This window comes from Streptomyces sp. NBC_00154, from assembly GCF_026342835.1.
Classification (GTDB): Bacteria; Actinomycetota; Actinomycetes; order Streptomycetales; family Streptomycetaceae; genus Streptomyces.
Window position 1 is genome coordinate 172,851 of record NZ_JAPEMI010000002.1, and the last position, 55,380, is coordinate 228,230.

General features: G+C 69.4%; 53 protein-coding genes, 2 pseudogenes and 1 riboswitch (2 of these 56 running past the window's edge). Of the genes and pseudogenes, 26 read left to right on the plus strand and 29 right to left on the minus strand.

Translation table 11 applies throughout. From position 1 onward, the window contains the following. Window positions 1-761, plus strand: partial view of a carbohydrate ABC transporter permease gene (locus tag OHA03_RS37135; RefSeq protein WP_267008425.1) — the 3' portion only. Its footprint begins 160 nt before the window's first position; the window shows 761 of its 921 coding nt (coding positions 161-921); its start codon lies off the left edge, out of view; the stop codon is at window positions 759-761. 76 nt (window positions 762-837) lie between these two features. Continuing rightward, window positions 838-2,469 (plus strand): extracellular solute-binding protein, encoded by a 1,632-nt coding sequence (locus tag OHA03_RS37140; RefSeq protein WP_267008426.1) that lies wholly within the window; start codon window positions 838-840, stop codon window positions 2,467-2,469. Window positions 2,470-2,509: 40 nt separating this feature from the next. Here the strand turns inward: OHA03_RS37140 and OHA03_RS37145 are convergent, their stop codons facing one another. The 5 genes and pseudogenes from OHA03_RS37145 to OHA03_RS37165 all read right to left on the minus strand — a co-directional run bounded on the left by OHA03_RS37145 (window position 2,510) and on the right by OHA03_RS37165 (window position 5,799). Next, window positions 2,510-2,971, minus strand: a complete 462-nt coding sequence (locus OHA03_RS37145; RefSeq protein WP_267008427.1) for a universal stress protein — start codon at window positions 2,969-2,971, stop codon at window positions 2,510-2,512. Window positions 2,972-3,086: 115 nt separating this feature from the next. After that, window positions 3,087-3,374, minus strand: a pseudogene (locus OHA03_RS37150) (class F sortase); the annotation flags it as partial. Window positions 3,375-3,818: 444 nt separating this feature from the next. Then, window positions 3,819-4,349: a hypothetical protein gene (locus tag OHA03_RS37155; RefSeq protein WP_267008428.1), complete on the minus strand. Its 531-nt coding sequence runs from the start codon at window positions 4,347-4,349 to the stop codon at window positions 3,819-3,821. Between the two features lie 163 nt (window positions 4,350-4,512). Beyond that, window positions 4,513-5,289, minus strand: a complete 777-nt coding sequence (locus tag OHA03_RS37160) for a DUF4239 domain-containing protein (protein WP_267008429.1) — start codon at window positions 5,287-5,289, stop codon at window positions 4,513-4,515. A gap of 15 nt (window positions 5,290-5,304) precedes the next feature. After that, on the minus strand, window positions 5,305-5,799 hold the full coding sequence (locus tag OHA03_RS37165) for a hypothetical protein (protein WP_267009697.1): 495 nt from the start codon (window positions 5,797-5,799) through the stop codon (window positions 5,305-5,307). A 204-nt stretch (window positions 5,800-6,003) separates the two neighbouring features. Here OHA03_RS37165 and OHA03_RS37170 point away from each other — a divergent pair, with 204 nt between their 5' ends. The 3 genes from OHA03_RS37170 (at window position 6,004) to OHA03_RS37180 (ending at window position 10,173) form a co-directional block, all read left to right on the plus strand. Then, window positions 6,004-6,981, plus strand: a complete 978-nt coding sequence (locus tag OHA03_RS37170) for an SCO0930 family lipoprotein (protein WP_267008430.1) — start codon at window positions 6,004-6,006, stop codon at window positions 6,979-6,981. A 202-nt stretch (window positions 6,982-7,183) separates the two neighbouring features. Further along, entirely contained in the window at window positions 7,184-8,002 is an 819-nt protein-coding gene (locus OHA03_RS37175; protein WP_267008431.1) for an SAM-dependent methyltransferase, read from the plus strand. Continuing rightward, a complete protein-coding gene (locus OHA03_RS37180; RefSeq protein ID WP_267008432.1) occupies window positions 7,999-10,173 on the plus strand; it encodes a bifunctional diguanylate cyclase/phosphodiesterase in 2,175 nt (724 codons plus the stop codon). Before OHA03_RS37175 ends, OHA03_RS37180 begins: the two co-directional genes overlap by 4 nt. 128 nt (window positions 10,174-10,301) lie before the next feature. On the opposite strand, the gene OHA03_RS37185 is transcribed toward OHA03_RS37180, so the two are convergent. Then, window positions 10,302-11,216, minus strand: a complete 915-nt coding sequence (locus OHA03_RS37185) for a LysR family transcriptional regulator (RefSeq protein WP_267008433.1) — start codon at window positions 11,214-11,216, stop codon at window positions 10,302-10,304. A 95-nt stretch (window positions 11,217-11,311) separates the two neighbouring features. On the opposite strand from OHA03_RS37185, the gene OHA03_RS37190 reads away from it, so the two are divergent. From OHA03_RS37190 to OHA03_RS37200, 3 genes are read left to right on the plus strand one after another with little or no spacing between them, the layout of a single operon-like run. Then, entirely contained in the window at window positions 11,312-12,019 is a 708-nt protein-coding gene (locus tag OHA03_RS37190) for a succinate dehydrogenase (RefSeq protein ID WP_267008434.1), read from the plus strand. A gap of 1 nt (window position 12,020) precedes the next feature. Beyond that, window positions 12,021-13,970, plus strand: coding sequence for a fumarate reductase/succinate dehydrogenase flavoprotein subunit (locus OHA03_RS37195; protein WP_267008435.1), 1,950 nt, complete (start codon window positions 12,021-12,023; stop codon window positions 13,968-13,970). After that, window positions 13,967-14,713 (plus strand): succinate dehydrogenase/fumarate reductase iron-sulfur subunit, encoded by a 747-nt coding sequence (locus tag OHA03_RS37200; RefSeq protein WP_267008436.1) that lies wholly within the window; start codon window positions 13,967-13,969, stop codon window positions 14,711-14,713. The genes OHA03_RS37195 and OHA03_RS37200 overlap by 4 nt, the downstream gene beginning before the upstream one ends. A gap of 57 nt (window positions 14,714-14,770) precedes the next feature. Here OHA03_RS37200 and OHA03_RS37205 read toward each other — a convergent pair whose 3' ends face one another. Further along, the gene (locus tag OHA03_RS37205; protein ID WP_267008437.1) at window positions 14,771-17,194 is read right to left on the minus strand and encodes an excinuclease ABC subunit UvrA; all 2,424 of its coding nucleotides are present in this window, start codon (window positions 17,192-17,194) and stop codon (window positions 14,771-14,773) included. Between the two features lie 171 nt (window positions 17,195-17,365). On the opposite strand from OHA03_RS37205, the gene OHA03_RS37210 reads away from it, so the two are divergent. Next, complete coding sequence (locus OHA03_RS37210) at window positions 17,366-17,854, plus strand: hypothetical protein (protein ID WP_267009603.1); 489 nt, start codon at window positions 17,366-17,368, stop codon at window positions 17,852-17,854. A 60-nt stretch (window positions 17,855-17,914) separates the two neighbouring features. Here OHA03_RS37210 and OHA03_RS37215 read toward each other — a convergent pair whose 3' ends face one another. Further along, the gene (locus tag OHA03_RS37215; RefSeq protein ID WP_030933957.1) at window positions 17,915-18,130 is read right to left on the minus strand and encodes a dodecin; all 216 of its coding nucleotides are present in this window, start codon (window positions 18,128-18,130) and stop codon (window positions 17,915-17,917) included. A 202-nt stretch (window positions 18,131-18,332) separates the two neighbouring features. Between OHA03_RS37215 and OHA03_RS37220 the strand changes: the two genes are divergently transcribed. From OHA03_RS37220 to OHA03_RS37230, 3 genes are all read left to right on the plus strand, one after another. Then, window positions 18,333-19,589: an extracellular solute-binding protein gene (locus OHA03_RS37220; protein ID WP_267008438.1), complete on the plus strand. Its 1,257-nt coding sequence runs from the start codon at window positions 18,333-18,335 to the stop codon at window positions 19,587-19,589. A gap of 194 nt (window positions 19,590-19,783) precedes the next feature. Next, window positions 19,784-20,686 (plus strand): GNAT family N-acetyltransferase, encoded by a 903-nt coding sequence (locus OHA03_RS37225; protein ID WP_267008439.1) that lies wholly within the window; start codon window positions 19,784-19,786, stop codon window positions 20,684-20,686. Further along, window positions 20,683-21,531, plus strand: a complete 849-nt coding sequence (locus tag OHA03_RS37230; RefSeq protein WP_267008440.1) for a 1-acyl-sn-glycerol-3-phosphate acyltransferase — start codon at window positions 20,683-20,685, stop codon at window positions 21,529-21,531. Before OHA03_RS37225 ends, OHA03_RS37230 begins: the two co-directional genes overlap by 4 nt. On the opposite strand, the gene egtD is transcribed toward OHA03_RS37230, so the two are convergent. The 4 genes from egtD to egtA are packed head-to-tail and all read right to left on the minus strand — an operon-like array spanning window position 21,474 to window position 25,853. Next, a complete protein-coding gene (gene egtD / locus OHA03_RS37235; RefSeq protein WP_267008441.1) occupies window positions 21,474-22,436 on the minus strand; it encodes an L-histidine N(alpha)-methyltransferase in 963 nt (320 codons plus the stop codon). The two genes, OHA03_RS37230 and egtD, sit on opposite strands and share 58 nt — an antisense overlap. Then, window positions 22,433-23,188 (minus strand): ergothioneine biosynthesis protein EgtC, encoded by a 756-nt coding sequence (gene egtC / locus OHA03_RS37240; protein WP_267008442.1) that lies wholly within the window; start codon window positions 23,186-23,188, stop codon window positions 22,433-22,435. The genes egtD and egtC overlap by 4 nt, the downstream gene beginning before the upstream one ends. Continuing rightward, a complete protein-coding gene (gene egtB / locus OHA03_RS37245; RefSeq protein ID WP_267008443.1) occupies window positions 23,188-24,522 on the minus strand; it encodes an ergothioneine biosynthesis protein EgtB in 1,335 nt (444 codons plus the stop codon). Before egtB ends, egtC begins: the two co-directional genes overlap by 1 nt. Then, window positions 24,519-25,853 (minus strand): ergothioneine biosynthesis glutamate--cysteine ligase EgtA, encoded by a 1,335-nt coding sequence (gene egtA, locus OHA03_RS37250; RefSeq protein WP_267008444.1) that lies wholly within the window; start codon window positions 25,851-25,853, stop codon window positions 24,519-24,521. The genes egtB and egtA overlap by 4 nt, the downstream gene beginning before the upstream one ends. Window positions 25,854-26,002: 149 nt before the next feature. On the opposite strand from egtA, the gene OHA03_RS37255 reads away from it, so the two are divergent. Continuing rightward, entirely contained in the window at window positions 26,003-26,845 is an 843-nt protein-coding gene (locus tag OHA03_RS37255; RefSeq protein WP_267008445.1) for a TIGR02452 family protein, read from the plus strand. 245 nt (window positions 26,846-27,090) lie between these two features. On the opposite strand, the gene OHA03_RS37260 is transcribed toward OHA03_RS37255, so the two are convergent. The 3 genes from OHA03_RS37260 to OHA03_RS37270 form a co-directional block, all read right to left on the minus strand. Then, a complete protein-coding gene (locus OHA03_RS37260; protein WP_267008446.1) occupies window positions 27,091-27,540 on the minus strand; it encodes a type II toxin-antitoxin system PemK/MazF family toxin in 450 nt (149 codons plus the stop codon). 242 nt (window positions 27,541-27,782) lie between these two features. Next, window positions 27,783-29,312, minus strand: coding sequence for a flotillin family protein (locus OHA03_RS37265; RefSeq protein ID WP_267008447.1), 1,530 nt, complete (start codon window positions 29,310-29,312; stop codon window positions 27,783-27,785). 165 nt (window positions 29,313-29,477) lie between these two features. Further along, window positions 29,478-29,696: a hypothetical protein gene (locus OHA03_RS37270; protein WP_267008448.1), complete on the minus strand. Its 219-nt coding sequence runs from the start codon at window positions 29,694-29,696 to the stop codon at window positions 29,478-29,480. Window positions 29,697-29,745: 49 nt separating this feature from the next. Here OHA03_RS37270 and OHA03_RS37275 point away from each other — a divergent pair, with 49 nt between their 5' ends. The 3 genes from OHA03_RS37275 to OHA03_RS37285 all read left to right on the plus strand — a co-directional run bounded on the left by OHA03_RS37275 (window position 29,746) and on the right by OHA03_RS37285 (window position 32,937). After that, window positions 29,746-30,768 (plus strand): LacI family DNA-binding transcriptional regulator, encoded by a 1,023-nt coding sequence (locus OHA03_RS37275; RefSeq protein ID WP_267008449.1) that lies wholly within the window; start codon window positions 29,746-29,748, stop codon window positions 30,766-30,768. A 110-nt stretch (window positions 30,769-30,878) separates the two neighbouring features. Next, the gene (locus OHA03_RS37280) at window positions 30,879-31,208 is read left to right on the plus strand and encodes a hypothetical protein (RefSeq protein ID WP_267008450.1); all 330 of its coding nucleotides are present in this window, start codon (window positions 30,879-30,881) and stop codon (window positions 31,206-31,208) included. Between the two features lie 292 nt (window positions 31,209-31,500). Then, entirely contained in the window at window positions 31,501-32,937 is a 1,437-nt protein-coding gene (locus tag OHA03_RS37285) for an aldehyde dehydrogenase family protein (protein WP_267008451.1), read from the plus strand. An 80-nt stretch (window positions 32,938-33,017) separates the two neighbouring features. Here OHA03_RS37285 and trxA read toward each other — a convergent pair whose 3' ends face one another. Next, the gene (trxA, locus tag OHA03_RS37290) at window positions 33,018-33,392 is read right to left on the minus strand and encodes a thioredoxin (RefSeq protein ID WP_030933996.1); all 375 of its coding nucleotides are present in this window, start codon (window positions 33,390-33,392) and stop codon (window positions 33,018-33,020) included. 116 nt (window positions 33,393-33,508) lie between these two features. On the opposite strand from trxA, the gene OHA03_RS37295 reads away from it, so the two are divergent. Beyond that, window positions 33,509-34,951 (plus strand): NAD(P)/FAD-dependent oxidoreductase, encoded by a 1,443-nt coding sequence (locus tag OHA03_RS37295; RefSeq protein WP_267008452.1) that lies wholly within the window; start codon window positions 33,509-33,511, stop codon window positions 34,949-34,951. A gap of 277 nt (window positions 34,952-35,228) precedes the next feature. On the opposite strand, the gene OHA03_RS37300 is transcribed toward OHA03_RS37295, so the two are convergent. The 4 genes from OHA03_RS37300 to OHA03_RS37315 form a co-directional block, all read right to left on the minus strand. Then, on the minus strand, window positions 35,229-35,759 hold the full coding sequence (locus tag OHA03_RS37300) for a hypothetical protein (protein WP_267008453.1): 531 nt from the start codon (window positions 35,757-35,759) through the stop codon (window positions 35,229-35,231). Window positions 35,760-35,833: 74 nt separating this feature from the next. Further along, entirely contained in the window at window positions 35,834-36,388 is a 555-nt protein-coding gene (locus tag OHA03_RS37305; RefSeq protein WP_267008454.1) for a hypothetical protein, read from the minus strand. Between the two features lie 167 nt (window positions 36,389-36,555). Continuing rightward, window positions 36,556-37,050 (minus strand): Asp23/Gls24 family envelope stress response protein, encoded by a 495-nt coding sequence (locus OHA03_RS37310; RefSeq protein ID WP_267008455.1) that lies wholly within the window; start codon window positions 37,048-37,050, stop codon window positions 36,556-36,558. 247 nt (window positions 37,051-37,297) lie between these two features. Further along, complete coding sequence (locus OHA03_RS37315; RefSeq protein WP_267009604.1) at window positions 37,298-37,909, minus strand: histidine phosphatase family protein; 612 nt, start codon at window positions 37,907-37,909, stop codon at window positions 37,298-37,300. A 112-nt stretch (window positions 37,910-38,021) separates the two neighbouring features. Further along, a riboswitch (adenosylcobalamin (AdoCbl) riboswitch) is annotated at window positions 38,022-38,170 on the plus strand. A gap of 3 nt (window positions 38,171-38,173) precedes the next feature. On the opposite strand from OHA03_RS37315, the gene OHA03_RS37320 reads away from it, so the two are divergent. Together OHA03_RS37320 and OHA03_RS37325 are read left to right on the plus strand one after the other, a co-directional pair. Next, window positions 38,174-38,392: a CbtB domain-containing protein gene (locus OHA03_RS37320; protein ID WP_267008456.1), complete on the plus strand. Its 219-nt coding sequence runs from the start codon at window positions 38,174-38,176 to the stop codon at window positions 38,390-38,392. A gap of 28 nt (window positions 38,393-38,420) precedes the next feature. Next, on the plus strand, window positions 38,421-39,194 hold the full coding sequence (locus OHA03_RS37325) for a CbtA family protein (protein ID WP_267008457.1): 774 nt from the start codon (window positions 38,421-38,423) through the stop codon (window positions 39,192-39,194). An 89-nt stretch (window positions 39,195-39,283) separates the two neighbouring features. Here the strand turns inward: OHA03_RS37325 and OHA03_RS37330 are convergent, their stop codons facing one another. Next, window positions 39,284-39,871, minus strand: a complete 588-nt coding sequence (locus tag OHA03_RS37330) for a GNAT family N-acetyltransferase (protein WP_267008458.1) — start codon at window positions 39,869-39,871, stop codon at window positions 39,284-39,286. A 181-nt stretch (window positions 39,872-40,052) separates the two neighbouring features. Between OHA03_RS37330 and OHA03_RS37335 the strand changes: the two genes are divergently transcribed. The 3 genes from OHA03_RS37335 (at window position 40,053) to OHA03_RS37345 (ending at window position 42,576) form a co-directional block, all read left to right on the plus strand. Continuing rightward, a complete protein-coding gene (locus OHA03_RS37335) occupies window positions 40,053-40,802 on the plus strand; it encodes an SDR family oxidoreductase (RefSeq protein ID WP_267008459.1) in 750 nt (249 codons plus the stop codon). A gap of 100 nt (window positions 40,803-40,902) precedes the next feature. After that, a complete protein-coding gene (locus OHA03_RS37340) occupies window positions 40,903-41,799 on the plus strand; it encodes an SDR family oxidoreductase (RefSeq protein WP_267008460.1) in 897 nt (298 codons plus the stop codon). Window positions 41,800-41,832: 33 nt separating this feature from the next. Then, window positions 41,833-42,576: a TetR/AcrR family transcriptional regulator gene (locus OHA03_RS37345; protein ID WP_267008461.1), complete on the plus strand. Its 744-nt coding sequence runs from the start codon at window positions 41,833-41,835 to the stop codon at window positions 42,574-42,576. A 123-nt stretch (window positions 42,577-42,699) separates the two neighbouring features. Here OHA03_RS37345 and OHA03_RS37350 read toward each other — a convergent pair whose 3' ends face one another. Next, window positions 42,700-43,065 (minus strand): tetratricopeptide repeat protein, encoded by a 366-nt coding sequence (locus OHA03_RS37350; RefSeq protein WP_267008462.1) that lies wholly within the window; start codon window positions 43,063-43,065, stop codon window positions 42,700-42,702. Window positions 43,066-43,231: 166 nt separating this feature from the next. Here OHA03_RS37350 and OHA03_RS37355 point away from each other — a divergent pair, with 166 nt between their 5' ends. Further along, a complete protein-coding gene (locus OHA03_RS37355; RefSeq protein WP_267008463.1) occupies window positions 43,232-44,197 on the plus strand; it encodes a pirin family protein in 966 nt (321 codons plus the stop codon). Between the two features lie 179 nt (window positions 44,198-44,376). On the opposite strand, the gene OHA03_RS37360 is transcribed toward OHA03_RS37355, so the two are convergent. From OHA03_RS37360 to OHA03_RS37370, 3 genes are all read right to left on the minus strand, one after another. Next, window positions 44,377-45,669 carry a ThuA domain-containing protein gene (locus OHA03_RS37360; protein ID WP_267008464.1) on the minus strand — a complete coding sequence of 431 codons (1,293 nt, stop codon included), beginning with the start codon at window positions 45,667-45,669 and terminating at the stop codon, window positions 44,377-44,379. 20 nt (window positions 45,670-45,689) lie between these two features. Then, the gene (locus OHA03_RS37365) at window positions 45,690-47,840 is read right to left on the minus strand and encodes an RICIN domain-containing protein (protein WP_267009605.1); all 2,151 of its coding nucleotides are present in this window, start codon (window positions 47,838-47,840) and stop codon (window positions 45,690-45,692) included. A 120-nt stretch (window positions 47,841-47,960) separates the two neighbouring features. Further along, window positions 47,961-48,119 carry a hypothetical protein gene (locus OHA03_RS37370; RefSeq protein WP_267008465.1) on the minus strand — a complete coding sequence of 53 codons (159 nt, stop codon included), beginning with the start codon at window positions 48,117-48,119 and terminating at the stop codon, window positions 47,961-47,963. 542 nt (window positions 48,120-48,661) lie between these two features. Here OHA03_RS37370 and OHA03_RS37375 point away from each other — a divergent pair. Then, on the plus strand, window positions 48,662-49,612 hold the full coding sequence (locus tag OHA03_RS37375; protein ID WP_267008466.1) for an AEC family transporter: 951 nt from the start codon (window positions 48,662-48,664) through the stop codon (window positions 49,610-49,612). A 149-nt stretch (window positions 49,613-49,761) separates the two neighbouring features. Here the strand turns inward: OHA03_RS37375 and OHA03_RS37380 are convergent, their stop codons facing one another. The 3 genes from OHA03_RS37380 to ribA form a co-directional block, all read right to left on the minus strand. Continuing rightward, window positions 49,762-50,922, minus strand: coding sequence for an alpha/beta hydrolase (locus tag OHA03_RS37380; protein WP_267008467.1), 1,161 nt, complete (start codon window positions 50,920-50,922; stop codon window positions 49,762-49,764). Window positions 50,923-51,252: 330 nt separating this feature from the next. Beyond that, a complete protein-coding gene (locus OHA03_RS37385) occupies window positions 51,253-51,819 on the minus strand; it encodes a hypothetical protein (protein ID WP_267008468.1) in 567 nt (188 codons plus the stop codon). 326 nt (window positions 51,820-52,145) lie between these two features. Further along, window positions 52,146-52,802 (minus strand): GTP cyclohydrolase II, encoded by a 657-nt coding sequence (gene ribA, locus OHA03_RS37390; protein ID WP_267008469.1) that lies wholly within the window; start codon window positions 52,800-52,802, stop codon window positions 52,146-52,148. Between the two features lie 214 nt (window positions 52,803-53,016). Here ribA and OHA03_RS37395 point away from each other — a divergent pair, with 214 nt between their 5' ends. Together OHA03_RS37395 and OHA03_RS37400 are read left to right on the plus strand one after the other, a co-directional pair. Continuing rightward, a complete protein-coding gene (locus tag OHA03_RS37395) occupies window positions 53,017-53,847 on the plus strand; it encodes a creatininase family protein (RefSeq protein WP_267008470.1) in 831 nt (276 codons plus the stop codon). Continuing rightward, window positions 53,844-54,749: a RibD family protein gene (locus tag OHA03_RS37400; protein WP_267008471.1), complete on the plus strand. Its 906-nt coding sequence runs from the start codon at window positions 53,844-53,846 to the stop codon at window positions 54,747-54,749. Before OHA03_RS37395 ends, OHA03_RS37400 begins: the two co-directional genes overlap by 4 nt. Here the strand turns inward: OHA03_RS37400 and OHA03_RS37405 are convergent. Further along, a pseudogene (locus OHA03_RS37405) lies at window positions 54,681-55,380 on the minus strand (YbhN family protein); its annotated part runs 215 nt beyond the window's last position; the annotation flags it as partial. The gene OHA03_RS37400 and the pseudogene OHA03_RS37405 overlap by 69 nt on opposite strands.

Here is a 55,380-nt window from a genome sequence, read left to right on the forward strand (position 1 = left end):
TCGCCTCCCGCGAGGAGATCACGGCCGCCGGCGGGTATGTCCTCTTCCCGACCGAGCCGACCCTGCAGGCCTACCGCACGATCCTGTCCGGCGGACTGGTCACCCGCGCCGTCACGGTCAGCGTCCTGATCACCGGCGTCGGCACGGCACTCTCCCTCCTGACGACCATCGCCCTGGCCTACGCGCTGAGCAAGCGAGGCGTCCCCGGCAGCAGACCCGTCCTGCTGCTCGTCCTGTTCACGCTGCTCTTCGCCCCCGGCATGATCCCGATGTACGTCCTGGTCAGGGAGCTCGGTCTGCTCGATTCCTACTGGGCGCTGATCCTGCCGGGCCTGGTCAACGCCTTCAACCTGGTGGTGATGCGGGCGTTCTTCATGAACATCCCCGACGAGCTCTACCAGGCGGCCCGGATCGACGGTGCGGGCGACTGGCGGATCCTCACCCGGATCGTGCTGCCGCTCTCCAAAGGCGTCATCGCCGTCGTCGGGCTCTTCTATGCGGTGACGTACTGGAACGCGTTCTTCAACGCGATGCTCTACCTCAACGACTCCGGGAAGTGGCCGGTCCAGCTTCTGCTGCGGACCTATGTGGTGCAGAACAAGCAGATGGCGGCCGACCAGCTCGGCGTGGCCCATCTGCCGCCTCAGCAGTCGATCTCCATGGCTGTCGTCATGATCGCGCTGATCCCGATTCTGCTGCTCTACCCGTTCCTCCAGAAGTACTTCACCAAGGGCGTGCTCACCGGCGCGATCAAGGGCTGACCCACGCCCGCTCCTTGCCGTCCTTCCCCTCACCCGTCCCCCCTCTCACCCTGTTGCGGAGATTTCCATGACCGGCATGTCCCGACGCACTTTCCTCGGCCTGAGCACCGCCGTCGCGGCGGGCGCCGCCGCCACCGCGCTCACCGGCTGCGGTTCGTCCACCGGCCACCGGACCGAAGCCGCCTCGGCAAAGGTGAAGCTTCCCGCGTACGTCCCCTTCACCAAGATCACGCCCGATCTGCCGGCCAATGCGAAGGGCCTCTCCGCGGGCTACCTCTCGTACCCCAAGGAGCTGATCCAGAGCGTCCCCAAGGCCCCCGGTGACGGCTCGAAGGTCACCCTGCTCACCGAGATCTGGACCCAGCCGCCGCTCCCCAAAGGGTCCAACGAGCACTGGCAGAAGATCAACAAGGAGCTCGGCGTCGACCTCTCCGCGATCCTCGGCACGGATCCCGGGTACGAGGAGAAGTTCTCCGCCACCGTCGCCGGCGGGGACCTGCCCGACCTGATGTGGATACCGCCCAACCAGGGCATCCAGCACATTGCCCAGCTGCTGGAATCGAAGTGCGCCGACATCACCGAGTACGTCTCGGGTGACGCGGTCAAGGACTACCCGAACCTCGCCGCGATGACCCCTGCACACTGGAAGACCGCCGTGGTCAACGGCAAGATCTGGGGCGCGCCGAGCCCCTATCCTGCGTTCGGCCAGGTCTACGCCGGCAACCCCAAGGTCTGGGAGAAGGCGGGTGGCCTGTCCGCGAGCAGCCCGGACGAGTTCCTGGCCAAGTGCAAGGAGGTCACCGGCGGCAAGGTCTGGGCGCTGGAACCGATCTATGTCAATGCCGTCAGCGTGATGAGCCAGTGCTTCGGCAGCCCGAACAAGTGGCGGCAGAACAAGGACGGCTCGCTCACCTTCTGGCAGGAGACCGACGAGTACCTGGCGGCACTCGACTTCGTGCTCAAACTCAAGCAGGCCGGCGTCTTCTACCCGGGCGACCCGAAGATGGCCGACGCCTATCTGAAGATGGCGCAGGGATCCATCGGCGCCACGGTGTTCGCCAATCCGTCCGGCGCCCGTGCCAACCTCCGTACCAACGACCCGTCGCTCGCTGCGGAGATCCTGATCCCGTTCGCGGCGGGCGGCCGCCGGCCGAACCACCACTACCACCTGGGCACGATCGGCTACACCGCGATCAAGAAGGGCAGCGAGAAGCGGGTACGGATGCTGCTCGGCGTGCTGAACTACCTCGCTGCGCCGTTCAGCAGCAAGGAGCGCGAGCTCCTGGAGTTCGGCACCGAGGGAGCCGACTTCACGTACGACGAGCAGGGCTTCCCGCAGCGCACCAAGAAGGGGAAGCAGCAGGTCGAGGGGTTCTACAGCGGATTGGCCACCGCGACGACCGCACCGTTCGCGCTGCTGCCCTCGGCCTTTCCCGGCACCCACGGCCCCGAGGACGTGAAGGCGATGTACGCCGTCGAGCAGAAGCTCATCGAGACCGCCATCGGCAACCCGACGGTGGGCCACTACTCCGACGCGTACACCGAGCACTACGGGCGCATGTCGACCGAGGCCACGGACCTGGTCAACGACATCGTCAGCGGCCGCAAGAAGATCGGCGAGTGGAAGCCGTTCTGGACCGAGTGGCGCTCCAAGGGGCTGGACCAAATGGCCCGGGAGTTCCAGAAGTCCATCGAGAAGAACGCCTGACGGCCCGGAAGGCGGGGGCCGCCCCGACATCGTCGGCCGGTTACGGAACGACGGTGACGGGCCAGCGCCCCGCCTTCACCAGCCGGATCGCCACCGAACCGATGAACCGGTGCCCCGCCGACTCCGACGCGCCCACCACCACGGCGTCCGCCTTGAGTTCGTCGGCCGCGGTGACCAGCCCGTTGTACGGATCACCGCGGAAGGTGTGGAACTCCCAGCGAACATCCCATATGTCCTTAAGCCGCTCGGTCGCCGCACGGATCTCGCTCACCAGACCCTCCGCGACCTCGCCGGTCGTGTCGGCGACCGGTGCGCCGAGCGCGGCACCCGCGGGCATCACGGGCTGCACATAGACGAGGGCGAGCAAGGCGTGCTGCCGACGGGCCAGCCCGGCGGCGTACGCGGCGGCGCGCATCGAGGAATCGGACCCGTCGAGGCCCGCGACGATCACCTTCGGACCGTCTGTGCCACGTTCGAACTGGTGGGGCTGCTGCTCTGTCACGGCAGTGAGGTTAGCCGCTCCCGCCGCCACCCCCGACCCGGGCTGCCCCGCTGCCGGGTCCGGAGCCGCCGGTTACCACGGGTGCGCTCCCTCCATTGGGTGCAAAGCGCTCCCCGCCGTCCGGTTCCAGGTTCACATCGATGAGCGGCGCATCGACCCGGATCGCAGGGACGACCACACGCGAGGCGGGGGCGTACGCCAGTGGCTGCACCGTGACGTCCGCCGGAGGCGCACCGGGGGCGTCCTGATGGCGTTCGGCCGAGGCGGCGGCGACCGGCCGGGGCGGGGCCGGCGAGGGGTCCGGACCGTTCCGCACCAGGGCAAGGCCGGTGAGCAGTACCAGGGCGAGCGCGCCCCAGGGTGAGTACCCGGTCCGCTCGACGCGCCAGTGGTCCCGGCCCATCCCTGATCTTGCGTGGGAATGCCGGCCTTCAGGCCGGGCGGGAAACGCATCATGGGATTCGGAGCCGCGAAGCGGCGTACTACGCTGTGATCCTGCTTCGGCAGCGGTCAGGGCTTGGCCGTCATGAGACCCCGTGGGGTGAGATGAGAAGCCGCCTCGTTTACGAGGGGGAGGAGTCACGGTTCTCCCTTCGTCGCGATGCTGTGAACGCTAAGCGCGTGACGGTCGGGAGGCGATCAGGGAAAGGCGAATGGGTGGCCGACGGAGAGGCCCGCCTCATCGAAGCTGTGACCGGACGGCGATTTTGACCGTCCGTAACATGTGGCCCTGTCAGATCGACGAGTACGGGCGGAATGTGTCGGATCATCGGCCAGATGCATCTGCCGCCCCAGGTCCTGGATCAGGACCCGGGGCGACGGACGTTCCACCGTCGGCTCGCGCCGTTCAGTGGTGACGGCTCTCCTTCCGCCGGCGCATCACGAAGACGGCGCCGGTGGTGGCGACCACTGCGAGTGCGGTAGCGCCGACGACCTCCGCGGAACTCATCCGGCCGATGCCGCCGAGGCCACCCTGCACGCTGTGCCGCGCGATCGTCGTGGAGCCGGTGGGTGTGGGATTGCCGGCGGAGATCGTGAGGCGGATCTTCGCCATGGAGGTAGGGGACGTATTGCAGATGAACGTCACTTCATAGGCAGCGCCAGGTTTGGCATCCCAGTCGACCGTGGCCGCGGCGGTGCCCCCGCTGGGAATGGTGATGCTGTCGAAGACGCCCGAACTGGCCGTCGCTGCTTTTGAGCACCCCCGGGCGGCCAGGGTGACCTGGCCGCCCGGCGCGACCACCGACGGGGCGACGATGGGTCGGGTCGCGCTGGGCGCCTCCTTCGACATCGCGGCATGCGCGGTCGCGGCCGGAGCGGTCAGAGCAAGAGCGGTGGCGCCGAGCAGGGCGACGGGTGCGACACCTATGGGGCGCATGGTGATTCCTCCGAGTCCCCGAGGAGCAGCTGCGGAACGGTTTCCCACAAAGCGTCAGATATGCACCTCGATGGGAGAAACGCTAGAAGTGCCGCATATCATGCGCGATCGGGGTCCGGCGAATGGGGCACGGGTGTCCCTCGGGCGGCGCACCGCCATGCCGTCAGGACGACGGCCCGCCCCCTGCGTTGGGGAACAGATCCAGGAACGGCGCCGCTGTGGCGGAGATGCCGCGGCCGAACGGGGAGTCGAAGTCCCAGATCAGGAAGAGCAGGAAGGCGATGAGCACGCTGAACAGTCCGGCCAGCAGCAGCTCCCGGAACGTTCTGCGGATCTGCAGGGTGAAGATCAGTCCGACGGTCACCAGCGCCCCGGTGATCAGACCGAACCAGACGACGCCCGGCATGGTGGCGCCGGCACTCTGTCCGCGGGCGCTGCGTGCGTCGTCGGCCGCGGCGACCTGGTCGACCAGTGGCTGATAGGCCTGCCCCTCGTGGTCGGTCTTCGGCCGGTATTCGGTGACATCGGCACGTACCCGGCCGAGGAGTTCCGCGCCCCGGTCGGTGAGATCTCCGTGCTTGCTCATCGCCTGCCACTCGTCGTCGACGACATAGCTGACGTACGCGTCGATGTCGGCGCGGATCCGGGCACGCACCTCGGCCGGGTAGACCGAGGAGCGGACGTTCACCTCGTGCAGGGCCTGGGCCTCCTGGCGTACGTACTCCTGGGCGGCGCTGCGGCCCTCCCAGACGCCCGCGATGGCGAGGCCGAGCACGATCGCGTACACCACGCCGATCATCATCGTCATGTACTCGATGACGTCAGGGGTTTCCGACGGATCGTCGTCCTCCGTGATCCGGCGGTTGTTGAGTACGGCGATGGTCAGTACGACGGCGCAGGCCGCGGCCATGGCGAGGGTGAGAACAAGCCATTCCGACATGGGCTTCTCCGTGGGTCATCGGGAGCGGGGACGTAGCACGGCGACGGCGAACACCGCGGGGGCGGTGATCAGCAGGGTGAGAGTGACCAGGGAGGGACCGCGCTGCGGGACCTTGCGCGGCGGCCTGCGGTAGGCGGGTAGCGCCACCGGCCTGGGCGGGGGCGGCGTGGGGCGTGCGGAGGGCGGGGGCGGCGGAGGTGGCGGCGCGGGCTCCGGCTCCGGTGCGGGCGGTGGTGGCGGGGGAGGCGGAGGGGGCGGAGGGGGCGGAGGCGGAGGGGGCGGAGGGGGCGGAGGGGGCGGCGGCGGCGGTGGGGGCTCGGGCCGGGGAGTCGGCTTGGGCGCCGGGCCCGCCTGGCAGTGCCCGTCGCCCGTCGTGGCGACCGCCGCGTTCTCGCTGCCGTCCCCGATCGAGGCGTACGAACAGTTGTCGGCTGCCGCGGGTACCGGGGCGGCCAGGAGCCAGATGAGGGCGAGGGCTGCGGTGAGCCGCCCTACGAGTGATCCGTACACGACGGGGAGCATGTTCCGGCTGGTCGGACCACACGCGGACCGCGGCCAAGGTTCCCCTGATGGAGGGGACCTGGGGCGCTGGACGTTTGCGGCCCCGGAAAATTCTGCGGACGCATTGAACAAAGAAGCACCCGCCGCCCGTACCTAGGGCCATGAACGACGCGGACTTGCGTCGCAACTGGCGGAAGAATTACGGGAGTTGACATGAACACCTGGCGGAACGCCTCGCTCGCGGTGACCGCGGCGGCCCTGTTGGCGCTGACGACGGCGTGCGGTCAGGACAAGGGAACCGAGTCCCCCAACGGGCAGAACGTGGGCAATGCGAGCCCGGCCGGGCAGGCGGGCAGCGGCTACGACACGGACAGCGGGTACGGCTCCGACACCGGCTACGGCTCCGATTCCGAGGCACAGTCCGCCAAGTCGAAGCAGGCCGGACAGCTCGCGGTGTGGGACAGCAAGAAGCTCGGCAAGGTGCTGACGGACAGCGAGGGATTCACGCTCTACCGCTTCGACAAGGACACCGCGAGTCCGCCGAAGTCGAATTGCGAAGGCGACTGCGCGAAGATCTGGCCGGTGGTGCCGGCGGGCAATGTCACGGCCGCCGCCGGTACCGATGATGCTCTGATCGGCAAGGTCACCCGCGCGGACGGCACCCAGCAACTCACCATTGCGGGGTGGCCGATGTACCGGTACGCGAAGGACGCCAAGCCCGGCGACGCCAATGGGCAGGGTGTGGGAGGCACCTGGTTCGCCTCCGCTCCCGACGGCAAGAAGGCTGCGGTGAACGCCGACGGTCCTGTCAGTGGCGAGCAGGCCGATCTCGCGGGACTTTCGGTCCGCAAGGACCCGAAACTCGGGAACATCGTTGTCGACAAGCGCGGCATGACGGTCTACCGGTTCAAGAAGGACAGCGCCTGGCCGATGAAGTCGGCCTGCACCGGGGCCTGCCTCTCGAAGTGGCCGGTTGTCGCCCCGTTGGCCAAGAATGATGTTTCGGGTGTCACCACCAAGGGATTTGTCACCTTCAATCGGCCCGACGGACTCAAGCAGCAGTCCATCGGCTGCTGGCCCATCTATACGTTCTCCGGTGATGCGAAGCCCGGTGACACCAACGGCCAAGGTGTCGGGGGCACATGGTACGCGGTGTCGCCCGACGCAAAGCTCGTGGGCGCCTCGAAGTAACCCCACAACAGCCGTTCCGGACCGGCCCGTCGCTGAATGTCACACTTAGCGACGGGCCGGTTGCACATGCCACTGGTGTGTGACCAATAACGGACCGCTAATTTCCGTTTCCGCTCGCTCTCCTGGCGGTCGATCAGTAGCCTCTGGTCCACACTGACCATGAACATGGCCGGATCGCCGTGGCGACTTGTTGGAGACATCGATGGAGCGTCCCGCCTGGGCACCCCAGGGCATTGACATTTCGGTGCCGAGCGTGTCACGCATGTATGACTTCTATCTGGGCGGATCGCACAATTTCGAGGTGGACCGGGAAGCGGCCCGCAAGGCCATGGAGTTCATGCCGGGACTTCCCAAGATCATGCAGGCCAATCGCGCCTTTATGCGCAGGGCCGTGCGTCACGCCGTGAGTGAGGGCATCACTCAGTTCCTCGACATAGGTTCCGGTATACCGACCTTCGGCAATGTCCACGAAATCGCCCAGGCGGCCGACCCCGAGGCCCGAGTCGCGTACGTCGACCACGACCCCGTTGCGGTCGCGCACAGCCAGGCCGTACTCGAGGGCAACGACCGGGCGGTGATCGTCACCGCCGATCTGCGGCGCCCGCAGGAGATCCTGAAGAGCCGCGAGATCACCGAACTCCTCGATATGGACCGTCCGGTGGCGCTGCTCCTCGTAGCCGTCCTCCACTTCATCGAGGACGCCGACGACCCGCAGGCGGCCGTCGCCGAACTGTGCGAGGGGCTCGCGCCCGGCAGCCTCATCATCATCACCCACGCCTCGTACGAGGGCATTCCGCTCACCCAGGAGGAGGCGGGGGGTGCGGTCGGCGTCTACCGGAACATCCGTAACCCGCTGATCATGCGATCGCGCGACGAGGTCGTCAGGTTCTTCGACGGTTACGAGATGGTCGAGCCCGGTCTCGTGGCGATGCCGGAGTGGCGTCCCGACACCTCCGTGGCGCAGGAGCAGGAAGACCCGTATGCGTTCTCGGGCTTCGCCGGAGTGGGACGCAAGGCGTGAGCATTCCCGCCCAGGCGTCCGACGCACCGGACGCGGAGCCCGACGGTCCCGAGGACCGGCTCCGAAGATTCGCGACGATCTGGAGCCGGGCCACCTTCCCGTCGACGGCCACCTCCATGACCCGTCCGGAGTTCGAGCAACACCTGCTGCCGCTGGCCCGCAGACTGAGTGACATCCTGCACGCCCGGCCCTTCGAAGCGGCGGCCGCGAACAAGGTGGGGGCCGCGCTCGTCGACGCGCACTGCACGGACCCGGAGGTGCTCAGCTCCACGCTCGGCGTCGTCGACTCGTACCTGGTGCTCTACTGCGGCGGCAATGGCCCGGTGGCGCTGTCGACCGAGGACAGCCGGGCCCGCTGCGCCCGGATGCAGCACGCCCTCGCGGGCGGCTTCACCCAGGCGCTGCGCGAACGGACCCTTGCCGAGCAGGAGGCCATCGCCCGCTCGGCGCTGACCGCCCGCTCCAACGCCGAACAGGCCCTGCACGCCACGGAGGCGCGCTTCCGTGCCGTCTTCAAGGACGCCGCCATCGGCATCGGGATCGCGGACCTGGAAGGCAATGTGCTGGAGGTCAACGACACCCTGACCCGGATGTTCGGCGGTCTCGACCACCATGTCCGCAGCCACAAGGTCAACGAGTGGGTCCACCCCGAGGACTCGCCGTACGTGTGGAAGTACTACGACGAGCTGGTACGCGGCGAGCGCGAGCACTACCGGGTGGAGAAGCCGTTCTACCGCAACGACGGCACCGTGCTGTGGACCAACCTCACGGTGTCGCTGCTCCGCGACTCCGAGGGACGGCCGGAGTACCAGCTGGCGCTGATGGAGGACACCACGGAGCGCCGGCTGCTCAATCTGCGACTGCGCTACGAGGCCACCCACGACGCGCTCACCGGGCTGCCCAACCGGACGCTGTTCTTCGAGCGGCTGGAGAAGGCGCTGTCCGCCGCCGACGGCAGCCGCTTCGGGCTCTGCTACCTCGACCTCGACGGTTTCAAGGCGATCAACGACAGCCTGGGCCACGCGGCGGGGGACCGGCTGCTCGTCGAGGTCGCCGACCGGCTGCAGAGCTGTGCGACCGCGCCGGGGGAAATGGTGGCGCGGCTCGGCGGTGACGAGTTCGTGGCACTGACCACCGGGCCCGGCACCGAGGAGGAGGTCGACGAGCTGGCCGGCCGGATCCTCGGCGTACTCGCCGGCCCGATCCGGCTCGACGGTCGGGAACTGACGGTGCGTGGCTCCATCGGCGTCGTCGAGGGACCGGCGGGCGAACGCACCGCTGCCGAAGTGCTGCGCAGCGCCGACATCACGATGTACCGGGCCAAGTCGGCGGGCGGCAACCGTTTCGAGCTCGCCGACGCCGAGGCGGACGCCCGCGCCATCACCCGGCACGGGCTCACCACCGCACTGCCCGCCGCCCTGGAACGCGGGGAGTTCTTCATTGAGTACCAGCCGCTCGTGCATCTCGGTGACGGTACGGTGCACGGTGCGGAGGCCCTGGTGCGCTGGTGCCACCCGCAGCACGGGGTACTCGGCCCGGACCGGTTCATCCCGCTCGCCGAGCACACCGGGCTGATCGTGCCGCTCGGGCGCTGGGTGCTGGAGGAGTCCGTACGGCAGGCCAAGTTCTGGCAGGAGCGGCACAGCGACGGCGGCCCGCTGCGGATCAACGTCAACCTGTCGCCGACCCAGCTGCACCACCCGCAACTGGTTGCCGAGACGGTCGATGTCCTGGAGCGTTCGGGCCTGGAGCCGGGGGCGCTCTGCCTGGAGGTCACCGAGTCCGCGCTCATCGGGGCGGACGACGATCTGCTGAAGCCGCTGCGCCAACTGGCCGAAATGGGCGTCGACATAGCGCTCGACGACTTCGGCACGGGGTACTCGAACCTGGCGAATCTGCGCCGGCTGCCGGTGAGCGTGCTCAAGCTGGATCGTTCCTTCACCCAGGGCATGCAGCAGCATCCGGCGGACCCGGTCGACCTGAAGATCGTCGAGGGGATCGTGTCGCTGGCGCACAGCCTGGACCTGGCAGTGACGGTGGAGGGCGTGGAGACGGGCGCCCAGGCGGAGCAGCTGCGGAAGCTGGGCTGCGACACGGCGCAGGGGTGGTACTACGCGCGGCCCGGTGCGCCGGACCGGATCCACTCCTTGCTGCTGGCCGACGCGGTCTGAACGGGGAGACGGGGCACCGGTTCCGTCCTCAACCGCCGGACGGGCTTGATCACCCCGTCCGGCAACCGCCGGCGAAGGCCGGAACCAAGCCCGTCGGGCGCCCGCAGCCGAACACGGTCCGGGGGCAATCAATCCCGTCCGGTGCGCTGATCCCGGTCCGGCCGGCTGGCCAGCAGCACCTTCTGCAGCTCCCGCGCCGCCCGTGGCGGCGCCACGTCACTGCGGTGCGCCAGCGCGATGGTGCGCCGCAACCCCGGCGGGGCCAACGGCGTCGTCCGCAGATCGTGCCCCGCCCGCGTCGCCACCATGCTCGGCACCACCGCCACCCCGAGCCCCGCCCGTACGAACCCGAGCACCGCGTCCATCTCGCCGCCCTCCACCGTGAACGACGGCTCGAAGCCCTCCGCCCGGCAGGCAGCCACCGTCAGTTCCCGCAGGTCGTAGCCGTGCCGGAACATCACCAACGGCTCGCCCTCCAGATGCGCGATCCGTACGCTGCCGCCCCTCCCGGGCCGCGGAGCCTCCGCCGCCGACACCACCACCAGGTCCTCCTGGAGCAGCTCCACCGTCGTCAGCGCCGGAGACGCGGCAGGCAGCGGCAGCACCACAAGTGCGAGATCGAGCGCGCCGCGGGCCAGCTCCCGTACGAGGTCGTGCGAGCCGCCCTCCTCCAGCAGCAGTTGGATCCCCGGATGCCGGTCGTGGAAGGCACGCAGCACGTCGGGCAGCAGTCCTGTGCAGAGGCTCGGCGTCGCGCCGAGCCTGACCCGGCCCCGGCGCAGCTGGGCCAGCTCCTGCACCTCGTGGCGGGCGGTGTCGGCGTCCGCCAGGATCCGGCGGGCGAGCGGCAGCAGCGCCTCGCCCGCGTCGGTGAGCGTGATGTTGCCGCGGGCCCGGCTGAACAGTTCCGCTCCCAGCTCGTTCTCCAGGGCCCTGATCTGCTGGGAGAGCGACGGCTGGGAGACATGCACCTCCTCCGCGGCACGGGTGAAATGCCGCGCCTCGGCGACGGCCACGAAATACGTGAGCTGCTGGAATTGCATACACGCAGCATAAACCTCGCGATAGGCCATGCCTATGGATATGAGCCATGCCATGTCTTGGACTGATGAGGCCCTTCCGTCCTAGCGTCGTGTGCATGGCATTGGCAACCCGGACGGACCGACGACCGTCCATGACGCGCACGCTCTGGGACTCGTCCGTCGGCAAGAAGGCGATCATGGCCGTGAGCGGCCTGATCATGCTCCTCTACTTGGTCGTTCACATGGCGGGCAACCTGAAGATCTTCTTCGGGTCCGGCGACTTCAACCACTACGCCCACTGGCTGCGGACCTTGGGCGAGCCCTTCCTGCACTACGAGTGGGCCCTGTGGATCGTCCGGGTGGTGCTCGTCGCCGCCGTCGTGCTGCACGCCACCTCCGCGTACCAGCTGAGCCGTCGCGACATCAGGGCGCGCCCCAGCAAGTACGTCCACAAGAGGGCTCGCGCGAGCTATGCCACCCGCACCATGCGCTGGGGCGGGATCATCCTCGCCCTGTTCATCGTCTGGCACATCCTCGACCTGACCACGGGCACCGTGCACTCCGGCGGCTTCCAGTCCGGGCATCCGTACCAGAACGTCATCGACACCTTCTCCACCTGGTACGGCAACGTCATCTACATCGTCGCCATGCTCGCCCTCGGACTCCATGTCCAGCACGGCTTCTGGAGCGCCGCACAGACCCTCGGCGCGGGCAGAGCGACCCGCGACCGTGTTCTCAAGACCATCGCCAACGTCCTCGCACTGGTGCTGACGGTGGGCTTCATCTCCGTACCCGTCGCCGTCATGACCGGAGTCGTGAGCTGACATGATCGACTACTCGCACTACGAGACCGGTGCACCCGTCGTCGACACCAAGGCCCCCAAGGGCCCCGTCGCCGAACGTTGGGACACCCGCCGCTTCGAGGCCAAGCTCGTCAACCCGGCCAACCGGCGCAAGCACACCGTCATCGTCGTCGGCACCGGCCTGGCCGGCGGCTCGGCGGGGGCGACGCTGGCCGAACAGGGTTACCACGTCGTCCAGTTCTGCTTCCAGGACTCGCCCCGCCGCGCCCACTCCGTCGCCGCCCAGGGCGGAATCAACGCCGCGAAGAACTACCGCAACGACGGCGACTCGATCCACCGGCTCTTCTACGACACGGTCAAGGGCGGCGACTTCCGCGCCCGCGAGTCCAACGTCCACCGGCTCGCCCAGATCTCCGTCGAGATCATCGACCAGTGCGTCGCCCAGGGCGTTCCCTTCGCCCGCGAGTACGGCGGTCTGCTCGACAACCGCTCCTTCGGCGGCGTCCAGGTCTCCCGTACGTTCTACGCCCGCGGCCAGACCGGGCAGCAGCTCCTCCTCGGTGCCTACCAGGCGCTGTCGCGTCAGATCGCCGCGGGCAACGTCGAGCTGCACGCACGGACCGAGATGCTCGACCTGATCATCGTCGACGGCAAGGCACGTGGCATCGTCGTCCGCGACCTGGTCACCGGGAAGATCGACACGTACTTCGCCGACGCGGTCGTGCTGGCCAGCGGCGGCTACGGCAACGTCTTCTACCTGTCGACGAATGCCATGAACTCCAACGCCACCGCTATCTGGCGCGCCCACCGGCGCGGCGCGTACTTCGCCAACCCGTGCTTCACCCAGATCCACCCCACCTGCATTCCGCGCACCGGCGACCACCAGTCCAAGCTGACGCTGATGAGCGAGTCACTGCGCAACGACGGCCGGATCTGGGTCCCGAAGGCCAAGGGCGACAACCGGCCGGCCAACGAGATCCCCGAGGACGAGCGCGACTACTACCTGGAGCGCATCTACCCGGCCTTCGGCAACCTCGTACCGCGTGACATCGCCTCGCGCGCCGCGAAGAACGTCTGCGACGAGGGCCGCGGCGTCGGCCCCGGCGGACAGGGCGTCTACCTCGACTTCGCGGAGGCCATCCAGCGGATGGGCAGGGCCAAGGTGGAGGAGAAGTACGGCAACCTCTTCGACATGTACGCGCGGATCACCGCGGAGAATCCCTACGAGACCCCGATGCGGATCTACCCCGCCGTGCACTACACGATGGGCGGACTTTGGGTCGACTACGACCTCCAGACCACGATCCCCGGCCTGTTCGCGATCGGCGAGGCCAACTTCTCCGACCACGGGGCCAACCGGCTCGGCGCCTCGGCGCTGATGCAGGGGCTCGCCGACGGCTACTTCGTCCTGCCGTCGACCATCAACGACTACCTGGCCCGCAACCCGCACCACGACGAGGTCGACGCCTCGCACCCGGCCGTGGAAGAGGCCCTCGCGGAGACCGAGGACCGGCTGAACCTGCTGCTCGCCGTCGACGGCGACCGCACTCCCGACTCCTTCCACCGGGAGATCGGCGAACTCATGTGGGAGTACTGCGGCATGGCCCGCACCGAGACCGGGCTGCGCAAGGCACTCGACCGGATCCCGCAGATCCGCGAGGAGTTCTGGCGTCGCATCAAGGTCCCCGGCACCGGTGACGAATTCAACCAGTCCCTCGAGAAGGCCAACCGCATCGTCGACTACCTGGAGCTCGCCGAGCTCATGTGCCTCGACGCCCTGCACCGCGCCGAGTCCTGCGGAGGCCACTTCCGCGAGGAGTCGCAGACCCCGGACGGCGAAGCCGCCCGCCGGGACGAGGAGTTCTCGTACGCCGCCGCGTGGGAGTTCAGCGCCACCGGCGAAGCCCCCGTCCTGCACAAGGAAGACCTCGTTTTCGAGTACGTCCACCCCACTCAGCGGAGCTACGCATGAAGCTCACCCTGCGCGTCTGGCGCCAGAAGAACGCCGACGCCCCCGGCGCCATGTCCACCTACCAGGTGGACGGCATCTCGCAGGACATGTCGTTCCTGGAAATGCTCGACACCCTCAACGAGGAGCTCATCCTCGCCGGAGACGATCCCGTCGCCTTCGACCACGACTGCCGTGAAGGCATCTGCGGCGCCTGCAGCCTCGTCATCAACGGTGACGCCCACGGCCCGGAACGCACGACCACCTGCCAGCTCCACATGCGGTCGTTCCAGGACGGCGACACGATCGACATCGAACCGTGGCGCGCCTCGGCCTTCCCGGTCGTCAAGGACCTGGTCGTGGACCGCTCGGCCTTCGACCGGATCATCCAGGCGGGCGGCTACATCTCCGCCCCGACCGGCACCGCACCCGACGCCCACGCCACCCCTGTGCCCAAGCCCGACGCCGACTTCGCGTTCGAGCACGCCGAGTGCATCGGCTGCGGCGCCTGCGTGGCGGCCTGCCCCAACGGCTCGGCGATGCTCTTCACCTCGGCGAAGATCAACCACCTCAACGTCCTGCCGCAGGGCGCCCCCGAGCGCGAGACGCGGGTGCTCGACATGGTCGACCAGATGGACAGCGAGGGCTTCGGCGGCTGCACGCTCACCGGGGAGTGTGCCACGGCCTGCCCGAAGGGCATCCCGCTGCCGTCCATCTCGGCCATGAACAAGGAGTGGCTGCGAGCGACCCGCAAGGTACACCGCTAGAGTCTCGCCGTCATTCCGGTCCGGGAGCCGCCCGCTCCCGGACCGGAGGGCGAAGGCTCAGCCCAGTCGTAGCGCCGCCGACAGGTACGGTGCCGTCCGGCTGTCCGCCGCACCCGCCACCTCCGTCGGCGGTCCGGCGGCGACGATCCGGCCGCCCCGGTCCCCGCCGCCCGGACCGAGGTCGATCACCCAGTCGGCGCCCGCGACGACCGCCATGTCGTGCTCCACGACCACCACCGTGCTGCCCCCGTCGACCAGCCCGTGCAACTGCCGCATCAGCACCTCGACATCGGCCGGATGCAGACCCGTGGTCGGCTCGTCGAGCAGATACAGGGTGTGGCCGCGGCGGGTGCGCTGCAACTCGGAGGCCAGCTTGATCCGCTGCGCCTCACCACCGGACAGCTCCGTCGCCGGCTGCCCCAGCCGCAGATAGCCGAGTCCGACATCGAGCAGCGTCCGCAGACTGCGCTCGGCGGCGGGCGTCCCCGCGAAGAAGCCGGCCGCCGACTCCACCGTCAGGTCCAGCACCTGCGCAATGTTCAGCCCGCGCAGAGTCACCTCCAGCGTCTGCGGGTTGTACCGCGCACCATGACAGTCCGGGCAGGGCGCATACGTGCTCGGCAGAAAGAGCAGCTCGACGGAGACGAACCCCTCGCCCTGGCAGGTCTCGCACCGCCCGCTCGCCACATTGAACGAGAACCGCCCCGCCCGGTAGCCGCGCTCGCGCGCCACGTCGGTCGCGGTGAACAGCTTCCGTACGACATCGAAAAGCCCGGTGTAGGTAGCCAGGTTGGAGCGCGGGGTACGGCCGATCGGCCGCTGGTCGACCTGGACGAGACGGTCCACCGCCTCCAGCCCCAGCGCCGATGCGCACCCCGGCACGGGCCGCTCGGCGGGGAGATCGGCGGTCGGGGAAGCCTGTCGGTCAGCGAGGGCCCCGGCGAGCACCTGGCCGACCAGCGTCGATTTGCCCGAGCCGGAGACACCGGTGACCGCCGTGAACACCCCGAGCGGGAACGCGGCGTCGACTCCGCGCACATTGTGCCGGTCCACACCGATCAGCTCCAGCCACCCGGAGGGCGTACGCGGCTCCCGTGCCGGCACCGGACCCCCGTCGAAGAGGAACCGTCGCGTCGCAGACTCCTGCACGTCCGCGAGCCCGGCCGGGGGTCCGCTGTGCAGCACCCTGCCCCCGTGCTCGCCGGCCAGCGGCCCCACGTCGACCAGCCAGTCCGCCTGCCGCACCACATCCATCTGGTGCTCCACGACGAAGACCGAGTTCCCGGCCTCCTTCAGCCGCCCGAGGACCGCGAGCAGCGACTCGGTGTCCGCCGGGTGCAGACCGGCCGACGGCTCGTCCAGCACATAGACGACCCCGAACAGCCCCGACCGCAGCTGCGTGGCGAGCCGCAGTCGCTGCAGCTCGCCGGAGGAGAGCGTCGGAGCCGTACGGTCGAGGCCGAGATAGCCGAGGCCGAGCTCGGTCACCGTCTCGATCCGGGCCAGCAGATCCGCCGTCAGCACCCGCGCGGTGTCGTCGCCGCCCGCGGCCGACAGCACCTCGGCGAGATCCGCGAGGGGAAGTGCGGCCAGCTCGGCGATCGTACGGCCCGCGAAGGTGACGGCCATCGCCTCCGGGCGCAGCCGGCTGCCGCCGCACACCGGGCAGGGGACACCGGTCAGGAAGCGTTCGGCCTTGGCCCGCAGGGTGCGGCTCCTGGAGTCCGCGAAGGTGTGCATCACGTAGCGCCGCGCGCTCATGTACGTGCCCTGGTAGGGGCGCTGGATCCGGCCGGCGTCACGCACCGGATGGACCGTCACCACCGGCTGCTCGTCGGTGAAGAGGATCCATTCCCGGTCCTTCGCGTCCAGCTCCCGCCACGGCCGGCCGATGTCGTACCCCAGCGTGTCCAGCACATCGCGCAGGTTCTTGCCCTGCCAGGCGCCCGGCCAGGCCGCGATCGCACCGTCGCGGATCGACAGCGACGGGTCGGGGACGAGCAGCTCCTCCGTGGTGCGATGGATCAGGCCCAGGCCGTGACACTCGGGGCAGGCCCCGGCGGCGGTGTTCGGCGAGAACGCGTCGGAGTCCAGCCGTTCGGCGCCCGCAGGATACTCCCCGGCGCGCGAGAACAGCATCCGCAGCGAGTTGGACAGCGTGGTGACCGTGCCCACGGAGGACCGGGCGCCGGGCGCGGACCGGCGCTGCTCCAGGGAGACCGCGGGCGGCAGCCCGGTGATCTCGCCGACCTTGGGCGCGCCGACCTGGTGGATCAGCCGGCGGGCGTACGGGGCGACGGACTCGAAGTAGCGGCGCTGAGCCTCGGCGTAGATCGTCCCGAAGGCGAGCGAGGACTTCCCCGAGCCGGAGACGCCCGTGAAGACGGTGAGGGTGTCGCGCGGGATGTCGACCCGGACGTCCTGCAGATTGTTCTCGCGGGCGCCGCGCACCCGGACGTACCGATCGTGAGGGGTGGGCATGCGCGCGGGGCTCCGTACGGATCGGGACGGGGATGACACCTGAGGGCAAACAGCACGATCCTAGGCGTCGATGGTGGCCGGGCCCGGGAAGAGGCCTGCCGCAGGCCGTGCGAAGTGACCTGGGAGTCCGGAGGTGTGGACGCGTTGTTCGGCGCCCAGGACACTGGAGGCGTGATGGACGACGCCCGGCCGCTGGCCGTATTCGACCTGGACGGCACGCTCGCGGACAGCGGCCACCGGCAGCATTTCCTGGAAGGAGCCCGGCGTGACTGGGGCGGCTTCTTCGCCGCCGCCGTCGACGATCCGCCGCTCGACGAGGGCGTACGGCTGGTGCTGAGCAGCGCCGAGGAGTGCGAGATCAGATATCTCACCGGACGGCCCGAGCGCTGCCGCCGCGACACCGTGGCCTGGCTGGAGGAACAGGGCCTGCCCGAGGGGCGGGTGTACATGCGCCGCAACGACGACCGCCGGCCGGCCCGCCACACCAAGCTGGAGATCCTGAAGAGGCTGGGCCGGGAGCGTGACGTGCGGATGCTGGTCGATGACGACGAGCTGGTCTGTGATGCGGCCGAGCAGGCCGGGTTCGCCGTCGTGCGGGCCCGCTGGGCTGTGACCTCGGCTTCGATGCGGGACGCGCAGGAGCGCGAAGGGCGTACGTGACGCCGTCGAGCCGGCCCGGTCGTCACGTCGGGCCGGCCCGGCTGTGCGCGTTGCGCCGGCTCAGCTGGTCTCGTCGAGCCGGAAGCCCACCTTCAGGCCTACCTGGTAGTGCTCGATCCGGCCATCCACGATCTGCCCGCGCACCTGGGTGATCTCGAACCAGTCGAGGTTGTGCAACGTTTCCGAAGCCCTTGCGACGCCCCTGCGGATGGCGTCATCGACCCCTTCGTGGGAGGTTCCTACGATTTCGGTGACCCGATAGGTGTGGCTTGACATCGTGTGTCTCCTTTCGTCCTTACCACGGTGCCCCATCCGACCCTGGTACGCGAGGGGTCGGGGTGGGGAACGTGTCGTGAACTGGTCTTGACCAAATTGATTGGTCCATACCAAAATCCAGCCACGCCCGTGCGAGCACCGCCCGCAGTCCCCCCACATCGGGTCCTGTACCAGTCGTGCTGTTTCGCAGAAGGTGACCCCTGTGAAGAACCGCGTACTCATCGGCGCCGTCGCGCTCGTGTCCACCGTTGTACTGGGTGGCTGCGGCTATCTCCCGGGATCGGGTGGGTCCGGCGACAAGAAGGTCACGATCTGGCTGATGAAGGACAGTGTTTCTGCCGACTTTCTGGACCGCTTCACGAAGTCGTACGAGGACGAACACCCCTCCATCGAACTGGAGTTCAAGATTCAGAGTTGGAGTGGAATCGGCCCCAAGGTCACCGCGGCCCTCAAGGGCGAGGACACCCCGGACGTCATCGAAGTCGGAAACACCCAGGTCGCCCAGTACGCGGAGAGCGGCGGTCTGCGCGACCTCACTCTCGAATCGATGCGTGACCTCGGCAGCGAGGACTGGCTGCCCGGCCTGGCCGACCCGGGCAGCATCGAGGGCATTCAGTACGGCATCCCCTGGTACGCGGCCAACCGTGTGGTGATCTACAACAAGGACCTCTTCGAGCAGGCAGGCATCAAGAACCCGCCGAAGACCCGGCAGGAGTGGATCGAGGACAGCCGGGTGCTCAATCGGAAGGGCAACCAGGGCATGTATCTCGCGGGCCAGAACTGGTACGTACTCGCCGGGTTCATCTGGGACGAGGGCGGCGAGCTGGCCATCGACAACGGTGGCGAATGGGAAGGTGCCCTGGACACTCCCGCCGCACTCAGGGGCATGGCCTTCTACAAGGAACTCCAGTCGTACGGCAAAGGTCCCAAGGACGCCGACGAGGAAAGGCCCCCGCAGACCGACGTGTTCGCCAAGGGCGATGTCGCGCAGATCATCTCCGTGCCGGGCAGCGCAAAGCTCATCGAGCAGAAGAACCCCGAACTCAAGGGGAGACTCGGATACTTCCCGATCCCCGGCAAGACCGTGAAGAACCCCGGCTCCGTATTCACCGGCGGTTCCGATCTGATCGTTCCGGAGAAGGCGGCCGAGCGCAGCGCCGGTATAGACGTGATCACGGCGCTCGCGGGCGAGAAGTGGCAGGAGGACCTCGCCCGGACCATGAGTTACGTGCCCAACAAGCCGACCCTCGCCCATGTCATCGAGGGCCAGGAGGGCACCGCCGCGATGGCCGAGGGCGCCAGGCGTGGGCATGCCACCCCCAGCTCGCCCCAGTGGGCGGCGGTCGAGGCCGCCAACCCCATCAAGCCGTACATGACGGCTGTCCTGCAGGGCGGCGACCCGCTGGAGGAGGCCAAGTCCGCCTCGGAACGGATCACCGCCCAGCTCGCGGGCAGCTGAGGGACAGCTTGATCGGTGTACGGCAGGGCGCCCGGTCCGCCGCCCCGCACCTCGGGATTCAGCCGTCGCACATCCAGGCTCTCCACAGCGGTCATGTCGAATCCAGCCGGTCACGGAAGAAGTAAGGGGCCGGGCCGTCGCAGCAGTGCGGCAGCCCGGCAGCCGCCCTTGCCGATCCGTCCCCGGAGACCGTCATGAACGCGCTGCCCACTCCACCGCTCGTCGCCGGACCACTCACCTCCGTCCCCTCCGTACCGCAGCAGCCCGCCCCGGTGCAGGTCACCCCGGCGCTGTCCGAAGCCCTGGCCCCGTCAGCCCGTCCGGCCGCGCCGCTCTACCGGGTCTCCCTCGCCGTCAGCCAGGAAGACGTGCGCGCCGCACAGCGGCTGCGCCACCAGGTCTTCGCCGGTGAACTCGGCGCCCGCCTCGACGGCCCCGAACCCGGCCTGGACAGCGACGCCTTCGACTCGTACTGCGACCACCTGCTGGTACGGGAGGTGGCGAGCGGCGACGTCATCGCCACGTACCGACTCCTGCCGCCCGAGCGGGCCCGGATCGCCGGCCGTCTCTACGCGGAGAGCGAATTCGATCTCGGCCGCCTCGGCCCGATCCGCGACGACCTGATCGAGGTCGGCCGCTCCTGCGTCCACCCGGCCCACCGGGACGGCGCCGTCATCGCCCTCATCTGGGCGGGCCTGGCCCGCTACATGGAGCGCAGTGGGCACAACTGGCTGGCCGGCTGCTGCTCGATCTCCTTGGCCGACGGCGGCGTGCTGGCCGCCGACTCCTGGGAGACGGTGCGGACGAAGTACCTGGCCCCCGAGGAGTACTGGGTCGCCCCGCACCGTCTCTGGCAGCCCACCGCCGTCACCCGCCCCACCGGAGCCGTGGGCGCCGCCGGGCGGACCACCGCGCGCACCGGGCTCGCCGTCCTCCCGCCGCTCCTCCGCGGCTATCTGCGACTCGGTGCCTGGGTCTGCGGGGCGCCCGCGCACGACCCGGACTTCAACGTCGCCGACCTCTACGTACTCCTGTCGCTGCGCCGCACCGACCCGCGCTATCTGCGCCACTTCCTGTCACTCGCTCCGCTGACATGAGCGTCTGGCTGCCCACGGCACCCTGCACCCCGCACACCTGCGCCGGTCACACGGGCCCCGTGCGCGGCCGGCTCGCGGCGTCGGCCCTGCTGGTGGCGGGATGCATCGTCGTCCTCGTCGGCGTGGTGTGCGTCCCGGCCGTGCTGCTGCTCGGCCAGGCACCTCGCGACCGGTTGATCCGGTGGTGGGCATACGGGGTGGTGCGGGCGTTCGGCGTACGGGTACGGGTGATCGGCCGAGCGCAGCCACCGGCCGGAGAGGCGCACGCCGGCGCGCTCGTCGTCGCGAACCACATCTCGTGGCTGGACATACCGCTCGTCGCCGCCGTGCTCCCCGGCCGGATGCTCGCCAAGAGCGAGATCCGGCGCTGGCCGGTGCTCGGCGCGCTCGCCGCCCTCGGCGGCACGCTGTTCGTCGAGCGCGACCGGCTGCGGGCGCTGCCCGCGACGGTGCGCGACATCGCGGGGGCGCTGCGCGGCGGGTCCCGGGTGGTGGTGTTCCCCGAAGGCAGCACCTGGTGCGGGCGCGGAACCGGCGGCCGGTTCCGGCCCGCCGCGTTCCAGGCCGCGCTCGACGCCCACGTCGATGTCCGCCCGGTACGCATCACCTACCGCACCGCGCGGCCGGGCGAGCCGGCCGCCGGCGCCGCCGCCTTCGTCGGGGACGATCCGCTCACCGCCTCACTGTGGCGTGTGGTCACGGCGGCCGGGCTGACCGCAGAGATCCGCGTCCTGCCGCCGATCCCGGCGGGCACGCTGCCCGGCCGCCGCGTGCTCGCCGGTGCCGCTCAGACCGCCGTTGCCAGCGACAGTGCGAAGCGGTCCGCGGAATCCGTCCACCACTGAGTCAACCTCAGCCCGGCCGTGGCGAGCTCGCCACGGATCCCCTCCTTGCGGAACTTCGCCGACACCTCCGTGCGCATGTCCTCGCCGGCCTCGAACGGAACCACCAGATCCAGCCCGGGGATCTTCACCGTCAGCGCTCTGCGGGCCCGCAGGCGCATCTCGATCCACTCCTGCTGCCGGTCCCACAGCGCCACATGGTCGAAGTCGGCCGGGTCGAAGTCCGCGCCCAGCTCCCGGTCGACGACGGTCAGTACGTTCTTGTTGAACGCCGCCGTCACTCCGGCCGCATCGTCGTACGCCGCGACCAGCACCTCCTCGTCCTTCACCAGATCCGTGCCGAGCAGCAGCGCGTCGCCCGGCGAGAGCAGCGACCGTACGGACTTCAGGAACACCGCCCGCTCGTCCGGCAACAGGTTGCCGATCGTGCCGCCCAGGAACGCGACCAGCCGCGGTCCCGGAGTGTCGGGCAGGGCGAGCTCGCCCGTGAAGTCGGCGATCAGGGCGTGGACCGAGAGATCCGGCCGTTCCACGAGCAGCGCCTCGGCCGCGCCTCGCAGCGCGCTCTCGCTCACGTCCACCGGCACGTAGCTGTGCAGTCCGGGCAGCGCGTCCAGCAGATGCCGGGTCTTCTCCGACGAGCCGGAACCCAGCTCGATCAGGGTCTTCGCCCCGGATGCCGCGGCGATCTCCGGCGCGCGGGCGACCAGGATCTCCCGCTCGGCGCGGGTCGGGTAGTACTCGGGGAGCCGGGTGATCTCCTCGAACAGTTCGCTGCCGTGCGCGTCGTAGAACCATTTGGGCGGCAGCGTCTTCGGGTGCCGGGTCAGGCCGTGCAGCACATCGGCGCGCAGCGCCGCGTCCGTCGCGTCCACCGGCAGGGTGCGGGTCAGCAGAAAGGGACTCACTCGGTGGGCTCCTTGAGCGGGGTGAGCAGAACGTCGGCGCGGGTCGCGGCCAGCAGAGTGCGGTCGGGGACCTCGCGCCAGTGCGGATCGTCGTCGTAGGGTTCCGAGGCCACGACCGTTCGGTGGCCCGGCTCGGCCAGATACCACAGGGTGTCGCCCCAGGCCGTGGCCACGATCGTCGTACCGTCGGTGAGCAGCAGATTCAGCCGCGAACCGGGCGCCGCCTCCGCGACCTCGCGCACCGTGTCGGCGACCGCCTGGGGCACGTCGTCGCCATCCGCGACCCGGTGCTGCACCAGCGCCCAGATCAGGGCCGAGTCGCAGCGGGCGGCAAGGGCGAGGAGTTCGGCCGGGGGCAGCGTGGCGGCAAGCGGCGCCAGCGATCCGGGCCAGCCCTTCACCGCGCCGTTGTGGCTGAACAGCAGCCGCCCCGCGGCGAACGGCGCAGCCGCGGCCTCACCGTCCGCGTCCCTCTCGGTGGCGTCCCGGACGGCGGCGAGCAGCGCCGTGCTGCGTACGACTCTGGCCAGATCGTCGAACGACTGGTCGGCCCAGATGGGTCCCTGGCGCCGGTAGCGTCCTGGGATCGGGTCGCCGTCCGCATACCAGCCCACGCCGAAGCCGTCCGCGTTGACCGTTCCGTACTTCTGCCGGCGTGGCTCCCACGACTGGCGGACCAACGCGTGGGGCGGCCGGGTCAGCAGCTCACCGAGCGCCACGGGCGGCCCCAGATAGGCAATATGGCGGCACATCAGAGATCCCTCGCGGTACGGAATCCGGAGAAGATCTGGCGCCGCACCGGAAGGTCCCAGTTCCGGAACGTGCCCCGGCAGGCCACGGCGTCCACGGCGAACGAGCCGCCGCGCAGCACCTTGTGGGCAGGCCCGAAGAAGACCTCCGAGTACTCGCGGTAGGGGAATGCCGAGAAGCCCGGATAGGCGAGGAAGTCGCTCGACGTCCACTCCCACACGTCGCCGATCAACTGCCGTACTCCGAGCGGTGACCGACCCGCCGCATACGCCCCGGCCGGTGCGGGCCGCAGATGGCGCTGGCCCAGGTTGGCCCGCTCGGGGGACGGGTCCTCGTCGCCCCACGGATAGCGCCGCGAACGCCCTGACCCAGGGTCGTGGCGCGCCGCCTTCTCCCACTCGGCCTCGGTGGGCAGCCTGCGCCCCGACCAGCGGGCGTACGCGTCCGCCTCGTACCAGCTGACATGGAGCACCGGCTCGTCGGCGGGCACCGGCTCGGTCACCCCGAAACGGCGGCGCAGCCACTGGCCTCCGTCCCGGTGCCAGAACAGCGGAGCGGCCAGCCGGTGCTCACGGACCATCGCCCAGCCCTCGGGTGCCCACCAGCGCTGATCGGTGTAGCCGCCGTCCTCGATGAAGCGTTCGTACGCGCCGCAGGTGACCGGAGCCGTGTCGATGAAATACCCCGGCACCTCACGCACATGGGCGGGGCGTTCGTTGTCGAGCGCCCACGGCTCGGTCGACGTACCCATGGTGAACGGGCCGCCGGGAACCATGACTTCGGCGGGCAGCGAGGCCGCGTCGGTGGGTGGCGGCGGCTCCGGTGTGGTGAGCACGGCCGGACCGGATCGCAACTGATGGGTGATCAGCATGGTTTCGTCGTGCTGCTGCTCGTGCTGGGCGATCATTCCGAAGGCGAAGCCGGCCTCCACGAGCGGACGGTCACCGATCAGTGTGGTGCTCTCCAGGACGTCCAGGGCCCTGCCGCGCACCTCCGCGGCATACGAGCGGGCCTCGGCGGGCGGCAGCAGCGGAAGAGAGGGGCGGCTGGCCCGCGGATGCTCGAAGGCGTCGTACAGCCCGTCGATCTCGGGGCGCATCGCCTCCCGCCCGGCCACTCCGCGCAGCAGCCACAACTCCTCCTGATTGCCGATGTGCGCGAGGTCCCAGACCAGGGGCGACATCAACGGCGAGTGCTGGGCCGTCAGTTCACGGTCGTCGACGCTGTCGGTGAGGAGCGTGGTGCGTTCCCGGGCGGTGAGGAGCGCCGCGAGAGCGCGCTGCCGGAGCGCCTCCGTATCGAGATCGGGCGTCGGGGTTGCGGAGGATTCAGTCATGAGCGGGCTTTCCTTCCCTCTTCCGGACGGATCGCCGGGGGCACCGCATGCACCGAGGGCATCGCGAGCAGTTCGGGCAGATCGTCGGCCGGACATCGGCCCCGGGCGACGAAACGGTCGTGGAAGTCCGCCACAGCCTGTTGAACTGCCTCGGACGCACCCAGTCGGGGCAGAGCCTCCAGCGCCACTTCGAAGCAGGTCGCGGCTGTCACCCGCAGTTCCGGGTCGGCCAGGCCGTCACGGGCGGCGCCGACCCAGAGAGGATTGCGCGGAGCGGACCGCGCGCCTGCTATCTCGGCCAGAGGTTTGACGGTGCGGTACACGGTCTCGGCAGCCTCCGGGTCGTCGAACAGGGCAGTGGTGACGGCGAGCGGCACAAGCCATCCGTCGTCACCGAACTGTGCGTCGATCATGCGCAGTTCGAGATGTCCGCGCGGGCGAGCCGGCGGAAACAGCGTGGTCATGTGGTACTCGAGATCGGCGCGCGTCGGCGGCCGCGGCGCACCCGTACGGATCCAGTCCCGGAACGTCAGACCGACCGGCACGGCCCACGGCGCCTCGTCGCTCCGGATGCACATCACCGGGGCGTCGAGCACATGTGTGGCCCAGTCGTCGCGCGGGGCGAAACGGCCCGGCGGTGCCAGGCTCCGAACCGGATCGAGGTCGGCCCACAGCGACTGGCGGGTGGACCGCCATCCCGTCGGCCGGCCCTCCCGGTACGGCGAGTTGGCGAACGCCGCCACCAGCACCGCACCCAGCAGATGCGCCAGCTGCCAGCGCCGCCCGTAGCCGAGCGGCCCCGGCTCCTCCTCGCCGGCGTCCAGACAGACCTGGACGGACGCGGTGGAGCACATCATGGCGCGACCCGCCGGTCCCGACCGGTCCAGCGAGGCCTCCAAGGCGTCGTAGCGGGGCTCGTGCAGCAGACGACGTGGGGGATGCCACGGATCGACGCCGAGACCGACCGGTACGAGGTCCAGCCGGCCGAGCGCGGCACGTACGGCGGCCAGGTCGGTGGCCATGGCATCGACACAGGCCATCAGGGAGTCCGCCGGCTGTGAGCTGAGCTCCAGCTGTCCGCCGGGTTCGAAGGTGAGCGCCGCGCTCAGCGGCAGCGCGCCCACGGCGGCGACGGCCGCGTCGATGCGGTCGTGGGCGACCGGGGTACGGGGTCGGTCACGGTCGTGAATGAGCCATTCGAGCTCGACACCGACCGTCCGGGGCGGGCCGGTCTTGAAGCAGATGCATCGCAGTAAATCCTCAGCCTCGCCCTCACCGAGGGGGCGGTCGTAATCGGTCGGACTGTGGCCGACGGGTGCGTCCGGTGACATGCCGGGGCCTCCTTTTTCGGTACGTCCGTACCACCCAAACCGTTGCGGGGAGATCGCACAAGGGTGCCCTTGCGCGGCACATAATCCCGTTGCGCAGGGAGCGCAGGAGCGTCGATCATGCCCCGTATGCATCACACGGGGGAGTGCCGATGAGCGCACGGCTGCGCGCCATCGCGACAGAGACCGAGTCCATCGTCGAAGCCGGGCTCTACCGCACGCCCGAGGGGCGTGAGATCAGTATTGAGCGCACTCTGGCCGCCGCGCTCTCCGGGACCCGGCTGTACGGGCCCGATCCGGTGCCCGTCGCCGCACTCGACACCGACCGCACCGCGGTCATCGAGGTGACCGGCGAGAGCAGCCTGCAGGCGGCGCACCGGATGACCGGCGAAGGGCCGGGCAGGATCGCCGTCCTGAACTACGCCTCCGCCCGTAACCCCGGGGGCGGCTACCTCAACGGCGCGCAGGCCCAGGAGGAGGCCCTGTGCCGCGGCTCCGCGCTGTATGCCACGCTGCTGCGGGCCCCCGACTATTACGCCCGCCACCGGGCCGAACGCAGCGCCTTCTACACCGATCGGGTGATCCACTCGCCCGGCGTGCCGGTGTTCCGTGACGACCGGGGGCGGTTGCTGGACACCCCGTACACCGTCGGCTTCCTCACCTCGCCGGCGCCCAACGCCGGAGTGATCCGCAGCCGGACGCCCCAGGACGCCCACCGCATCCCTGCGGCGCTCGCGTCCCGTGCCGAGCGGGTGCTGGAGGTCGCCGCCGTGCGCGGGTACCGCAGGCTCGTGCTCGGCGCCTGGGGCTGCGGCGTGTTCATGAACGATCCGGCGCAGGTGGCCGGCGCGTTCCGGGCGCTGCTCGCCGACGGGGGCCGGTTCGCCGGCCACTTCGAGCAGATCGTCTTCGGCATCCTCGACCGCAGCCGGACAGCGGCCACCCGTAACGCGTTCGCCCGGACGTTCGGTCGTGAGCCGCAGACGCAACCGTGACATTGGGCCGGAGGGGTGGAGGCCAATCGTAACGGTCACGTTGAGCCATAGGAGTGTGCACCGACCGTGACGGCTGACGTCGGGCCGGGGGGTATGGCTACCGACTCTGAGGTGACGTCGCGCCGGAGAGGCGGGTGCCAACCGTAACCGTCAGGTTGAGCTGGAGGCATGGGCGCCGACCGTGACGGTGTCGAGCCGGAGGGCTCGACGTCGGCCGCCACGGACGGTGGGCCCGGTCCCGTCGGTCAGCTCCAGCCGTAGCGTTCCCGCAGCCGCCCGACGACCAGATCGAACCGGTCCCGGTCCAGCGCGCACGCCTCGCGGCGCATCCCGTCCTCGTGCACCCGCAGCACCCGGTCCAGATCGACCCAGGACGGCCGGCCCGAGCTGTCCCACGGTCCGGCGCCGAGGGCGACCCACTCGCGGTCCCGGTCGTGCTGCTTGCTGGAGAGCTGCACGGCGAGCAGCGTGCCCGTCGCCTCCCGGGCCACCACGAGCACCGGGCGGTCCTTGCCCCGGCCGTCGTTCTCCTCGAACGGCACCCAGGTCCACACGATCTCGCCGGGGTCGGGATCGCCGTCACGGTCCGGCGCGTACGAGGTGCGGACCTGGCCCACATCGTGCGGGTCGGCCTCTGCGGTGGCGGTCGGACCGGAACGGCCGGGAAAGTCGGCCGAGCCGTCGGTGCTGGTCATGCTGAATGTGCCGACTGAACGGTGAGGGATCGTCATCCGGACACCGTAGAACGTGTACACCCCATTCCGTGGAGTCGGGTCCACCGAACACGCAGCGGAGCGTGAAGGACGACGCGGATGCGCTGGGGAGTGCACCGGGCGCGCCGTGCCGCTCGATGGGACCCGGACGGGACAGCACACAGCTGTGGCCGGTACTCGCCCGTGGTTGACGGACAAGCACCGGCCACCGCTGCCACGAGCGGTCAGGAGGGCGTGCTGCCCTCCTGACCACCCGTCACCGGAATGTGCTCCTTGCGCGGCGTGGGCGGGACAGCGGGCGCGACACCGTTGACCGGGGGCGCAGCCTCCGTCCCGCCGTTGCTCCGGCCCTCGCCCTGGCTCATCGTGGACAGCAGCTGGCGGGCCAGGCCCAGCCCCGTACCACCCATCGTCAGCGCCTTCGCGAACATCTCCGACATGCCGTCGGCCCCGTTCAGCAGCACCATATGATCGACGCTGCTGAAGGCGCCTGCGCCGGCCTCGACGATCTCCGGCCACTTCTCCGCCAACTGCTGGGCGACCACGGCCTCCTGATTCTCGGCCAGCGCTGCGGCCCGTGCCTTGATCGCCTCTGCCTCGGCCAGACCCTTCGCCCGGGTCGACTCGGCCAGCGCGAGCCCCTTGGCCTGCGCCGCTGCTGCCTCCGCCTCACCGGTCGCGCGGGTCGCCGACGCGGCGGCGGCGCCACGTGCCTTGGTCGCCTCGGCCTCGGCGATCGCCGCCGTCTTCACCCGGTTGGCCTCGGCGATCGCGGCGAGCTCCGTCTCCTTCGCATGCGCCTCGGCGGCCGAGATCCGGGCGTCGCGCTCGCCCTCCGCCAGCGTGCGCTTCTCGTACGCCTGGGCATCGGCGGGCTTCCGTACGTCGACCTGCAGCTGTTGCTCGCGCCGCTGGGCCTCCAGCTCGGCGACCCGGGTCTCCTGGACCACGACCTCCTGCCGGGCCGCTGCGTCGGCGAGCGGACCTGCCTGCCGCGACTTGGCCGCGGCCTTGTCGCGTTCGGCCTGGTAGCCGGCCTGCAGGATCTCGCTGTCGCGGGTCGCCTCCGACATCCGGGCGGCGGCCTGCTGTTCCGCCTCGGTCGCCCGCCGGTTGGCCTCGGCCTGCGCTATCCGGGCATCCCGCTGAACGGCGGCGGCATGCGGCATGGCGAGATTCTTGATGTACCCGGTCGGGTCCTCGATCTCATGGATCTGCAGCGAATCGACGATCAGCCCGAGCTTCTCCATCTCGCTGCCGCACGCCGCCCGGGTCTGACCGGTGAGCTTCTCCCGGTCCCGGATCATGTCCTCGACCGTCAACCCGCCCACGATGGACCGGAGATGACCGGCGAACACGTTGTGCACCCGCTCCGCCATCATCTTCTGCTGGTCGAGGAAACGGCGGGCCGCATTGGCGATCGACACGAAGTCGTCGCCCACCTTGAAGATGACAACACCGCGCACCCGAAGGGGAATCCCCTGATGGGTGACGCAATCGACGGACAGCTCCGTCTCGTTGAGGTCGAGAGACATCTTCCGTACCGCTTGCACGCCGGGCAGGACGAGCGTGCCGTGCCCGGTGACGATACGGAACCCCATGCCCTGCCCAAGACCTTCGGTCTTGTGCTTGGAGCCCGAGATGACCAGTGCTTCGTTCGGCTCGGCCACTCGCCACATCAGCTTGAACAGGCCGATCAACACAATGATGGCGGCGAGAACCAGCCCCGCCATGACGCCGATGACCATCGGCATGCGCCCCCTTATCGCAGTGCCCCGTCGGCACTGCTGAACAGACGGAGTCTTCTCCTGCGCGCGGCGACGGAGAAGGGGTGTGCAAAACCTTGCCGCATTCTTGACTGGCGCGGACCCGACGCCTGTGCGTCACACACCTCAACTCAACTGTTCCGTGCGTGCACCTCAACTGTCGTATGCGCGCGTCACATACACCGTGCGCGGGGGAAGATAGTCGATCACCGTCACCACCGTCCCCGGCTCCATGCGGTCCTTCGACGAGGACGGGTACGCGAGGAAGTGCTCGGCGCCGCCACGGATCCGTACGATCACCTCGCCGACCAGCCCCGGCCCCACCGTTCCGGTCACCCGGCCGAGCAGTCCCACCATCGACGAGTCATCCATGCCCCGGAGCGTACCCACGCAGGACCGGTCTGGAAGACTGCCCGACGCCATGAGCCAGTTACCCGAGCAGCCCTCCGAAGGTCCGGTCCCGACGAGCGCCGACGTGGCGCGACTCGCAGGTGTCTCCCGGGCCACCGTGTCGTACGTACTCAACAACAACTCGACCGTGCGGATCAGTGATCCGACCCGCCGTCGGGTGAGGGAAGCAGCCGGCGAACTCGGCTACGTGCCGCACGCGGCGGCCCGTAGTCTGCGCGCCGGACACACCCGGATGGTGCTGCTGCCCACGGGTGGCCATCCGGCCGGATCGCTTCACCACCACTTCTTCCATCAGCTCGAGTCCGGCCTGCGCCGCCTCGACTACACCGTGGTCCGGCACGGCAGTCTGGGCCTGGACGCCGAGGAGGCCGCCCGTGCCTGGGCCGAGCTCCGTCCCGTCGCCGTCGTCGCACCCTGCGGGATCGCCCTCACCCCGCAGGGCATCGCCGTGCTCCGCCGTTCCGGGGCCAAGGCGGTGATCACCCTCGGGCCGCAGCCGGTCGACGGCGCCCACGCCCTGGTCATGGACGAGCGGGAGGTGGGCAGGTGCGCCACCGTGCATCTTCTGGAGCGCGGCCGCCGCCGGATCGGAGTGGTCATGCCCGAGGAACGGGGCGTCGGCGTGTTCGCCGAACCCCGGCTGGCCGGAGCCCGGCGAGCCGCCGCCGGTGGCGGAGCCCGTATCGAACCGCTGCCCCTGCGGTACGAGGAGGAGTCGGCCGCCGCCCTCGCCGCGAGGTGGCACACGCTCGGACTCGACGCCGTGTTCGCGTACAACGACGAGTACGCGATGCTTCTGATGCGGGCGCTCCAGGACGCGGGCATCGAGGTGCCGGCCGAGACCGCTGTGATCGGAGCCGGGGACCTGATGCTGGGCAGGCTGCTGAGGCCCCGGCTGAGCAGTGTGCGGATGGAACTGGCGACGGCGCAGCCGCTGGCCGATCTCGTCGACCGGCTGGTGCAGAACCCAGGGAGCGAGCCCGAGCGTCACGACCTGCTGAGTGCACGGGCGATCCCTCGCGAGTCGAGCTGAGGCGGCGGCGGTCCGCCGGGCTCACCGGCGGCAGCACACGGGCCGGCCTGCCCGGCACTGCAACACGGCAGCGCGGCAACGTGCGCGCCGCGCGTCGCTTGCTTAGCGTCATGACCATGAGCTATCCGCAGAGTTACGAGATCCTGCTCGTCCCCGGGTTCACCGATACCACGACCGAACCGGCCGAAGCCACCGAACGCCCAGAGGCCACCGACGACACCGACACCACCGAGGGTCCCGAGTCCGTCGCCGCCATCCGCTCGGCCGTCGTGGAGGCCACGGGCGAGACGGGGGCCTCGGGCTATCCCAGGTACGCCGGGGAGGGCATGGTGGCGGACATCGATCCGGCGACCCGGACCGTGGAGGCCCTGCTGATCGACGGCGCCGAACTGGACTACGGCCTCTCGGTCAGGGTCTCGGAGCGGAAGACCGAAGGCTGAGCCGGGAAGCGGGCAACGTCCTTCTGATGGTGAAGAGTTGGGAGGGACCGTCGCTGCGTGAGGTCAGCACGGAACGTCGAGCACAAAAGGGAGCAGCAGTTCGATCAATTCCCTTGTCGGTGGGTGCCGCGTGGCTACCATGTTGCACGTTCAACCGAGCGGGGACACGTTCGATCACCGAACGCAGCTCGCACGGTTGCGCCGGATCGCGTCGTCCCGCGAAGCCGCGGCCGCACCCCCCGCGCCCCACCGCATGGGACCACCCCTCGAACCGATCGACTGGAGAGTCTTCATGTCCCTGCTCGACCCCAAAGCCTGGCAGTCCCGCACGCTTGCGGGAGGTGAGTCGGACGTCGTCGAGCCCGCCACCGGCGAGGTGCTCGGACGTGTCACCCTCGCCGCGCCCGAGGACATCGCCGCAGCCGCCCGGTCCGCGGCCGCCGCCCAGGCCGCCTGGTCCCGCACCCCGCACTTCGTCCGCGCCGCGGTCCTGCGCCGGGCCGGCGACCTGTTCACGGCGCACGCCGACGAACTGCGCGAATGGATCGTACGGGAGTCGGGCTCGATCCCCGGCAAGGCCGACTTCGAGCTCCACGTCGCCGCCCAGGAGTGCTACGAGGCCGCCGCGCTCGCATCCCGGCCGGCCGGTGAGGTCCTGCCCAGCGAGGACGAGCGCCTCTCCTACACCCGGCGCGTCCCGGTCGGCGTCGTCGGCGTGATCGCCCCGTTCAACGCGCCGCTGATCCTCTCCATCCGGTCCGTCGCCCCCGCGCTCGCCCTGGGCAACGCGGTCCTCCTCAAGCCCGACCCGCGCACCGCCGTCTGCGGCGGGCTCGCGCTGGCGGCGGTCTTCGCCGAGGCCGGACTCGACGAACACCTGCTGCACGTCCTGCCCGGCGGTGCCGAGGCCGGACAGGCACTGGTCGCCGAACCGCGCGTCCCGGTCATCTCCTTCACCGGCTCCACCGCGGCGGGCCGCGCCGTCGGCGAGGCCGCCGGACGGCTCCTCAAGCGCGCCCACCTGGAGCTCGGCGGCAACTCCGCCCTTGTCGTCCTGGAGGACGCCGACCTGGAGGGCGCGGTGGCCCAGGCCAGTTGGGGCTCGTTCTTCCACCAGGGCCAGATCTGCATGACCACCGGCCGACACCTCGTACACGCCTCGCTGCTCGACGAGTACGTCGAACGGCTCGTCGCCAAGGCGGACGCGCTGGCGGTAGGCGACCCGCACCGTGAGCAGGTCCACCTCGGCCCGATCATCGACCGCGGCCAGCTCGGCAAGATCCACCGGCTGGTCGAGTCGAGCACCGCAGGTGGTGCGAAGCTCGCGGCCGGCGGCACCCACCGTGATCTGTTCTACCGCCCCACCGTCCTCACCGACGTCGACGACCACACGCCTGCCTACACCGAGGAGGTCTTCGGCCCGGTTGCCCCCGTACGGTCCTTCGAGACCCTGGACGAGGCCGCAGCACTGGCCGCCGACAGCCCGTACGGACTCTCCCTCGGCATCGTCACCCGTGACACCGCGCTCGGCCTGGAACTCGCGGACCGGATCCCGACCGGCATCGTCCACATCAACGACCAGACGGTGAACGACGAGGCGGTCGCGCCATTCGGCGGCATCGCCGCGTCCGGCACCGGCGCACGGTTCGGCGGCGGGGCCAATCTGGAGGCCTTCACCGAACTGCGCTGGACGACCGTGCGCCACGAACCGGCCGGCCACCCCTTCTAGGGCCTGGCCGCCTCCGCAACGCCGAGAGGGCCCGGCCGTCGGCCGGGCCCTTCTCCATCCGCAGTTCCGGCGCGCGCAGGCTACTGCTGCTGTTCCTTCTGCTGGTTCTCGATGGACTTGCGCACCTCGTCCATGTCCAGCTTCCGGGCCTGCCCGATGACATCCTCCAGCGCAGCCTCCGGCAGCGCCCCGGGCTGGGCGAACACCGCCACATTGTCCCGGACGATCATCAGAGTCGGAATGGACTGGATCTCGAAGGCCGCCGCCAGCTCCTGCTGCGCCTCGGTATCGACCTTGGCGAAGACCAGGTCGTCGTGGCGCTCGGACGCCGCGTCGTAGACCGGCGCGAACTGCCGACACGGGCCGCACCAGGAAGCCCAGAAGTCGATCAGGATGAACTCGTTCTCGCTGACGACCTGATCGAAGTTTTCTTTGGTGAGCTCTACGGTGCTCATGCGTCTGTACCTCTTCCTGTGCCCGTTCGGACCTGTCCCGGGACAACGGTGGCTTCCTTTGCGCTATTCCGCCTGCCCATGTGGCCGCAGCCCACACCCACCACCAGACTGTCCCCATGACAGATGCTGATGCTGTGAAGAACGCCGAATACGACGTCGTGGTGATCGGCGCGGGGCCGGTGGGGGAGAACGTGGCGGACCGGACCCGCGCGGCCGGGCTGAGTACGGCGGTCGTCGAGGCGGAGCTGGTCGGCGGAGAATGCTCGTACTGGGCCTGTATTCCCAGCAAGGCCCTGCTGCGCCCGGTCGTCGCCCGTGCGGACGCGCGCAGGGTCCCCGGGCTCAGCGGCGCCGTGCAGGGCCCGCTGGACGCGGCTGCGATCTTTTCCCACCGTGACTGGTACGTCGCGGACTGGCACGACGACGGGCAGGTCGCCTGGTTGGAGGGCGTCGGTGCGGATCTCTACCGGGGCCAGGGACGTCTGGCCGGTACGAAGCAGGTCTCCGTCACCACCCCCGACGGCACCGAACACCGGCTCACCGCGCGGCACGCCGTCGCCGTCTGCACCGGCAGCCGGGCCGTGGTTCCCGACCTGCCCGGAGTCGCCGATGCCCGCCCCTGGACCAGCCGGGAGGCGACCAGCGCGAAGGAGGTCCCGGGCCGCCTGGTGATCGTCGGCGGTGGGGTCGTCGGCGTGGAGATGGCCACCGTCTATCAGGCGCTCGGCGCCGAGGTCACGATGCTGATCCGTGGCAAGGGCCTGCTGCCGAAGATGGAGCCGTTCGCGGGTGAGCTGGTCGCCGAGGCGCTGACCGAGGCCGGAGCCGACATCCGTACCGGCGTATCGGCCACCTCCGTCAACCGCACAGCCCCGGACGGCCCCGTCACCGTCGAACTGGACAACGGCGAGATCGTCGAGGCCGACGAGATCCTCTTCGCCACCGGCCGCGCACCGCGCACCGACGACCTGGGGCTGGAGACGGTGGCCCTGAAGCCCGGATCCTGGCTCCCGGTCGACGACAGCTGCCGTGTAGAGGGCAGTAACTGGCTCTACGCCGTCGGCGACGTCAATCACCGGGCGCTCCTCACCCATCAGGGCAAGTATCAGGCCCGGATCGCGGGTGCCGCGATCGCCGCCCGCGCCCAGGGCGCCCCGCAGGCGACCGGTCGCTGGGGCGCCCACACCGCGACCGCCGACCACGCGGCCGTCCCCCAGGTGGTCTTCACGGACCCGGAGGCCGCGTCCGTCGGTCTCACCCTCGCCGGGGCGGAGCGGGCCGGCCATCGCGTACGCGCCGTCGACTACGACCTCGCCGCGGTCTCGGGCTCCGGCCTCTACGCGAGCGGTTACCGGGGCCGCGCGCGCATGGTCGTCGACCTCGACCGGGAGATCCTGCTCGGCGTGACCTTCGTCGGGCCGGGCATCGGCGAGCTGTTGCATTCGGCGACCGTCGCGGTCGCGGGCGAGGTTCCCATCGACCGGCTCTGGCACGCGGTCCCTGCCTTCCCCACGATCAGCGAGGTCTGGCTGCGCCTGCTGGAGGCGTACCGCGGCTGAGCACGGACGGTGAGCCGGCGCGTGGAGGGACGGATCCCGACGTGGTCGCCCCCTGGCAAGAGAGTGGGTCGCTGCGTTGCCGGGATCCGTCGCCCCCACGTACTCGCACGTCTGCACCTGCGTCCCGAAGTGCAGACGAAGTGGCGGCGAGCTCGTCGGGCGAAGCATGCGTGCTTCTCCACGTGGCCGTCGACTGCTGCGCTCACACTGTCGTCCGGGGCCGGGAGTCCGTGGCCCGGACCGCAGTCGATCACGCCTGCCGACCCCTTCTCCGCGATCAGGCGCTGAGCAGGCGGTTGAAGAACGAGCGGTAGCGCTGGAGCGCAATGCGCAGATCCTCGGTGAGGACCTCCTCTCCCCGGCCCCACTGGCTTTCGAGCCCTTCCTTGCGGGATGCGAACGACCGCGCCAGCGTCTGCATGACCTCGGCGACCAAGGCATCGGCCGTACGGACGGCGTCCTGCGGATCGTCGACGAAGGCTGTCTGGACGGCCCGCCATTTGGACTTGAAGGCCTCGGCTTCCTCGGGACCGAGAAGCGGCTCGTTCTCCTGGCCCTGGTCCGGCGCCGAAGCGTGCGGTGTACCCGCTGCGGCCTGCTCTGCGGGCGCGGCGTCCTCGGCGGTGTCTTCAGCGTCAGCGGCGTTCCCAGCGGCATTCCCGGTGGACGGGGGAGCGCCATCCGCCGTGGCCGACGGCGTCCCACGACCTGCGTCTCGGTCATCCCGAGGCCGGGCGAGATCCTCGGTGCTGAGGCCCGCGTCGGCCGCGCTGCTGTGGTCGCCCGATCCACTGTGTTCGCGCTGCATGCTTGTTCACCTCGTCCGAATGGGTTTCGACGGGCTCTCGATCCTTTGGCCCGCCGGTATACGCGGGCGCCGGGTCACGTGTGTTGCTGCCCCGGCCTGTCGCCGTTGGTGAGCAGGTCGTCGAAGAGTGCGCGGTAGTGCACCATCGCTCCCCGCAGTTCCTCGGTGGTCGTCTGCTGACCGCCGGCCCTTGCATTGACTTCGTGGGCGGCACGGTAATGCTCCAGCGTGCGCCCGTGTTCGACCGACAGGTCCTTCACCTGCTGCTCGTAGCCCTCGGTCGGGTAGCCGCGTTCCTTCATGAGCCGGGTCACCAGCTGGTCCGCCTCACCGACCGCCTCTCGCGGACGGTCCACGAAGTGCTCCTGCACGCTGCTCCAGTCCTGCGTGTACTGCTGACGGGCAGTCGAGGCCAGCGGCTTCAGATCGAGGTCGTCGTGCCGTTGCTCGCGGTCGCGCAGATCACGCTCTGCCGCCGTGCGGCTGTCACCGGCTTCAACAGCGCGCTCGTACTCGGGCCCGAAGCGTTCTTGCAGATGCCGCCGCCGAACGGCGAGCCGGACAATCACCGCGAGGGCGACAAGCACCACCACCACGACGACGATGGCAACAATGATTCCAGTGGACATCTGGTCCTCCGATCGAGGTCGGCCACATCCCCGTCATGTGCGGCTGCCTCAGTGGCCCTGTACCAGGCGGCTATCCGATGGGCCTCGGGAGACAGCCGAGGTTCCAGGCCGACGATACGGCCGATGGTCACCGCCTTCGACCAGGCGCGATCCGGTCCGGCGAACCACTACGCGACTCGCCTCTCCGGCGCCTGCTGCTCCTCTTCCTCGTCGGGCAGCTTCACGTCGGTCACCGTGATGTTGACCTCTACGACCTCCAGACCGGTCATCCGCTCGATGGCGGAGATCACCTCGGTCCGGACATCGCCCGCGAGCTCGACGATCGGGAAGCCGTATTCGACGATGATCGACAGGTCGACCGCGGTCTGGACCTCGCCGACCTCGACCTTGACACCGCTGGTGACGGACCGGCTTCCCGCTCCGGGCACTCGCTCCCGCACGGTCCCCATACCGCGGACGAATCCTCCGCCCATGCTCTGGACCCCGGGCACGCCCCGGGCCGCCAGCCCGGCGATCTTCGCCACTACGCCGTCGGCGATCGTGGTACGCCCCCGTGCCCCGGGCTCCGTTCGGCGGTTTTCGCCATGCGGTCCCGCTCCGTGCGTGGACTCGGATGCCGGGTGGGTGGTCTCGGGCCGGCTCAGCTGCGTTTGATCACTCATGGTCGGTCGCCCTTCCGAAGAGGAGGTGGGCTCGATCGCCTTGGCCATTTTACGTACCATTTGTCAGCATTGCTTGAGCGGAAGGGTGCACGGCCGGGCCCGCCCCTGAGGGGAGTGGGTCGCTGTGGGGGAGTCCGGTCTCGGGTGTCGGCCCTCCGGTCCGGGGCAGGGAGGCGAAGTCCGTCGTGACGCATGGCGAAAGCGGCGCACGTGAGTCCGCGATCCATCACGGAGACGACTCGTCCGGCTACCTTCTGTGCAGTGCGGTGGTCTCGTCGGTTCCGGTGCCCAGCGGCCGCCCGCAACGCAGGTTCCACCGCCCGGACCGGCCGCTGAGCTCGGTCAGCGTCAGCGGAGCGACGTCCAACCGCCAGAACGTCTGCGGCGGAAGGCCCAGCGCATGCACGACAGTGGCCCGCACCACCGCGGGTTCGGCCACGGCCAGCACGCTGCCGCCATCGGCGCCCTCCCGATGCAGCGAATCCAGCCAGCCGCCCATCCGCGCATGCAGATCCAGCAGCGACTCACCGCCGTGCGGGGCCGCCGAGGGCTCGGACAGCCAGGCCGACACCGCCCCCGGCTCGTCCCGGCTCACCTCCGCCAGCCGTTGCCCGCTCCAGCGCCCCAAGTCCCAGCCACGAAGGGCAGGTTCGGGATCGGACCGCAGACCCAACGCCTCGGCGGTCCCCGTGCACCGCTCGTCCGGGCCGTGCACCCGGCGATCGGCAGCAGGCACCGCGGCCGCGGCCGCACGCGCCCGCCGGACGCCGGACACGTCGAGCGGGGCGTCGCCGTCGAACCGGGCCTCGCGCAGCGCCGCGTTGAGCGCCGGTGAGATCAACATCACCCGTACCGTCAACACCCGCGTCAACTCCCTGAACTGTGGCCTCTTCAGTAAGCACACCATGGCATCCAGGGCTGTGGGGTGGGCAGATGGTGCCATGGCGGCGGGGTGCTCCCAGACGGTATGGTCGCGACGAACATGACGACGGTGTGATGGAAGTCCGGTGAGAATCCGGCACGGTCGCGCCACTGTGAACCCGTATCCGTACGGGAAGTCAGACCCAGCACTGTCGTCTCAGGCACCACGATCGGGACGCGTGTTCCCCCAGGAGGTTCTGCCATGGCACAGACTGCTGCCCCCGCCGCCGTCGCATCACCCGCCATCACCCCCATCTCGCTGAAGGCCATCGCCCCATGGGCGGTCTTCTTCGGCATTCTCATGCTCGTCCTGCTGTACTTCGTCGGCGCCGAGCAGGGCGCCACTTCGGTCATCTCCGGCGAGGGTGTCCACGAGTGGGTCCACGACGGTCGCCACCTGCTCGGTTTCCCCTGCCACTGACACACCGCGCAAGCCAGGGGAACCCCTCATGAACTCCATATCCGTCAGAGCCCTGCTGGTCCGCGGCATGCTGGCCGGCCTCGTCGCGGGCGCGCTCGCACTTGCCGTCGCCTACTTCCTCGGAGAGTCGCGGGTCGACGCGGCGATCGCCCTCGAAGAGGCGCACAGCCACGACCACGGCGGCGGCGAGGAACTCGTCAGCCGCACGATGCAGTCCACGGCCGGCCTCGCCACCGGTGTCCTCGTCTTCGGCGTGGCCATCGGCGGCATCGCCGCGCTCGTCTTCTGCTACGCCCTCGGCCGCATCGGCAGGTTCGGCCCGCGGGCCACGGCTGCACTCATCGCGTTCGGCGCCCTGCTGACCGTGTATGTCGTGCCGTTCCTCAAATACCCGGCCAACCCGCCGGCCGTGGGCAACCCCGACACGATCGGCCAACGCACCGCCCTGTTCTTCCTCATGGTCGCTCTCAGTGTGCTGCTCGCCGTTGCGGCAGTCATCCTCGGCAAGCGGCTGGCTCCTCGCCTGGGCAACTGGAACGCGACGGTCGCCGCATCCGCCGGCTACGTCCTCGTCATCGGCCTCGCCTACGCCTTCCTGCCCTCGTTCAACGAGGTCGGCAAGGACTTCCCGGCCGGTCTGCTGTGGGAGTTCCGCCTCGCCACCCTCGCCGTTCAGGCCACGCTCTGGACCACTTTCGGTCTGTTCTTCGGCTACCTGACGGAACGGCTGCTGGTGTCGGGACCGGACACGGTCCCGGCGGGTGGCGGCACGGCATCCCGCACGGCCACCGCTGCCGGCTGACCGGCCGAAACTCCGCTACGACCGAACCCGCCAGGAGACGCCTGGCGGGTTCAGTCGTGGTCGGGGCACAGCCGCCCGGGTGTCCGGCGTCATGACGGACGTCGAGCGGAGACCTCGGGAGAAGGTTCGGACCCGGCGGCTCCGTCCGTCGCAGTCGCTCCGTCCCCGGGTTCGGCCGCCGATCCGGCCGTCCAGTCGATCCGGTAATGCCTCAGCAGGTCGTCCTCCCCGACGAAGTGCATGCCCGCCGCTGCCATGACGTGCTGGGACGCGGTGTTGTCGAGGTCGGCGTCGCCCCTGACCGACGCGACACCCGCGGCACGGGCAATCTCCAGCAGCGCACGCAGAGCCTCGGAGGCGTACCCCTTTCCGCGCATCGCCGGTATCAGGCCGTAGCCGATCGTGACCTGCCCCCGGTCGTCCGGGACACCATGGAAACCGACTCCGCCGATGGCGTGCCCGTTCTCGCGGAGGCGGATCTCGTACGGGCCGAACGGCTGGGGATTGCCGGTATCCGCGCAGTGCTCCAGGAAATGCCTCGCGCCCGCCCGGTCGCCGTCGTTGGGGTAGTCAGGTGCCCAGAGGGCGTCCGGCCCGGGACGGCCTTGCACTACGCACTCCGCCTCAGCGGGGGTCAGTGGGTGGAGCACGAGCCGCGTTGTCACAAGAGTTTCCATGACTCGCCGGACTATCACGGTGGCAAGCCTCGACGCATCGGGATTTTGACCGATCGAAGAGTGAGTAGCGGTGTTCGTAACGTTGCTACGCGGAGACGGTAGCGACGCTACGCAAATGGTGTTAGCGTCGTTTCATCGGGAAGCGGGCATCACCGCACCCCTTGAAAACGGGAGCAACGCCTTGACTGAGCACACCACCACCACCGCACGCCGGGTCGCGGTCGTCACGGGAGGATCCAGGGGCATCGGCCGCGAGAGCGCCGAACGCCTGGCTGCCGACGGATTCGCCGTCGTCATCAACTACGCCGGCAACCGGGCGGAGGCCGAGGCCGTCGTCGCGGTGATTGCCGCCGCAGGTGGCGAGGCAATTGCCCACCGTGCGGACGTCGCCGACGAGGCCGCGGTGGCGGCGCTCTTCGATGCGGCGGAGGAGACCTTCGGCGGAGTCGACGTCGTCGTCCACGCCGCGGGCGTCATGACGCTCGCACCACTCGTCGACATGGACCTCGACGCGCTGGACCGGATGTACCGCACCAACATCCGCGGCACCTTCGTCGTCGACCAGCAGGCGGCCCGCCGCCTGCGCGGCGGCGGAGCGATCATCAACTTCTCCAGTTCCGTGCTGTCGCTGGCCCTCCCCGGCTACACCGCCTACGCCGCCACCAAGGGCGCGGTCGAGGCCATGACCCTGATCCTCGCCCGCGAACTGCGCGGCAAGGACATCACGGTCAACGCCGTGGCCCCCGGGCCGACCGCCACCGCTCTCTTCCTGGACGGCAAGGACGAGGCGACCATCGAGAAGCTCGCCGGCCAGGCGCCGCTGGAGCGCCTCGGGACTCCGCAGGACATCGCGGAGGTCGTCGCCTTCCTCGCCGGTCCCGCCCGCTGGGTCAACGGCCAGGTCGTGCGTGCCAACGGCGGCATCGTCTGACCCCGCCCGCTGACGGCAGCAGACCGCCGCTCCCACGACCGTTGTCACCCTCCTTCTGTTCTTCCTCTCCTTCACCTACCGAAAGACCGAGGACTGAGTCATGAGCAAGACCATCGTCATCACCGGCGCGGGATCCGGCTTCGGCGCCCTGGCCGCCCGCGCCCTGGCCCGCGAGGGCCACACCGTCTACGCGGCCATACGCAACACCCGGACACGCAACGCCGCGCGTGTGGCCGAGGCGGCGGCGTACGCCGCCGAGCACCAGGTGGACCTGCGCACCGTCGAACTCGACGTACTGTCCCAGGAGTCGGCGGACGCCGCCGTCGCCACCGTCCTCGCCGACGCCGGACAGCTGGACGTGATCATCCACAACGCCGGACACATGGTCACCGGCCCCACCGAGGCGTTCACGCCCGAGGAGCTCGCGGCGGTCTACGACACCAATGTGCTGGGCACCCAACGCGTCAACCGGGCCGCCCTCCCGCACCTGCGCGCCCAGGAACACGGGCTGGTCGTCTGGGTGGGTTCCACGTCCACCAGGGGAGGCACCCCGCCCTATCTCGCCCCGTACTTCGCGGCCAAGTCCGCCATGGACGCGCTCGCCGTCTCGTACGCCGCCGAGCTGGCCCGCTTCAACATCGAGACCACCATCGTCGTGCCGGGCTCCTTCACCTCCGGCACCAACCACTTCGTCACCGGCGGCCACCCCTCCGACCTGACCGTCGTCCCGGCGTACGAAGAGCGCTACGCGGGGATGATGGACCAGGTCTCCCAACGCCTGGCCGCCCTCGCACCCGCCGATGCCGACGTATCCCAGGTCGCCGACGCCATCGTCCGGGTGGTCGGGACGGAGCACGGCAAGCGCCCCTTCAGGGTCCACATCGACCCCGTCGATGACGGCAGCGAAACGGTCAGCGCCGTCGCCGACCACATACGCTCCGAGTTCCTCACCCGCATCGGCCTCGACGACCTGTTGGCTCCCCATGCAGCGCGCTGACCCCCGCACGCTCCCCTTGATAGCGTCCGTTCGATGAGCACTCGAGCACGCATCCTGGAAGTGGCGGCCGACCTGGTCGCGAAGTCGCCGGACGGGGGCGTCTCCACCCGGGCCGTGTGCGAGGCCGCCCAGGTGGGGGCCCCGGCCCTCTACCGGTACTTCGGCGACAAGGAAGGACTGCTGTCAGCCGTCGTCGATCACGGCTTCGATGCGTACCTGGCGACGAAGCGGGAGCGCGGCGACACCGCGGACCCCGTCCAGGACCTGCGTGACGGCTGGGACAGCCATGTCGAGTTCGCCCTGCGCAATCCGAACCTGTACCGGCTGATGAATTCCCCCGCCATGCGCACCCCGCCGGCCGCCGCGCTGGAATCGCATCGAATCCTCACCAGGGACCTGGAGCGGGCCGCAGCACAGGGAAAGCTACGGATCGCGCCCGAGCCCGCCGCCCAGATGATCATGTCTGCCAATGTCGGCGTCGCGCTGATGCTGGTCGCCCGCCCGGTGACGTTCACCGACAAAAGCATGTCCGTACGGGTGCGCGATGCGGTGCACGCGGCCGTCTTCGTACCCGAAGCGGGCGACAGCAAGCCGGACGACGTGGGGGAGGCGCAGATCCCCTCCGCCGCCAACCGGCTGAGTGCCCTGTTGCACGGCTCTCCCCGCGCCGGACTCAGCAAGGCCGAATCGGCCCTGATGACCGAATGGCTGGACCGCGTATCGAACGCTGCGGGAAGCCGGGCCGCGGACGACGCGGAAACCGACCGCTCCGGCTGAGGGGCCGAACCCTGAGGCCATGACGCCGATGGCCGGAAACCGGCCAGGGGCGCCGGCCCTCGGGACTGCGCCCGTTCGACTTCCTCAGGAATACGCCCGCAGCCCGCTCGAAGGCGCTCCGCCTCAGACGTCCGAGTCGCCCGCGTCGTCCCCCAAGTCGCCGGACATCGCCGCAGCCATCCGCAGATGCGGCGTCGCCTCGGCCTGCCGCCCCTGCCGCTCCAGCGTGCGACCGAGCATCAGCCGCGCGTAGTGCTCCACGGGGTCGCGCTCCAGCACGGCCCGCAGTTCCGTCTCGGCCTTGCCGAGCCGTGCCGAGTGGTAGTAGGCACGGGCCAGCAGCAGCCGCGGGGCGACCTGCTCTGGCGCTTCCTCGACCAGCCCACCCAGGATCCGGGCCGCGGTGAGATACTCCTTCGCCTCGAAAAACATCCGGGCACGGTCCCAGCGGTCGGCTGCGGTACCGAACTCGAAGTAGCTGTCGTTCACTTGTCCTCCTCGGTCGCGGGCTTCGCCGATCCTGCCGGTCGGGCGTCCGGTCGTCCGCCCAGCCGTTCGTTCGCCGTTGACAACACAGCATAATGGTTGAACATTCCACTAAAATCTTGGCGTGGGTATCGACCGCCCGCGCCCGCACGGGAATAGGTTGAGCGCCATGAGTAATCTCGATCGCCAGGCCGCACTCTCCGTCTGCGGAGGGCGGGGTTTCGTCGTCGCCGAGCCGGTACGTGAACTCCTCGCCCCGCGCCACGTCCAGCTCGGCGAGTCCACCGAGGTCCGCCGGCTGCTGCCCAATCTCGGCCGGCGCATGGTCGGCGCCTGGGCCTTCGTGGATCATTACGGCCCCGACGACATCGCCGACGAGCCCGGGATGCAGGTCCCGCCGCACCCCCACATGGGTCTGCAGACGGTGAGCTGGCTCCATGAGGGCGAGGTGCTGCACCGCGACAGCCTGGGCAGTCTGCAGACGGTCCGCCCGCGCGAACTGGGGCTGATGACCTCCGGTCGGGCGATCAGCCACTCCGAGGAGAGCCCGAAGCCGCACGCCCGTTTTCTGCACGGCGCCCAGCTCTGGGTGGCCCTGCCCGACGCGCACCGGCAGGTCGAGCCGCACTTCCAGCACCACACCGACCTGCCCACCGTCACCGCCCCCGGCTTCACCGCCGCGGTGATCCTCGGCGAACTCGACGGTGCCACGTCACCGGGCACGGCCTATACCCCGATCGTCGGCGCAGACATCGCTCTGACGGACGGCGCCGAGGCGCGATTGCCGCTCGACCCCGACTTCGAGTACGCAGTGCTGTCGATGTCCGGCGAGGCGGAGGTCGACGGTGTGCCGCTGCAGCCCGGATCGATGCTCTACCTCGGTTGCGGCCGCACCGAACTCCCCCTCCGTGCCGCCTCCGACGCCGGCCTCATGCTTCTGGGCGGCGAGCCGTTCGAGGAAGAGATCGTCATGTGGTGGAACTTCATCGGCCGTTCCCACGAGGAGATCGAAGAGGCTCGGAGGGGCTGGATGGAAGGGTCCCGCTTCGGCGAGGTGAAGGGTTACGACGGCGGCCGGCTGGCTGCCCCCGAACTGCCGCCGGTGGCGCTGAAGCCGCGAGGACGAGTGCGCTGACCTGCGGGTGTCATCGCATGGCCCGGAGGTGAGAAGGGCGGTTCATCGGCATGAGTGGCCGGAACAACCTGCGGGCCGCCCCGGAGGCTGCCGGCCGCCCCTGAGCGAGTGCCGTCGTGAGAGCGACCAGGTGCCCCTCGCCGCGGATCAGTGGCGAGGGGCACCGTCAGGTGGAGCGGTCAGGGCTGTGCTGTGAGTGTGAAGCTCTGCGCGGAGGAGCCGTCGCAGGGTCGCTGGGTGAGCTGGACACTGTTCGCCGAGGAGCTCGCGGAACTCAGGCACTGGCCGCTGTGGCGGGCGGTGAAGTGGTATCGCCCGCTGCTCTCCTTCACGGGCTGCCACTGCTGGTTCTGCCCGCCCGCGTAACTCCACAGTTGGAGTGGCGCGTTGGCGGCGGTCGAGCGGTCGGTCACATCGATGACCTGTTGCGGGTTCCCGCGGATGGTGATCCGTGTGTATCCGCTGTCCGTCGAGCGGAACTGGAACTGCTGCGCCAGGGTCCCGTTGCAGGAGTACTGCTGGATCGCGGTCCCGTTCGCCGTGGCGGCGGAACGGGCGTCCACACAGGTGCCGTTGGCGGCGTTCGTCAGCGAGTACCAGGCGGTCTCGGAGATCTGGTCCGCCGGTGGCACGGTATCTCCGGCCCCGCCCAGCCACTTCAGCCCGTCGAGCAGGAACCGGTTCTGTGTCTCACTGGCGAACGTCGACGACAGCGCGGTGTTGGATGCGTAGTCCATCGCATTGTGACCGAAGTTCGCGTACAGCATCCTGTACTTCGTGTTGGTCCACAGGATCGGGTAATAGCCGCTGTACCAGGTCTGGTTGGGGTCCGTTCCCAGCGGGAAGCTGCTGGGGTCCACCGAGGCGAGGATCTTGATGTCCGGATTCTGCCGCAGGTCGTTGGACCAGCTGTACCACTCGCTGACCGACGAGGTGAAGGTAGCGGGCAGGCTCTTGGTGGACGGGTGAGTGCGGTCCTCGACCTTCAGGACGGCCGTGGTGGGACCCCAGGTGTTGGACCTGAAGGTGCCGCTGCCGAGGAACTGGTTGTGGTACCAGGGCCAGGACTGTGCGTCCGTCGTGAAGGCGGAGACGTGGAAGCCCATCCAGGCGCCGCCACCGCGCATGTACTGCTCGAAGCCGGACCGCTGTGCGGCAGTCTGCGGTAAGTCGTCGAGGAACAGGACGACTTGATAGGCGTTCACGCCACCGTTGCTGAGCAGGTCCCAGTTGTTGCTAGCCGTGTAGGTGAAGCCGTTCTGCGTGGCCTGCTCGGGGAACCAGTCGTTGGCCTCGTGGACGAAGCTGATGTGCGCGGCGTCCCAGGTGCCGTTGTAGAGGGCGAGCACCTTGAACGGCGTTGCCGCCGTGCTCGCCCGGGCGTCGGGCGGTGCCGCCAGGCCGAGCAGTGTCGCCAGCAGGACGAGGACCCACAGGGTCGCGCGCGCCGGACCGGATCTGCTGGTGTCCATCGACGATCCTTCCTTGAGCATCAGGGGTAGCTGACGAGGTTGGCGACGTTGGTCGTGGAGTTGGACGGGCCACCCCGGTCGTTGATGACGTGCCGGATCGTCCCGGTGCCGCCCAGCGAGACCGTCACCATGTCCTTGAAGCGCACATTCGCGTTGTTGGGCGCCTCGATGGCGTGCTCGGCGGTGACACTCGGATTGACGTTGAAGTAGCAGTAGCTGCCGAAGCCGTACACCTGATGACTCGTTACGGAGTCCGCGACCTTGTAGGCGGCGTAGCCCTGCGTCGAACCGTTCATCCAGGACGCCTGGTTGGGCGGGTCGTACGGCATCTCGTTCTGGTAGAAGTACGTGCGGCCGCCGTTGCCGTTCCAGACGGTCTGGTGCTTCTGGTAGTGCTCGACGAACAGGCCGTACATCGTCACGTCGTTGCCGTTGACGACGAGCCCCGTGGCGCCGGTGTTGCTGGTCCAGCCCACGCCGCTGCCATGGTCGGCGCGCCACAGCCACAGGTGGTCGCCGATGACGCCGTTGCTGTTGATGGTGAGGCTGGTGGTGGCCTTGCCGACGCCCGCGCCGCCGATGCGGATGAACACGTCGTGCAGGGAACTGGGGTCGGCGCTGTGGTCGGCCGACGAGCCGCTCGGCCCCATCTCCAGGAGCTGGGACGAGTTCGTGGTGCCTGCGTCGATCAGCAGCCCGGCCAGCTGGACGCCGTTCACGTCGGCGACCGTCATGGCGGTGATCCCGTTGTCGGGAATGAGCGTGGCCAGGCCGAGGCCCAGGACCACGGTGCCGGCCCTGGTCACCTTGAGCGTCTGGTCGAGGTGGTAGACGCCTGGTGTCACCAGCAGGTTCTTGCCCTGGGCGAGCGCGTCGTTCATCTGTGCGGCCGTCGCGCCCGGCTTGACGATGAAGAAGTCGGAGAGGGGGAGGGACGTGCCGGTGGGCGTTCCGGAACTCCACGAGGTGCCGGACGAGTTGGTGCGTACGCCGGGCACGAACACCTTGTAGGCACCCGACGGGTCGACGTACAGGAAAGGCTTCTCACGCGACACGGGGGTCTGGTCGACCGTGGTGTACGGCGGGCTCGGGAAGCTGTTCGCGGGAGCGTTCCTGGCGCCGACGTAGACCATGTTCCAGTTGGAGCCGGTCCAGCTCGACCAATCGGTGTTGCGCGACAGCCACTGCTGCTGCGAACCCGAGTTGACCTGACCGTCGATCTTCGTGTCGGCCATGTAGCCGCCACTGGACCAACCACCGTCGTCCAGACGGAGGTTGCCGCGCAGATGCATCCGGCGGTACGGGGCGGCCTGCGACACCGCCCAACGGTCCGTGCCGGAGGTCGGGGTCACGGAAAGGTTCTCCGCCGACCGCCAGAAGTTCTGGGTGGCGTTGCCCTGGAACCAGTCCGCCTCGGCGTGTACCGCACCGCGGATGGTGACGTCGTCGGGGGAGAGGCCGAGCCCCGCGACCTGCGTGTAGAAGCCGACATTGGCATCGGCGTCGTAGGTGCCCGGCTTGAAGAGGAAGGCCTTGCGTGCGGTGCCGAACTGGTTGGTCTCCTGCTGGGCGAAGGCCGCGTTCAGGCTGCTCTGGATGGTGGCAGCGGGTGTGGACGGGTCGAAGACGGTGACATTCGGGCCCAGGTCCGGTGTCCCGGGCGGCTGTTGGGGATCCAGGGGGTTGACGTGGAAGGACTGGGCCGCGCTGCCGTTGCAGGCGTACTGCTGGAGCTGCACGCTGTCCGCGGTCGAGGCGCTCGGCACGTCGAGGCACTTGCCGCTGTTGCGGTTCACGAAGTGGTACGCGCCGCTGGACTCCGCCACGGCCTGCCACTGCTGGTTGTTTCCGCCGCCGTACGTCCACAGCTGCACGAGCGCGCTGTCCGCCGTCGAGACGTCGGTGACGTCCCAGACCTTGGTGGCGTCGGCACGATTGCCGACCTGGGCGTATCCGCCGGAGGTGGTCGCGAACTGCCACTGCTGGGCCTGGCTGCCGTTGCAGGCGTACTGCTGGACGGCGGTGCCGTTCGCCGTTCCCGCGGCGCGCGCGTCGACGCACTTGCCGCTGCCCACGTTGACCACGGTGGCCCAACCGGTCGGCACTTCGGCGGTCTGTGCGGTCGCCGTGTCCTGCGAGGCGGCCGCGACACCGGTTCCGGCCGTGGCCACGAGGGCGATCACGATGAGCAGCTTCGGTATCCGGCGACGGCCGGTTTCTCTCCTGGATCCGGGCACGGTGGGATCTCCTGTGCGGGTCGGGGTGGGGGGTGGGAGAGGCGGACGTGTCCGTCAGCCGGTGACGTCGAGGCGTTTGCCCGGGAGTCGGGTGATCGTGCAGGTGGCGGCCGCGGCGGACGACACGCCGAGGGCACCGGCCGGGAGGGCGAGTACCGCTGTCGAGCGGGTGCCGTGCAGCGTTGTGGAGGGCAGAGGGGGATGTCTGGTCATCGAGGGGTCACAGCCTTTCGTGCGTGGCCGACGGTGGGGGGTGGGAGCGTGGCGCGCAGGTGCAGGCATCGGGACGGAAACGGAAGGCGCGTGGCCCGTCCAGACATGTGAACGTCGAGTGCATTCGTGGAACGGTGGTGATCGGTGAACCTAAAGGTCTGAACCAGGCACGTCAAGATGTGAAGCGAGAAGACCCCGTAATTGCTCTGTATGCGCAAGGAGTTGAACGCACGGGCGCTTCGGCGGCTTCGCATCGACGGACGTGTGTGGTGTCGGCGGCATCCGCGTTCACGGTCGGAGCACCGGCCTGGCCACCGCGGGCCCGCGTGACTCCTGGAGGGAAAGCCGCCTGCGCTTCGGCCGGCAGGACCCCGTGCGCACCTTCCGTCCGGAGACTTTCAGGCCGAAGTCGCCTGCCCGGTGCTGGTCGCGTGCACCCATGCCGGGTGAGCACTTACGGGCCACCTGTGCCGCATATTCATGGAAATATTAGGGAAAGTCATTCTCCGTAACGATTCCTGCAGAAGTCTATAGTTTTTTGCATGGTGCACGAGATCGCGACGGCGCTGCTCCCCGTCTTCTTCGCCCTCGCCCTCGGGTTCGGCGCCGGCCTGCGCGGATACGTGGACAACCGCGATGTTTCCTCGATCAACAAGCTGGTCATGGATTTCGCCATCCCGGCCTCGCTGTTCGTATCGATCTCCTCCACGGAACGGTCGGACATCACCGCGCACGCCGGGTACATCGTGGTGACTGTCGTTGCCCTGGCGGTCGTGTATGCCGTGACTCTCGTGCTGCAGCAAAGAACGTTGGGGCTGCAGAAGGCGGAGGCCGCGGTGCAGGCCCTCACCGTCGCCTTCCCGAACTATGCCTCCATCGGCCTGCCGTTGTCCGCCGCCGTGGTCGGCGCCCGTGGGGCGATCGCCGTCGCCATCGGCCTCGCGGTAGGGGCTGTGACCATTGTGCCGTTCAGTCTGGCTCTGCTGGAGGACTCCATGCTGGGCCCGAATGCACCGGGCTCCACTCTGTCCCGTTTCGGCGGGGCATTGGGCAAGTCGGTGCGTCGGCCCATTTTCTGGGCCCCGATGCTCGCCATCGTGCTCGTGCTCTGCGGCCTTCACATGCCCGACCTGGTCGAGAAGACGCTGACCCCCATCGGTCAGGCCGGTGCGGGTGCGGCGCTGTTCCTCACCGGGCTCCTGCTCTCCGCGCAGAAGGTGTCGTTCGGGCCGAACGTGGCGTACGGCATCGTGGCGAAGAACGCGCTCATGCCGCTGTTCGTCTGGGGGCTGTGCCTGCTCCTCGACCTGGACAGGCTCAGCACCACCGAGGCCGTGCTGCTCACCGCCATTCCCTGCGGATTCTTCGGGCTGGTGTTCGGCGCGCCCTTCGGCGTGCAGTCCAGGGTCGCCGGATCGACTCTGATGCTCTCGACGATCGCGGGCATCGCCTCGCTGTCCGTGGTCATCGCCCTGCTGCCCCAGCACGTATGAGGCCCGGAACCGCGCAGCACATCACGCCATGGCCGGCGTACAGGCGGCTCCGCCGCACTTCGACGAACTCTTCGGTGCGCCGGGGACGGCAGCGCGCGCGGACGGGCCCGCCGCAGATCGCGGCGGGCCCGAAACGGGGGAGGGGCCGGTTACTTGCCGGGGCCGGGGTCGGTCGGTGCGTGCAGCGCCTCGCGCAGAGTTGCGGTCGTCTGGGTGACGGCCTGCTTGGCGGCCTGGGTGTCGGCCAGTGCGTTGAGCATCATGAAGTCGTGGGTGACGCCGCTGTGGTGGGACGAGGTGACCGGGACGCCGGCCGCGCGGAGCTTGGTGGCATAGGCGTTGGCGGCGTCCAGCAGAACATCGGAGTCGGTGATCACCAGGGCGGGCGGCAGACCGCGCAGCTGGTCGACGGTGGCGTGCAGCGGGGAGGCCAGCGGATTGCTGCGGTCGGCCACGCGGGGCGCATAGGCGTCCCAGAACCACTTCATGGCCGGCCGTGTGAGCCAGCAGTTTTCGGCGAAGCGGGTGTAGGAGGCGGTGTCGAAGTCGGCGTCGGTGACGGGGTAGAGCATGACCTGCTGCTTGAAGTGGGGGCCTCCGCGCTCCTTGGCCATCATGGTGACGGCCGCGGTCATGTCTCCGCCAACCGAGTCGCCGGCGACTGCCAGCCGGCTGGGGTCGACGCCGATCTCACGGCCGTGGTCGGCCACCCACTTGGCGACGGTGTAGGCCTGCTCGACCGGGACGGGGAACTGGGCCTCGGGGGAGGGGGTGTAGTCGACGAAGACGACCGTGGCGCGGGCACCGTCGGCGATCTGCCGGACGAGGCGTTCATGGGTCTTGAAGTTGCCCAGCACCCAGCCGCCGCCGTGGATGTACACGACGGCGGGCAGATCGCCCTGGACACCGTCGGGGCGGACCACGTGGATGGACACCGGACCGGTCGGACCACCGGGCACGGTCCGCTCACTGATCTGCGCGGGCAGCATGTCCACGGGACCTGCCTGCAGCTTGTTCAGCACTTCCCGGGCGTCCTTGTACGACTGCTCGTACAGCGGGGTGCCGCCGGCTGCCGCGAGCGAGTCGAGGAAGTCCTGGTCGATCTTTTCCAGCTTCACCGGCGGCTTGCCGCAGGGCACGTACTCGGTCTGGGTTTGTTTGGCCCCGGCGGCTACCGCCTGGCTGCTGTCGGCGGCGCGGTCGCTGTGGCCGGCGCAGGCACTGAGCGTTGCGCTGGTCGCCACCAGGAGCGCGACCATGGTGCCGTAGCGGGTCCTGCGGGCTATCGGACGTCGTTGCGAGGGTGCCATGTTCTGTGGATTCCCAACGTGATCGTAGGTCCCCCTGGTCAGCCTGTTGGCATCGCGGGTCACCGACCAGCCGGGTTGGGCTGCTGGAGTGACCTGGCGCGTACGTGCGGCGGCCTGGCAGCGGAGGCCGGCCGGTCCCGTTCGTGCAGGCAGGGATGATGGGCGACGCCTCATCCGCTGATGGCCGCGCTGCGCGAGCGCCGGGTGCCGCTGCCCGCGGGAGCCGCCGGACCCAATGGGCGACGCTGATGGTCCGCCACCGGCCCGCGGTTGGTCGAACAGGGCCTGCTCGAAGCTGCCCGCGCCCCTCCCGCGTGCGCGTCGGTCAGGTCACGAGCACAGGGTGTGCCGGAGCGCGGTGCCGCACTGCCGCACTCCCGCACGGATCCCGCCGGTGCGATCGGCCGGGCCGGGTTCCAGGCCCTTGACGACGGCGACGGTCACCAGCGCGTAGGCCACGTGCGGAACGATGTCGGCGACCCAGTCGGAGCGTGACCACGTGCGCGGGTCGGTCACGCGCAGCACGGTCATCGGGCCGTTGGTCCCGATCAGCGCCCCCGTGGTCGCCGTGGCGGTCAGGACCGCGTTGCCCGGCCGCCAGCCGCAGGAGAGAGCGAGGCCGAGCAGGGCGCCCATCCCCACACCCGCTGCTATACCGGTCAGGGGGCCCAGACCTTTGACGCGGTTCTCCCGTGCGTTCTCGTCGCCCGGGATCGGAACGTGCAGGGTCTCCGACAGCCGCTCCACGGTGACCTCGGGTGTCGTGCTCGCTCCTCGGCCGCGGATCACCATGTCCAGGTACCCGACCGTGTCCAGGACCGTGGTCCCGGCAGCGCCCGCGGCGGCCCCGGCCAGGAGACCACGCAGGTGCCGGGCCGGACCGCTGATTCCTGTCATAGGCCGCTCATCCCTTCATGGAGTCCGGCAGCGCGGGGTCGATTACCTCCGCGGGTGTCCCGGCGACGTTGAGCGGACCGCTTCCACCGTCACGGAGGTGAGGTCCTTGATCAGCGGAGGCAGTCGGCCGGCGGTGTTCTCGTACGGGCAGGATGCGGACCATTGACGAGGGGTCACGTCCGGCTCTGCTGCATTGCCTCGTGAGCGGCCGGCTCCGCACCGTCTCAGTAAATACACCGAACGGCTCACTCCGCCACCGGAGCCCCGGGTATCGGAACCGGACGCCCCTGTGCGGGCTGCGCCGCGCACCGGGCTTCACTCACGCGTCAGGTCTGGTCGATCCCGCCATCCAGATGCGGCAGGTGATGGCCAAGGCGTTCTCGCTTGGTCCGCAGGTAGGCGAGGTTCTCCTCACGCGGTTGTGTCAGCAGCGGAACCTGTTCGGTAACCTTGATGCCGTGCTGCAGCAGCGCCTCGCGCTTGCGTGGGTTGTTCGACAACAGTCGTACGGATCGGACGCCGAGGTCGTGCAGAATCTCCGCCGCCACCTGGTAGTCGCGCGCGTCGACAGGGAGTCCGAGCGCGATATTCGCCTCGACCGTGTCAAGTCCCTCTGCCTGGAGCTGCATCGCCCGGAGCTTGGCCAACAGGCCGATTCCCCGGCCCTCGTGACCCCGCAGGTAGATGAGTACGCCGCGTCCTTCGCCCACGATGGCGCTTAGTGCCGCGGACAGTTGGTCCCCACACTCGCAATGGTTGGATCCAAAGGTATCTCCGGTCAGACACTCCGAATGTACCCGGGTGAGCGCATCGTCTCCCTCGATGTCGCCGTATACCAGAGCTATTTGTTCATCCCTGCGATTGTGATCCAAGTAGCCGACAGCACGGAATACACCGTGCTCGGTTGACAGCTGGACAGTTGTCGCTCGTTCAGCGCCTGTTGAACGCGCGCTGTCGCGGTGTGCGCCATCGCTCTGTATCATGGCCCGATCATATCGGGTAGCCTTGATCGGTGGGCCGGAAGTCGACGACAGGAAGACAAGTGGTCTTCCTGTTCATCGTGTTCGACTGATGAATGCATCGACTTTGCGTAGCCTGCTCTCGTGGAGGCGTACGGAACTCCCCTCCGTGTGCTGCCCTATTCGGACCGGCCGGTGGGCAGGTCGCGTGGCGTGAAGAAGGAATGGGTCGGGAAACATGAGTGAACGGCAAGGGCGCACACCGATATCTGATCTGTTGTCACTGGACACGACGACGGTGGATGCGGGGGCCGGCCGGGCCGGTGTCGCAGTGCTTCCCATCGGCAGCTTCGAGCAACATGGGCCGTACCTGCCCCTGATGACCGATACGCTCATAGCCTGCGCCATCGCCCGGGAGATCGCCGCCACCCATGCGGTGCACCGTCTGCCTCCGGTGACGATCTCCTGCTCGCACGAGCACGCCGCTTGGCCGGGAACGGTCAGCATTTCTGCGACCACCTTGTGTGCCGTTGTCCGGGACATCGCTGAATCGCTCCGTCGATCCGGTATCAATAACCTGGTTCTGGTCAACGGACACGGTGGAAATTATGCACTGCGTAACGTAGTTCAGGAGTCGGCGGGGACCGGGACCCGCATGGCGCTATTCCCCGGATCGGCCGACTGGGACAAGGCGCGGGACAGGGCCGGTCTGCGTACGTCTTCGTACAGTGACATGCATGCCGGAGAATTGGAGACGTCCATCCTGCTGCATGTGGATCCAGGAATGATCCGCCCGGGCCATGAGACCTCCGACTTCCTCGCCGACGATCGGAAGCATCTGCTCACTCTCGGTATGCGGGCCTACACGGAATCCGGCGTGATCGGCCGTCCTTCCTTGGCATCTGCCGAAAAGGGAAAGCAGTTGTTGACCGGTCTCGCTGATTCCTTCACTGAGTACCTTTCACTTCTGACACCGGATGAGCTCCTGGTCCCGGCGGAGCCCGGGTCCCGGTCGTCCGGCGTCGCGGACAGCCGGCCGTCGGCCGTCGCCCGGCGGGGAACGCGGTGACCGGTCGCTCCGCGGAACAACGCGACGGCATGCTTGATGCGGCGGAAGCCTGGGAGCGGCTGCGCGGCATCCGGTCCGAGGCGGATGCCGAGGCCGCCGGACTGATCCGGGGAACCGACGGCCGGCGCCGGTGGGGGTGCGCCTCGCCCGAGGCGGATATCCTCGCCGACCGCTATCTGCCGCTCTGCCTGGGCGGTCCGCGCTTCGCCTTCGCGCAGCTGGGACAGAGCCTGGACGGATTCATCGCGAGCCGTACCGGCGACGCCGACTACGTCACGGGCGCGGAGGACCGCGACCATCTGCACCACCTGCGTGCTCTCTCCGACGCGGTGGTCATCGGTGCCGGCACCGCTGTTGCGGACGATCCCCAGCTGACGGTCCGTACCTGCGCGGGTAGCAACCCGGTTCGTGTTGTCCTCGATCCGCACCGCCGGGTACCGCTCCGCCACCGAGTGTTCAGCGACGGGGCAGCACCCACCCTGTGGGTGGTGGGCGTGGACAAGGAGCGGGGTCAGGCCGTTCCGGCCATGGACGGCATCGACATACTGCCCCTGCCCGACACCGCTGCGTTCGCGCCTCGACGCCTGTTGCGGGAACTCGCGCGCCGTGGGCTGGGCCGCGTGCTTGTCGAGGGCGGCGGAATCACCGTGTCGCGTTTCCTCCACGCGCGGGCGCTGCACCGCCTCTACCTCACAGTGGCACCGGTCCTGCTCGGCGACGGCGTCCCGGGGCTCGGCTTCCCCGGCCCGGAGCTGATGCGCGACGCGCTTCGTCCACCGACCCGGCGTGCCGCTCTCGGCGAGGACACTCTCTTCGAGCTCGATCTGGGGACGACGCATCCCGGTGAACCAGTGGGTGACGAGCACGCCGATACCGGGCAGGCTCGCGACGAAGGTGAGTAGTCCGTACACCACGGCGACGGTCAGTCCCTGCGCGGCACTCATGCCCGCAGCTCCGAAGGCCCATGCGGTGACCCCTTCCCTCGGCCCCCAGCCCCCGACGTTCAGCGGCAGTGCCATGGCGAGAAGCGCCAGCACCATCAGCGGCACCAGTTCGGTCGCCGGCGCCGTCGATCCTGCGGTTCGGGCGGCGAGCAGGAACATACCGAGATGCCCTGCCAGCACCGCAAGGGACGAGATCAACACCCCCGGCCAGCTTCCCCGGGCGAGCAGTCCGAGGCGCACTTCGGCCAGCGCGGCCCGAACCGCGCGGTGCCATCGAGACGTGTACTGCTTCCCGCGGAGCCGCACAGCACCCACGGCCACCAGACCGGACATCACGAGGAGGGCGGAGAGGGCACCCGGCGCAGTGGCGATCCGATCGGCGAGGTGGCCGATCCTGTCCAGCGCCAGGGAGGGCTGCGTGAGCAGGAGCGTCACGCCGACTGCGACGAGGACCACTTGGCCCGCAACGCGTTCGAGGACGACGGTGCGGACCCCTCGGCCGACGTCACCTGCACTCTGCCCGTGCCGCACACCACGGTGTACGTCGCCGAGGACGCCACCGGGCAGCGCCGCGTTCAGAAACAGAGCG

Bases quoted from the DNA above. Each gene is read 5' to 3' on its own strand.
- OHA03_RS37270 (WP_267008448.1), bottom strand. From the start codon at position 29,696: ATGGATGACTCGTCGATGGTGGGACTGCTCGGCCGGGTGACCGGAACG.
- OHA03_RS37285 (WP_267008451.1), top strand. From the start codon at position 31,501: ATGTCCCTGCTCGACCCCAAAGCCTGGCAGTCCCGCACGCTTGCGGGA.
- OHA03_RS37385 (WP_267008468.1), bottom strand. From the start codon at position 51,819: ATGACAGGAATCAGCGGTCCGGCCCGGCACCTGCGTGGTCTCCTGGCC.
- OHA03_RS37215 (WP_030933957.1), bottom strand. From the start codon at position 18,130: ATGTCAAGCCACACCTATCGGGTCACCGAAATCGTAGGAACCTCCCAC.
- OHA03_RS37375 (WP_267008466.1), top strand. From the start codon at position 48,662: ATGGTGCACGAGATCGCGACGGCGCTGCTCCCCGTCTTCTTCGCCCTC.
- OHA03_RS37330 (WP_267008458.1), bottom strand. From the start codon at position 39,871: ATGGAAACTCTTGTGACAACGCGGCTCGTGCTCCACCCACTGACCCCC.
- OHA03_RS37185 (WP_267008433.1), bottom strand. From the start codon at position 11,216: ATGCAATTCCAGCAGCTCACGTATTTCGTGGCCGTCGCCGAGGCGCGG.
- OHA03_RS37295 (WP_267008452.1), top strand. From the start codon at position 33,509: ATGACAGATGCTGATGCTGTGAAGAACGCCGAATACGACGTCGTGGTG.
- OHA03_RS37260 (WP_267008446.1), bottom strand. From the start codon at position 27,540: ATGACCAGCACCGACGGCTCGGCCGACTTTCCCGGCCGTTCCGGTCCG.
- OHA03_RS37305 (WP_267008454.1), bottom strand. From the start codon at position 36,388: ATGTCCACTGGAATCATTGTTGCCATCGTCGTCGTGGTGGTGGTGCTT.
- OHA03_RS37325 (WP_267008457.1), top strand. From the start codon at position 38,421: ATGAACTCCATATCCGTCAGAGCCCTGCTGGTCCGCGGCATGCTGGCC.
- OHA03_RS37370 (WP_267008465.1), bottom strand. From the start codon at position 48,119: ATGACCAGACATCCCCCTCTGCCCTCCACAACGCTGCACGGCACCCGC.
- OHA03_RS37140 (WP_267008426.1), top strand. From the start codon at position 838: ATGTCCCGACGCACTTTCCTCGGCCTGAGCACCGCCGTCGCGGCGGGC.
- egtB (WP_267008443.1), bottom strand. From the start codon at position 24,522: ATGACTGAATCCTCCGCAACCCCGACGCCCGATCTCGATACGGAGGCG.
- OHA03_RS37320 (WP_267008456.1), top strand. From the start codon at position 38,174: ATGGCACAGACTGCTGCCCCCGCCGCCGTCGCATCACCCGCCATCACC.
- OHA03_RS37255 (WP_267008445.1), top strand. From the start codon at position 26,003: ATGAGCGCACGGCTGCGCGCCATCGCGACAGAGACCGAGTCCATCGTC.
- trxA (WP_030933996.1), bottom strand. From the start codon at position 33,392: ATGAGCACCGTAGAGCTCACCAAAGAAAACTTCGATCAGGTCGTCAGC.
- OHA03_RS37300 (WP_267008453.1), bottom strand. From the start codon at position 35,759: ATGCAGCGCGAACACAGTGGATCGGGCGACCACAGCAGCGCGGCCGAC.
- OHA03_RS37225 (WP_267008439.1), top strand. From the start codon at position 19,784: ATGAACGCGCTGCCCACTCCACCGCTCGTCGCCGGACCACTCACCTCC.
- OHA03_RS37200 (WP_267008436.1), top strand. From the start codon at position 13,967: ATGAAGCTCACCCTGCGCGTCTGGCGCCAGAAGAACGCCGACGCCCCC.
- OHA03_RS37205 (WP_267008437.1), bottom strand. From the start codon at position 17,194: ATGCCCACCCCTCACGATCGGTACGTCCGGGTGCGCGGCGCCCGCGAG.
- OHA03_RS37355 (WP_267008463.1), top strand. From the start codon at position 43,232: ATGAGTAATCTCGATCGCCAGGCCGCACTCTCCGTCTGCGGAGGGCGG.
- OHA03_RS37265 (WP_267008447.1), bottom strand. From the start codon at position 29,312: ATGCCGATGGTCATCGGCGTCATGGCGGGGCTGGTTCTCGCCGCCATC.
- OHA03_RS37160 (WP_267008429.1), bottom strand. From the start codon at position 5,289: ATGTCGGAATGGCTTGTTCTCACCCTCGCCATGGCCGCGGCCTGCGCC.
- OHA03_RS37230 (WP_267008440.1), top strand. From the start codon at position 20,683: ATGAGCGTCTGGCTGCCCACGGCACCCTGCACCCCGCACACCTGCGCC.
- OHA03_RS37195 (WP_267008435.1), top strand. From the start codon at position 12,021: ATGATCGACTACTCGCACTACGAGACCGGTGCACCCGTCGTCGACACC.
- ribA (WP_267008469.1), bottom strand. From the start codon at position 52,802: ATGATACAGAGCGATGGCGCACACCGCGACAGCGCGCGTTCAACAGGC.
- OHA03_RS37380 (WP_267008467.1), bottom strand. From the start codon at position 50,922: ATGGCACCCTCGCAACGACGTCCGATAGCCCGCAGGACCCGCTACGGC.
- egtC (WP_267008442.1), bottom strand. From the start codon at position 23,188: ATGTGCCGCCATATTGCCTATCTGGGGCCGCCCGTGGCGCTCGGTGAG.
- OHA03_RS37345 (WP_267008461.1), top strand. From the start codon at position 41,833: ATGAGCACTCGAGCACGCATCCTGGAAGTGGCGGCCGACCTGGTCGCG.
- OHA03_RS37280 (WP_267008450.1), top strand. From the start codon at position 30,879: ATGACCATGAGCTATCCGCAGAGTTACGAGATCCTGCTCGTCCCCGGG.
- egtA (WP_267008444.1), bottom strand. From the start codon at position 25,853: ATGTCACCGGACGCACCCGTCGGCCACAGTCCGACCGATTACGACCGC.
- OHA03_RS37175 (WP_267008431.1), top strand. From the start codon at position 7,184: ATGGAGCGTCCCGCCTGGGCACCCCAGGGCATTGACATTTCGGTGCCG.
- OHA03_RS37360 (WP_267008464.1), bottom strand. From the start codon at position 45,669: ATGGACACCAGCAGATCCGGTCCGGCGCGCGCGACCCTGTGGGTCCTC.
- OHA03_RS37395 (WP_267008470.1), top strand. From the start codon at position 53,017: ATGAGTGAACGGCAAGGGCGCACACCGATATCTGATCTGTTGTCACTG.
- OHA03_RS37340 (WP_267008460.1), top strand. From the start codon at position 40,903: ATGAGCAAGACCATCGTCATCACCGGCGCGGGATCCGGCTTCGGCGCC.
- OHA03_RS37190 (WP_267008434.1), top strand. From the start codon at position 11,312: ATGGCATTGGCAACCCGGACGGACCGACGACCGTCCATGACGCGCACG.
- OHA03_RS37170 (WP_267008430.1), top strand. From the start codon at position 6,004: ATGAACACCTGGCGGAACGCCTCGCTCGCGGTGACCGCGGCGGCCCTG.
- OHA03_RS37310 (WP_267008455.1), bottom strand. From the start codon at position 37,050: ATGAGTGATCAAACGCAGCTGAGCCGGCCCGAGACCACCCACCCGGCA.
- OHA03_RS37275 (WP_267008449.1), top strand. From the start codon at position 29,746: ATGAGCCAGTTACCCGAGCAGCCCTCCGAAGGTCCGGTCCCGACGAGC.
- OHA03_RS37155 (WP_267008428.1), bottom strand. From the start codon at position 4,349: ATGCGCCCCATAGGTGTCGCACCCGTCGCCCTGCTCGGCGCCACCGCT.